This is a genomic window from Vibrio sp. ZF57, assembly GCF_001691235.1.
Lineage (GTDB): Bacteria > Pseudomonadota > Gammaproteobacteria > Enterobacterales > Vibrionaceae > Vibrio > Vibrio crassostreae_C.
The window spans coordinates 57,672-115,342 of sequence record NZ_MAKD01000091.1 but is presented as its reverse complement, the minus strand read 5'-3'; the positions used below and the strand labels follow the sequence as shown (position 1 = coordinate 115,342).

At 45.0% G+C, this 57,671-nt stretch carries 47 protein-coding genes (1 of these 47 only partly in view); 30 read left to right on the top strand and 17 right to left on the bottom strand.

From position 1 onward, the window contains the following. Positions 1 to 721 carry the 3' portion of a substrate-binding domain-containing protein gene (locus tag A6D97_RS13525; RefSeq protein WP_017064748.1) on the top strand. The gene continues 281 nt to the left of window position 1, outside the view, so the window shows 721 of its 1,002 coding nt (coding positions 282-1,002); its start codon lies off the left edge, out of view; it ends in the stop codon at positions 719 to 721. Between the two features lie 84 nt (positions 722 to 805). Here A6D97_RS13525 and A6D97_RS13520 read toward each other — a convergent pair whose 3' ends face one another. Next, positions 806 to 1,597, bottom strand: coding sequence for a carbon-nitrogen hydrolase family protein (locus A6D97_RS13520; protein ID WP_065584611.1), 792 nt, complete (start codon positions 1,595 to 1,597; stop codon positions 806 to 808). 182 nt (positions 1,598 to 1,779) lie between these two features. Beyond that, on the bottom strand, positions 1,780 to 2,190 hold the full coding sequence (locus A6D97_RS13515; protein ID WP_017067713.1) for a lysozyme inhibitor LprI family protein: 411 nt from the start codon (positions 2,188 to 2,190) through the stop codon (positions 1,780 to 1,782). A 345-nt stretch (positions 2,191 to 2,535) separates the two neighbouring features. Here A6D97_RS13515 and A6D97_RS13510 point away from each other — a divergent pair, with 345 nt between their 5' ends. The 6 genes from A6D97_RS13510 (at position 2,536) to A6D97_RS13490 (ending at position 7,179) form a co-directional block, all read left to right on the top strand. Next, positions 2,536 to 4,107 (top strand): EAL domain-containing protein, encoded by a 1,572-nt coding sequence (locus A6D97_RS13510; protein WP_065584610.1) that lies wholly within the window; start codon positions 2,536 to 2,538, stop codon positions 4,105 to 4,107. Positions 4,108 to 4,203: 96 nt separating this feature from the next. Beyond that, a complete protein-coding gene (locus A6D97_RS13505; protein ID WP_017064752.1) occupies positions 4,204 to 4,602 on the top strand; it encodes a hypothetical protein in 399 nt (132 codons plus the stop codon). Between the two features lie 788 nt (positions 4,603 to 5,390). Beyond that, positions 5,391 to 5,639 carry a type II toxin-antitoxin system Phd/YefM family antitoxin gene (locus A6D97_RS13500; protein WP_004730320.1) on the top strand — a complete coding sequence of 83 codons (249 nt, stop codon included), beginning with the start codon at positions 5,391 to 5,393 and terminating at the stop codon, positions 5,637 to 5,639. Next, entirely contained in the window at positions 5,629 to 5,919 is a 291-nt protein-coding gene (locus A6D97_RS13495) for a type II toxin-antitoxin system RelE/ParE family toxin (RefSeq protein ID WP_005377002.1), read from the top strand. The genes A6D97_RS13500 and A6D97_RS13495 overlap by 11 nt, the downstream gene beginning before the upstream one ends. 341 nt (positions 5,920 to 6,260) lie before the next feature. Next, positions 6,261 to 6,422, top strand: a complete 162-nt coding sequence (locus A6D97_RS22055; RefSeq protein ID WP_170791828.1) for a hypothetical protein — start codon at positions 6,261 to 6,263, stop codon at positions 6,420 to 6,422. After that, positions 6,412 to 7,179, top strand: a complete 768-nt coding sequence (locus A6D97_RS13490) for a reverse transcriptase domain-containing protein (RefSeq protein ID WP_065584609.1) — start codon at positions 6,412 to 6,414, stop codon at positions 7,177 to 7,179. The genes A6D97_RS22055 and A6D97_RS13490 overlap by 11 nt, the downstream gene beginning before the upstream one ends. Before the next feature lie 316 nt (positions 7,180 to 7,495). On the opposite strand, the gene A6D97_RS13485 is transcribed toward A6D97_RS13490, so the two are convergent. Then, complete coding sequence (locus A6D97_RS13485) at positions 7,496 to 10,093, bottom strand: nitrate reductase (RefSeq protein ID WP_065584608.1); 2,598 nt, start codon at positions 10,091 to 10,093, stop codon at positions 7,496 to 7,498. 472 nt (positions 10,094 to 10,565) lie between these two features. On the opposite strand from A6D97_RS13485, the gene nirB reads away from it, so the two are divergent. The 4 genes from nirB to A6D97_RS13465 all read left to right on the top strand — a co-directional run bounded on the left by nirB (position 10,566) and on the right by A6D97_RS13465 (position 17,131). Beyond that, positions 10,566 to 13,148, top strand: coding sequence for a nitrite reductase large subunit NirB (gene nirB, locus A6D97_RS13480; protein WP_065584607.1), 2,583 nt, complete (start codon positions 10,566 to 10,568; stop codon positions 13,146 to 13,148). A 67-nt stretch (positions 13,149 to 13,215) separates the two neighbouring features. Continuing rightward, the gene (gene nirD, locus A6D97_RS13475; protein ID WP_012600889.1) at positions 13,216 to 13,560 is read left to right on the top strand and encodes a nitrite reductase small subunit NirD; all 345 of its coding nucleotides are present in this window, start codon (positions 13,216 to 13,218) and stop codon (positions 13,558 to 13,560) included. A gap of 143 nt (positions 13,561 to 13,703) precedes the next feature. Further along, the gene (locus A6D97_RS13470) at positions 13,704 to 15,173 is read left to right on the top strand and encodes a NarK family nitrate/nitrite MFS transporter (protein WP_065584606.1); all 1,470 of its coding nucleotides are present in this window, start codon (positions 13,704 to 13,706) and stop codon (positions 15,171 to 15,173) included. Positions 15,174 to 15,340: 167 nt separating this feature from the next. Continuing rightward, complete coding sequence (locus A6D97_RS13465) at positions 15,341 to 17,131, top strand: bifunctional protein-serine/threonine kinase/phosphatase (protein WP_065584605.1); 1,791 nt, start codon at positions 15,341 to 15,343, stop codon at positions 17,129 to 17,131. An 83-nt stretch (positions 17,132 to 17,214) separates the two neighbouring features. On the opposite strand, the gene cra is transcribed toward A6D97_RS13465, so the two are convergent. After that, positions 17,215 to 18,219 (bottom strand): catabolite repressor/activator, encoded by a 1,005-nt coding sequence (gene cra / locus A6D97_RS13460; RefSeq protein ID WP_065584604.1) that lies wholly within the window; start codon positions 18,217 to 18,219, stop codon positions 17,215 to 17,217. Positions 18,220 to 18,582: 363 nt separating this feature from the next. Between cra and fruB the strand changes: the two genes are divergently transcribed. Genes fruB through fruA form a run of 3 tightly spaced genes read left to right on the top strand, consistent with a single transcriptional unit; the run spans position 18,583 to position 22,479 of the window. Next, positions 18,583 to 19,716, top strand: a complete 1,134-nt coding sequence (gene fruB, locus A6D97_RS13455) for a fused PTS fructose transporter subunit IIA/HPr protein (RefSeq protein WP_065584603.1) — start codon at positions 18,583 to 18,585, stop codon at positions 19,714 to 19,716. 9 nt (positions 19,717 to 19,725) lie between these two features. Next, positions 19,726 to 20,703, top strand: a complete 978-nt coding sequence (gene pfkB / locus A6D97_RS13450) for a 1-phosphofructokinase (protein ID WP_065584602.1) — start codon at positions 19,726 to 19,728, stop codon at positions 20,701 to 20,703. Positions 20,704 to 20,718: 15 nt separating this feature from the next. Further along, on the top strand, positions 20,719 to 22,479 hold the full coding sequence (gene fruA / locus A6D97_RS13445; protein ID WP_017067034.1) for a PTS fructose transporter subunit IIBC: 1,761 nt from the start codon (positions 20,719 to 20,721) through the stop codon (positions 22,477 to 22,479). A gap of 165 nt (positions 22,480 to 22,644) precedes the next feature. Here fruA and A6D97_RS13440 read toward each other — a convergent pair whose 3' ends face one another. Together A6D97_RS13440 and yghU are read right to left on the bottom strand one after the other, a co-directional pair. Next, on the bottom strand, positions 22,645 to 22,968 hold the full coding sequence (locus tag A6D97_RS13440) for a DOPA 4,5-dioxygenase family protein (RefSeq protein WP_065584601.1): 324 nt from the start codon (positions 22,966 to 22,968) through the stop codon (positions 22,645 to 22,647). A gap of 176 nt (positions 22,969 to 23,144) precedes the next feature. Continuing rightward, positions 23,145 to 24,002 (bottom strand): glutathione-dependent disulfide-bond oxidoreductase, encoded by an 858-nt coding sequence (gene yghU, locus A6D97_RS13435; protein ID WP_017067033.1) that lies wholly within the window; start codon positions 24,000 to 24,002, stop codon positions 23,145 to 23,147. Between the two features lie 284 nt (positions 24,003 to 24,286). Between yghU and A6D97_RS13430 the strand changes: the two genes are divergently transcribed. Next, positions 24,287 to 24,631, top strand: coding sequence for a YajD family HNH nuclease (locus tag A6D97_RS13430; RefSeq protein WP_017060876.1), 345 nt, complete (start codon positions 24,287 to 24,289; stop codon positions 24,629 to 24,631). Between the two features lie 180 nt (positions 24,632 to 24,811). Here the strand turns inward: A6D97_RS13430 and A6D97_RS13425 are convergent, their stop codons facing one another. Beyond that, complete coding sequence (locus tag A6D97_RS13425; protein ID WP_017064770.1) at positions 24,812 to 25,192, bottom strand: hypothetical protein; 381 nt, start codon at positions 25,190 to 25,192, stop codon at positions 24,812 to 24,814. A gap of 594 nt (positions 25,193 to 25,786) precedes the next feature. Here A6D97_RS13425 and A6D97_RS13420 point away from each other — a divergent pair. The 3 genes from A6D97_RS13420 to A6D97_RS13410 all read left to right on the top strand — a co-directional run bounded on the left by A6D97_RS13420 (position 25,787) and on the right by A6D97_RS13410 (position 31,310). Beyond that, on the top strand, positions 25,787 to 27,025 hold the full coding sequence (locus tag A6D97_RS13420; protein ID WP_017067032.1) for an OFA family MFS transporter: 1,239 nt from the start codon (positions 25,787 to 25,789) through the stop codon (positions 27,023 to 27,025). Positions 27,026 to 27,082: 57 nt separating this feature from the next. Next, a complete protein-coding gene (locus A6D97_RS13415) occupies positions 27,083 to 28,747 on the top strand; it encodes a VRR-NUC domain-containing protein (protein ID WP_065584600.1) in 1,665 nt (554 codons plus the stop codon). Positions 28,748 to 28,955: 208 nt separating this feature from the next. Beyond that, entirely contained in the window at positions 28,956 to 31,310 is a 2,355-nt protein-coding gene (locus A6D97_RS13410; protein ID WP_065584599.1) for a fatty acid cis/trans isomerase, read from the top strand. Positions 31,311 to 31,432: 122 nt separating this feature from the next. On the opposite strand, the gene A6D97_RS13405 is transcribed toward A6D97_RS13410, so the two are convergent. Next, positions 31,433 to 32,281: a LysR family transcriptional regulator gene (locus A6D97_RS13405; protein ID WP_065584598.1), complete on the bottom strand. Its 849-nt coding sequence runs from the start codon at positions 32,279 to 32,281 to the stop codon at positions 31,433 to 31,435. 93 nt (positions 32,282 to 32,374) lie between these two features. Between A6D97_RS13405 and A6D97_RS13400 the strand changes: the two genes are divergently transcribed. The 3 genes from A6D97_RS13400 to A6D97_RS13390 are packed head-to-tail and all read left to right on the top strand — an operon-like array spanning position 32,375 to position 36,415. Continuing rightward, positions 32,375 to 33,700 carry a cytosine permease gene (locus A6D97_RS13400; RefSeq protein WP_065584597.1) on the top strand — a complete coding sequence of 442 codons (1,326 nt, stop codon included), beginning with the start codon at positions 32,375 to 32,377 and terminating at the stop codon, positions 33,698 to 33,700. Between the two features lie 5 nt (positions 33,701 to 33,705). After that, positions 33,706 to 34,830, top strand: coding sequence for a DUF917 domain-containing protein (locus tag A6D97_RS13395; RefSeq protein WP_065584596.1), 1,125 nt, complete (start codon positions 33,706 to 33,708; stop codon positions 34,828 to 34,830). A gap of 4 nt (positions 34,831 to 34,834) precedes the next feature. Continuing rightward, positions 34,835 to 36,415: a hydantoinase/oxoprolinase family protein gene (locus A6D97_RS13390; protein ID WP_065584595.1), complete on the top strand. Its 1,581-nt coding sequence runs from the start codon at positions 34,835 to 34,837 to the stop codon at positions 36,413 to 36,415. Positions 36,416 to 36,550: 135 nt separating this feature from the next. On the opposite strand, the gene torS is transcribed toward A6D97_RS13390, so the two are convergent. Then, positions 36,551 to 39,556, bottom strand: coding sequence for a TMAO reductase system sensor histidine kinase/response regulator TorS (gene torS / locus A6D97_RS13385; RefSeq protein ID WP_065584594.1), 3,006 nt, complete (start codon positions 39,554 to 39,556; stop codon positions 36,551 to 36,553). Between the two features lie 92 nt (positions 39,557 to 39,648). On the opposite strand from torS, the gene torT reads away from it, so the two are divergent. Continuing rightward, complete coding sequence (torT, locus tag A6D97_RS13380) at positions 39,649 to 40,677, top strand: TMAO reductase system periplasmic protein TorT (RefSeq protein WP_065584593.1); 1,029 nt, start codon at positions 39,649 to 39,651, stop codon at positions 40,675 to 40,677. Between the two features lie 60 nt (positions 40,678 to 40,737). Further along, complete coding sequence (locus tag A6D97_RS13375; protein ID WP_017064778.1) at positions 40,738 to 41,193, top strand: methylglyoxal synthase; 456 nt, start codon at positions 40,738 to 40,740, stop codon at positions 41,191 to 41,193. A gap of 117 nt (positions 41,194 to 41,310) precedes the next feature. Here A6D97_RS13375 and A6D97_RS13370 read toward each other — a convergent pair whose 3' ends face one another. After that, complete coding sequence (locus A6D97_RS13370) at positions 41,311 to 41,661, bottom strand: VOC family protein (protein ID WP_017060889.1); 351 nt, start codon at positions 41,659 to 41,661, stop codon at positions 41,311 to 41,313. Positions 41,662 to 41,748: 87 nt separating this feature from the next. After that, complete coding sequence (helD, locus tag A6D97_RS13365; RefSeq protein WP_017064779.1) at positions 41,749 to 43,824, bottom strand: DNA helicase IV; 2,076 nt, start codon at positions 43,822 to 43,824, stop codon at positions 41,749 to 41,751. Positions 43,825 to 44,001: 177 nt separating this feature from the next. On the opposite strand from helD, the gene yccS reads away from it, so the two are divergent. The 5 genes from yccS (at position 44,002) to A6D97_RS13340 (ending at position 49,556) form a co-directional block, all read left to right on the top strand. Next, complete coding sequence (gene yccS / locus A6D97_RS13360; protein ID WP_065584592.1) at positions 44,002 to 46,185, top strand: YccS family putative transporter; 2,184 nt, start codon at positions 44,002 to 44,004, stop codon at positions 46,183 to 46,185. 332 nt (positions 46,186 to 46,517) lie between these two features. After that, complete coding sequence (locus tag A6D97_RS13355) at positions 46,518 to 46,703, top strand: hypothetical protein (RefSeq protein WP_065584591.1); 186 nt, start codon at positions 46,518 to 46,520, stop codon at positions 46,701 to 46,703. A gap of 121 nt (positions 46,704 to 46,824) precedes the next feature. Beyond that, positions 46,825 to 47,145: a hypothetical protein gene (locus tag A6D97_RS13350; protein ID WP_017060893.1), complete on the top strand. Its 321-nt coding sequence runs from the start codon at positions 46,825 to 46,827 to the stop codon at positions 47,143 to 47,145. A 161-nt stretch (positions 47,146 to 47,306) separates the two neighbouring features. Next, positions 47,307 to 48,569, top strand: a complete 1,263-nt coding sequence (locus A6D97_RS13345; RefSeq protein ID WP_029236475.1) for a hydroxymethylglutaryl-CoA reductase — start codon at positions 47,307 to 47,309, stop codon at positions 48,567 to 48,569. 75 nt (positions 48,570 to 48,644) lie between these two features. Then, positions 48,645 to 49,556, top strand: coding sequence for a LysR family transcriptional regulator (locus tag A6D97_RS13340; RefSeq protein WP_065584590.1), 912 nt, complete (start codon positions 48,645 to 48,647; stop codon positions 49,554 to 49,556). Between the two features lie 75 nt (positions 49,557 to 49,631). Here the strand turns inward: A6D97_RS13340 and A6D97_RS13335 are convergent, their stop codons facing one another. The 3 genes from A6D97_RS13335 to A6D97_RS13325 all read right to left on the bottom strand — a co-directional run bounded on the left by A6D97_RS13335 (position 49,632) and on the right by A6D97_RS13325 (position 53,093). After that, positions 49,632 to 50,546: a YjjW family glycine radical enzyme activase gene (locus tag A6D97_RS13335; protein WP_065584589.1), complete on the bottom strand. Its 915-nt coding sequence runs from the start codon at positions 50,544 to 50,546 to the stop codon at positions 49,632 to 49,634. A gap of 43 nt (positions 50,547 to 50,589) precedes the next feature. Next, on the bottom strand, positions 50,590 to 52,155 hold the full coding sequence (locus tag A6D97_RS13330) for a YjjI family glycine radical enzyme (protein ID WP_065584588.1): 1,566 nt from the start codon (positions 52,153 to 52,155) through the stop codon (positions 50,590 to 50,592). Positions 52,156 to 52,493: 338 nt separating this feature from the next. Then, the gene (locus A6D97_RS13325; RefSeq protein WP_017064785.1) at positions 52,494 to 53,093 is read right to left on the bottom strand and encodes a methyltransferase; all 600 of its coding nucleotides are present in this window, start codon (positions 53,091 to 53,093) and stop codon (positions 52,494 to 52,496) included. 161 nt (positions 53,094 to 53,254) lie between these two features. Here A6D97_RS13325 and A6D97_RS13320 point away from each other — a divergent pair, with 161 nt between their 5' ends. Beyond that, positions 53,255 to 54,133, top strand: a complete 879-nt coding sequence (locus A6D97_RS13320; RefSeq protein WP_017071134.1) for a LysR family transcriptional regulator — start codon at positions 53,255 to 53,257, stop codon at positions 54,131 to 54,133. 57 nt (positions 54,134 to 54,190) lie between these two features. On the opposite strand, the gene A6D97_RS13315 is transcribed toward A6D97_RS13320, so the two are convergent. Continuing rightward, positions 54,191 to 54,541, bottom strand: a complete 351-nt coding sequence (locus tag A6D97_RS13315) for a hypothetical protein (RefSeq protein ID WP_017060899.1) — start codon at positions 54,539 to 54,541, stop codon at positions 54,191 to 54,193. A gap of 288 nt (positions 54,542 to 54,829) precedes the next feature. Here A6D97_RS13315 and A6D97_RS13310 point away from each other — a divergent pair, with 288 nt between their 5' ends. Then, entirely contained in the window at positions 54,830 to 55,726 is an 897-nt protein-coding gene (locus tag A6D97_RS13310; RefSeq protein ID WP_065584587.1) for a cation diffusion facilitator family transporter, read from the top strand. A gap of 50 nt (positions 55,727 to 55,776) precedes the next feature. On the opposite strand, the gene yddG is transcribed toward A6D97_RS13310, so the two are convergent. Together yddG and yjjG are read right to left on the bottom strand one after the other, a co-directional pair. Then, positions 55,777 to 56,709: an aromatic amino acid DMT transporter YddG gene (gene yddG, locus A6D97_RS13305; protein WP_065584586.1), complete on the bottom strand. Its 933-nt coding sequence runs from the start codon at positions 56,707 to 56,709 to the stop codon at positions 55,777 to 55,779. 159 nt (positions 56,710 to 56,868) lie between these two features. Continuing rightward, positions 56,869 to 57,543, bottom strand: a complete 675-nt coding sequence (yjjG, locus tag A6D97_RS13300; protein WP_065584585.1) for a pyrimidine 5'-nucleotidase — start codon at positions 57,541 to 57,543, stop codon at positions 56,869 to 56,871. Positions 57,544 to 57,671: the final 128 nt, after the last annotated feature.

Here is a 57,671-nt window from a genome sequence, read left to right as displayed (position 1 = left end):
GTGTAACACCGAAGGCGATAGCGAACGCATGAAATCCTCTATCGATACCTTGCTGCAAAAGCGAGTCGATGGCCTGATGCTAATGTGTTCTACCCTTGAAGGCGAACATATCGATGTATTCGAGCGCTACCCAGAACTGCCTGTTGTAGTCATGGATTGGGGCCCTATGTTGTTTGCGAGCGATAAGATCCAAGACAACTCGCACCAAGGTGGCTACATGGCAACTAAGCACTTGATAGATAACGGTCATTCTCAAATTGGTTGTATCACTGGCCCACTGCACCGCAATCAAGCTTCGTCTCGTTATCAAGGCTTCAAGCAAGCAATGGAAGAAGCCAATTTAGAGATCAACCCTAAGTGGATTGTTGAATCCAACTTTGAATGTGACGGTGGTTTTGACTCTTATCAGACATTGAAAACTCGTGGCGAAATGCCGTCTGCCTTGTTCGTCAGTAACGATATGATGGCGATGGGCGTGATTCACGCTGCGGCGCAAGATGGCACATCGATTCCGAATGATCTGTCTATCATTGGCTACGATGACATCCACCTGTCGAAGTACATGACACCCGCGTTAAGCACTGTCCACCAGCCAAAACATCGTTTAGGTAAAGCCGCAGTGGATACGCTTTTGAGCAGATTACAAACTCCAGATGCTTATCCGCAAGTCGTTGAACTTGAACCTACTCTTGTTGAACGAAGCAGCGTAAAAGCCATTTAAAGCGCCTTCTTAGAGATCTAAACAACAAAGGGCAAGGTTAAAAAACCTTGCCCTTTTCGCTCCTAATGCACTTCACTTATCTTCTTAGCGATTCAACACAGATGCGATTTGCTGTATTTCGTCTAACACATCAACGCCATTGTATTGCGGCGCAATCGAGAGATCTTGAATACTCACAGTTTCTACAGATTGCTTGTCGTTGAGCTGAAGCATTAAGTCACCCTTTGGTGAATAGGTTCTACTGCTACCAGAATAAGTCGCGGCAAACGCATCAACCACATCCTGCCCAACGCGATTACACGTCACGACATGACACCCCTCTTCTAAAGCTCTCGCTTGAGCAATAGCAAAGCTATGATGACCACCAAAATTCGCGGGATGTAGAATAACGTCGACCGACTGATACGCCCTCATGATCTCCGAGAACCAAATATCAAAGCAAATTGCGACACCAAACTTTAAGCCCTTGTGCTCAAATGTAAGGAGCTCACACCCACGTGAAAAATACTGTTTGTCGAATTTGGTTTGACTGACTTTTCTGTATTTATGAAGTAAACCTGAACCATCAACCACCACGACGCTATTGTAATATTGGCCGCTATCTTTCTCGGCAATACCAGCAACAATCAAGGTGTGATACTTCGCTGCCATCTGAGTTAATGAATCAATAGTAGTACTGTCGTTGAAGTCTTCAGCCAGTTCATGAATTTCTTCAGCATCGTTAAAAATATACCCAGTAGTGAACAATTCAGGCAACAGAGTGATATCCCCGACTGTCGATTCCGCTTCCAAAAGATCAGAAACCGACTCAATGTTCTTTTGTTTGTTTTTGTATTCAACCTCAAGCTGAATAAGAGTGATGCTGACATTATTCAAAATCGAATCCTTGCTAGGTAATACTTCAAACTGTAACGCTTCAAGCTTTAATACTTCAAACTAGAGACTAAGAACTAAGAACGACAGAGTAAGGCAATCCCCTATCGCTTTCTTATTCGCACGCCAAAGGTTGAAGCAGGCGCACAGTCCTGTACGCATTTCAAATCTGCCTACGGCGCTAATTAAGGCTCTGGTAAAACGGGAGGCGTGCTGTCCATATAGGTTAAGAAATTCACCCACACCTCATGCGTGCGCTGCTTGGTTAACGTCATCTTGCAGGAAAGCGCCATAACCCCTCGAATAGAACCTTCACGCCATTGGGTGTACACAGAATCACAATGTGCTGTCATGTACGCCTGCCAGCTCTCCTGAGCCTTCTTAATTGACGCCACCAGCTCAGCATCATAAGCATTGTGCTCAAAGCTGGCTGCAAGGTATTTATCCAGTTCCGCTTGTGCAGATTCCAACTCAATTGCCGCACAGTGATTGATCTCGATGGTATTCATCGCATTCTCGCAATCAACAACACCTTCGTAGGCCAACGCAGAGAATGAGAAGCACACCGCTATGAGTGCCGATATCAGTTTTGTCATAATCATCCTTTATGCTGCCACCACCAAAACGAATCGTGTCGTGACTTTATTTATTTAAACGTGGCTCAATATTTAGCTCATTCAGCTCATTCAGCCAGAGCAAATAACAATAAAATTTATCAGGATATAAGCATTTGTTATCCGCATAAATCATCAAAAATGACGCCTCGCCAACTCAAATAAATGAGATAACGCTCAGATTTTGCTGGTAAAACTAGAAAACATATTATTTATATCAATAATTCGTGCCTGCACTCACACTATTAATTATTTATATTGCTACCTAAACGCTAACTTTATAAATTAAATCGAATGCTCACATAAATCGGTAACGCTTCTCCAACTATGGATATCAAGTACCAAAACATTGCCAAGACTTCATTTTACTTTGCCATCTCTTTCTTTTTTTCCATGGCAATGCTCATTCCTTTTACACCGTATCACTACCAAACATTAACCGAAGACACATCAAGGTTAGTCGAAACCAGGTTAGAAGGGATCCAATCAAGGTTCGACCGTTTTTTATCTGAAGTTAGACCTGAACAGTCATGCGACGCGATCGTTAGACAGCTTCGACAAAACGTTTTTGAAGCCGATTGGGTAAAAGAAGCAGCGGTATTCAATAAACAGAACCGATTTTACTGTTCAACCACCGATGGTGACGTTTCATTTCGCCTATACAGCACCATCAGGCAGCGACTCAATGACGACCCGAATTTAACAACCCTGTCGTATTCCAACTCGGCCATCACGCAAGTTCAGTCCATCATGCTCATTTTCTCGAACAAAGAAGATGCCGGAGTGAGCCTGATGATTCCGCCACACTTCATCTATGACCTTGTTGAAACAAACCTGAGCAGCCATGGAATACAGGCCAAAGTTGAAGTGATCAAAAGAGATATCTACCCTACCGATATTGACTCATCAATCGCCAAGGTGCGGATACAATCAAACAGCTACCCGTTGACCATCACCTCATACATTGGGTATCAGTTTTATCTTCACTTCATGTTGAGCTATTTATGGTTTGGCTTTTTGATAGCCGGAATCACCACCATAATTCTCCTTTCCATCAAACATAAGAAGCAGAGCCAACGTAGCTTAGAGTATTCGCTTTCAAGTGCGCTAAAAAACCAACACCTTCATGTTCACATGCAGCCTATCGTTAACCAAAATACCAACGAGATCGTCGGCTGTGAGTCACTATTACGATGGAACGATCCAATTGAAGGTAACGTCTCCCCGGCTATTTTCATTCCGCTTGCTGAAAGCTTAGGCTTGATTGAGGAGCTCACCTACTTCGTGCTGCGCAAAGTATTAATGACGTTGAAAAGCAATCAAGACGTGTTCGAATCAAAGTACATCAGCGTCAACATCAGCCGCAACGTTGTGTCCAACAGTAACTTCTCTAACAAGGTGATCAGCATCTTTAAAAGACACCCTGAGATCCTCAAGCAGGTGGTATTTGAAGTAACCGAAGATGGTGAATGTTCTGATGCCGATATGGTCAAAATTAGGGACAACCTAACCAAGCTTGCGAACATGGGAGTAAGAGTTGCGATTGATGATTTTGGTACAGGCTACGCAGGGTTAGATTTCGTAAGACAGTTCCCGTTCAGCATTCTCAAAATTGATCGCGTGTTCGTGAAAAACATATCCGACGAATCCAGCTTTGGTCTCCCTTTGCTAGAGTCCATGCTTCAACTATCACGCACCTTAGGGATGCAAGTGATCGTAGAAGGTGTTGAGTACGAATCCCAAGTGAAAATCTTATCTAAGCTCGGTGTCGACTATATCCAAGGCTTCTATTTTTATAAGCCGATGCCGATAAACCTGATTATCAGCTTACTCAAGCAGCAGCATTTTGAGTCCGATAACGTTGAGGAACAAACCAACCAGACATTCCTTGTTACATAAGGCACTAAAAAACAACGAAAGAAAATGCGAAGGCTATGGGTCTCCTTTAATGAACATTTAAACCATCGCATCATTGAATGCATCACAAGGGATATCATGGAAAAGACACTTCAAACCAAACTGGCGACTAGCCTACTACTGCTGAGAATCGGCATTTTTATCGTCTTCTTATTCTGGGGCTTGGATAAGATCCTTGTCCCTGAGCACGCGACAAAAGTACTGTCTGGCTTTTACGGCATCGACATCTCGAACAATGCGATGATGGCTCTGGGTGTCGCGCAGCTCGGATTTTTAGGCGCATTCGTTGTAGGCATGTGGAAAAAGTACACCTACGGAGCCATTTTAGTCCTTCATGCAGGCTCAACCTTTTCCTCTTTTGGAAAATACATGGACCCGTTCAACAACCTACTGTTCTTCGCCTCTTGGCCAATGCTCGCAGCCTGTATCGCAATCTTCTTACTTCGCAATTACGACACTTACAGCGTGTCCAACTAACACAAAGGGCGCCGTTATTGGCGCCCTGTTTGGTTGGGTTGATTCTTATCAACCTAAAATACTCTGTTAGCTGTATGACCCTATTTTACATTTCTATAAGTTACTAGAAACCCTGTCAAACCTATTGAGAGAGCAGCAATACATACTCCCCTTAGTATTGCATCATTGAGATAAGCTGAGTAGAAAAGCATTGCAATAAATGCACTACATGACACCAAAAAAGGTGCAATTGAACGATGGGTAAAACGTGAAGTATCAACCACACTATAACGATCTAGAACCAAATCCAAGAGCAAGAGCATGTGCATAACAAACAAAACATTTAGTACTGGAAGTACCCAGTAAAACCAACTATCTACAGGAAAGCTAAATAGTTGAACAAAGGTAAGGTGAGCCAATATAAAAAACAAAATACTTTTCCAACCATTCGAACTACTTTGTACTTTAATGCGGTATGTTCGTCGGGCGACAGAAGCAAGTGGCTTGACTGAAGAAACCCAAATAGCCAACCAAACTATAAGTAATACCATGGTTCAAGAGCCTCTAAATTAAGGTTTACGCAGCTATTTTGAATTAGATATCTAGAACTATTATCCCAAGATATCGACACTTTACGCCTTGCTAAGGTGTGAGCAAACCAATACCTTAGCCTCCGCATAATACCTTAAACACATAAACCAACGCATAGTAAAAATGCCACGCGTTGCGAATTATTCTTAAGCAACTTGTTATACCTCTTGGTTGAGGCTAAAATGACCAAAACAAAGACCACTTAAGAGACCTATTACATGACCACTAGAATTTTAGCCGATGTTGCTGCAAGCATTACTGAGTTGAAAGCTAACCCTATGAAAGTTGCAACTAGTGCTTACGGTGAACCTGTTGCTGTACTGAACCGAAATGAGCCAGCATTTTATTGCGTACCAGCCGAAGCGTACGAAATGATGATGGACAGACTCGAAGATCTTGAACTACTAACTATTGCGAAAGAGCGTGAATCTGAAGAGAGTATTTCGGTAAATATTGATGACCTATAAACTCGACTTTAAAAAGAGTGCACTCAAAGAGTGGAAAAAGCTTGGCTCAACGCTTCAACAACAATTTAAGAAAAAGCTAATCGAGCGTTTAGATAACCCGCATGTTCCGGCTTCAAAACTCTCTGGAGCTGACAACATGTATAAGATTAAGCTGCGCCAATCGGGCTACCGTCTCGTCTACAAAGTTGAAGACGATGTCATCATTGTAACCGTCTTAGCAGTCGGAAAACGCGAACGTAGCGATGTTTACCGTAAAGCTATGAAAAGGTTAGATGATTGATTGCGGTAGCCGCATTAAGTGGTGAGCAACGCACGACCACTGAACTTAAAGTATTGTGCCGTAGACACTTAACTTGAAGCAAACCAAAAATGCCGAGCGTTGGGAATCCCTCTTAAATGCTTTGTATGCATCTTTTTATTGATTAGAACAACAGCTTGCATATAATACAAGTCCCTGACATTAGGCGACAACGTCGTCACCCTTCATAGATGTCACAATGTGATGCTTATAGGATGCTAATGGGAATTATTGTTATCAATGTTTCTCATAGTTGTCCTAGTTAGTTAATTTAAAGTCGTGCGCTCGCGCTAGGCATGTCGGGGTGATATGGAGGGTTATGTATGGATAAACAATCTAAACATAGCCGAGTTAAAGAGCGTATCAATTTGCTAACGTCTATCATGGGCTTTGTAGTGATGCTACACAAGTTCGTGCCAGTTGCAATTGAACTCTTTAACATGGCTTTTAATTACCCAAGCACTAGAACGAAAAATGATTTATAAAGCTAGTTGGTCAAATCGATTTGAAGTAAAGCCAGACCGTTGGGTCTACAACCCTACCCCTGAAAGTAGAACGCTAGGGCAACAAATCAACAAACTACTGAATAAGTCGTGGAAGAAACCCTCATATTATTACCATTTACGTAATGGCGGTCATGTAGAAGCTTTAAACATACATTTAGAGCATCTGTATTTCGCAACTATCGATATTTCTGACTTCTTTGGAAATATCAGCCGCTCTCGCATTACAAGGTCGTTGAAGCCAATCACCGGCTATGAGAATGCTAGAAAAATAGCTAAGCTCTCTACGGTTAAAGCTAGTAAAAACTACTCTCATAGTCACCATTTACCCTATGGTTTTAACCAGTCTCCAATACTTGCATCGATTTGCTTGTTTGAGAGCACATTAGGGAAATATCTCGACAAGCTAAGTAAAAGCGAAGAAGTTCGTATTTCTGTTTACATGGACGACATCGTTATCTCAGCACAATACGATGAACTACTAAACAAAGTATTTGGTGAGGTATTAGTTGCCGCAGAAAAGTCTAAATTCGTGCTGAGCGAAGAAAAAACGAAGCCAGTCGCGATGAAAACAGAAGCTTTTAATATCGTGATAACTCATAGAAACATGAAAGTTGAATATGACCGATTCATCAAGTTTCAACATGCTTATTCTGCAAGTGATTCTGAAGCTCAAAGACATGGCATTGGCTCATATGTGGGCAGTGTAAACAAAGCACAAGCGAAATTGTTGATTTGATGCTTAACAGCTATATTAGACAGAATAATTCTATATTTTGTCCCTGAAACAATTCTGTCTAGTTTCCAAGACACACGACACTTAGTCTAATAACTCATTTAATAACATTATCTTACCTACTTATCTTCGTATCAAACATGACGAAAAGCAGAAATTTTCCATATAGTTTCTGCAAAATGCAGAAAACTCCCCAATATGTGAGTAAACCGCAGCTCGATAATGAATAGTCATATCTTTGAATATCGTGTTTTCAAACAAAAACGCCGACGTAATTGTCGGCGCTTAACTCTTGGTATTAATAGGTTAGAGGTAGTTACTACTTCGCCATAGTACTCAAAAACTCGGCTTCGAACTCTTCATCGGCTTCTCGGGTTAGGCATTCCACCAGCCAGTCGATGCTTTGGTGATCTAGCTTACTGTTGACCACAAAGGCTTGCTTTACGCCAGATTGACCCAGCTTGGCAGAGCCGTAGTTCTTGAATGATTTATTGCCGTGGTAATGGAGTGATTTAATCGCTTCTGCGTCAGGTTCTGGCAAGGCATCGAGGGTATTAGCAAGCTGAATCACCAACTCCATTGGGTTCTTAGAGGAAGATATTCGATACAGAAAACCGCCCTCCACTCTTTGGCGAACCCAGTAATCAAAGCCACTGCAGTCCATCACTTTGTCGCTGACCAGTGCGGCTTCACTACGATAACCACACGGCTCTACGACAACAGGTGTGTGTTTGAATTCTGGCTGGCCTGATGCAGCATCGGTATGAGGCAAGATCAAGTCACATGGTTTACTGTCTTTGGCGGTCGGTGCGTTCCAGTGAATCGGCATGAAGACTTGTTCACGGCGCATCTCTTTGGTCACCACTAAGCGCGCTTGGCACTCCCCTTGTGCGCTGCGCACTTTCACCACAGGGTTAATAGTCGCGTGGTTGAAAGCATCTAGCCCAAATTCATCCAAGTTCAGTTCTGAAACGGTATCTGGGTGGATGGCGACAAACGGTTCTGGGGTGTGTTCACCTAAGCCTGCCGCCAAACCTGTGCGGCTCATGGTGTGCCATTGGTCTCTGATTCGACCTGTGTTCATGATAAGCGGGAATTCAAGGCTGGTATCGGCAATCGGTTTGTCGTGCTCAACTGCAATAAACTGCGCTTTGCCAGATTCTGTAAAGAACTCACCATTGGTGAACATGCGTTGCTCAATGATCTCTGGTTGATACTCTAACACTGGCCATTGCTGTGGAGTGAGTTCGCCATAGCCTTTTTCATCCAGTTGCGTGAGTCCAATTAAGCACAAGTCTCGCGCTTTGCCCGTTTCATTGCCGAGCGCTGTCATCTCGCAATACTCTTTGAAGATCTCGCCTTCGTGGCGGTAATCAAACTGCTCTTTGAATCCCATTTTTTGCGCCACTTCTTTCAAGATCCACCAATCCGGTTTGGCTTCCCCTGGGCTTGGTAACACGCGGCGCTGGCGTGAAATTCGGCGTTCAGAGTTAGTCACGGTGCCCGACTTTTCGCTCCACCCTTGCGCGGGCAGCACTACATCAGCCAAGCGAGTGGTTTCCGTATCGGCAATGCAGTCAGATACCACCACAAATGGGCACTTCTCTAATGCGGCTTTGATTTTTTCGCTGTCAGGCAGGCTCACAACTGGGTTGGTTGCCATGATCCACACGGCTTTGATTTTGCCTTCATTCATGGCATCAAACAGGTCAATCGCTTTTAAACCCGCATGTGTGGCTAAGCTATCGGTTTGCCAGAACTCGCTGACGGTTTGGTGTGATTGCGGATCACCAAATTCAAAGTGCGCCGCTAAGGTATTGGCTAAACCGCCCACTTCTCGGCCACCCATTGCGTTCGGCTGGCCCGTTACAGAGAATGGCCCCATGCCCGGCTTGCCAATTTTCCCGGTGGCTAAATGGCAGTTAATAATGGCGTTTACCTTGTCGCACCCTTGTGTCGATTGGTTCACGCCTTGAGAGTAAATGGTCAGCACCTTCTCGTTCGATGCAAACAAGCTGTAGAACTGTTTTAGCTGCTGCTCTGTTAACCCTGTAAGCTCAGGAACACTTTTGTCGCCCCAGCCTGATTCGGTATAACCTGACTCTGTATAACGGTAGTGAGTCGCAGATCGAATCGATTCAGTAAAGCCTTGGGTGTGGTTTTCTATGTAGTCTGCATCTAGCTTGTCGTTATCATCGAGGTAACCCAATAAACCATTGAACAATGCGACGTCTGAGCCTGATTCCAATGCCAAGTGAATGTCTGCGATTTCACAAGTGTCGGTATAACGCGGGTCGATGACGATAACTTTCAATTCAGGGTTGGCTTGTTTCGCGGCTCTTAATCTTTGGAAAAGTACCGGGTGACACCATGCTAAGTTGGAACCTGTAATCACGACGAGTTCGGCTTGCTCGAGATCTTCGTAGCACACCGGTACTGTGTCTGCGCCAAATGCTCGCTTATGCCCGACCACGGTTGAAGCCATACACAACCTAGAGTTACTGTCGATGTTGCCACTACCAATGAAGCCTTTCATCAGTTTATTGGCAACATAATAGTCTTCGGTAAGCAGCTGACCAGATACATAGAACGCAACCGAATCGGCCCCATATTCTTCGATGGTTTGATTGAATTTGTCTGCGACCAACTGAGTGGCACTGTTCCAATCTAGCTCTTGTTTTTGCTCATTCTGAATATGAGCAGGCTGTGTAAGACGACCTAAAGGCGTGACGGTGTCGCCGAGCGCAATCCCTTTAGTGCATAGCTTTCCATAGTTTGATGGATGATCTTTATCACCACGCACTTCTAGTTTTCCTAACGATGTCGGTCTCGCTTCTATTCCACACCCTACACCACAATAAGCACAGGTTGATTTTATCCAGCCGCTGTTTGAATCGGTCATCCGTTTCTCGCTCAATTATCCATAATTGTAATAACTGAAACCAAGCAAATAGCACGCCACTTAACACCAGCCGACAAAAATGAAATATTTCACATTAAAAACAACAACTTAATAAAAACACAAATATCAACAACGAACCAAACAGAACTTAACCAAGATAGAAACTTAATTTTTGCACCATCTTGCAGAAAGTTGCACCACAAACGCTCATTTATATAAATATAACAAAAATTTTACATACCACTTTAGGGGTAATTACGTGCCACCTGCAATTTTTAAATCACTGAAATATATATATTAAATTTTATTTAAATGAACAAATCGCAATCTGGCACCCTCCTTGCTCCACTAGAAACCAAGACTTAGAAAAAACATTTTTGTTTTTCTTGATGATTATGAATTGAGTGGAATCTCAACCCGGTATTCATCTGCTAACGATTAGAAATTAGACGCTAGTGATGGTGACGCCGAGAATAAGGAATGGATTATGAGCAAGAAGAAAATCGTCGTTGTTGGTAACGGTATGGTTGGACACAAATTTATCGACAACATCCTGCAATCAGAGAGTGATGAGTTTGATGTGATTACTTTTAGTGAAGAGCCAAGGCTGGCCTACGACCGTGTTCAGCTAACGGCTTACTTTAATGGTAAAAGCGCTGATGACCTGTCATTGACCAGTGAAGAATATTATCAAAGCAACGGCGTGAACTACTTGTTGAATCAGAAGGTTGCCAAGCTAGACACCGCCAATCAACAAGTCATCACTGAAAGTGGTCACGTTGAAAGTTACGACAAGCTAATCTTGGCGACGGGCTCTTTCCCTTTTGTTCCCCCTATTCCCGGTAACGACCAAGAACACTGTCACGTTTATCGCACCATCGAAGACTTAGACGCCATCGAGCTTTCAAGCAAAGGCAGCAAATCTGGCGTGGTGATTGGTGGTGGTCTGCTTGGCTTAGAGGCCGCAAACGCAGTCAAAAACCTTGGCTTAGAAACCCATGTGGTTGAATTTGCTCCACGCCTGATGGCCGTTCAGTTAGATGATGGTGGCGGCGCCCTACTGCGCAGAAAGATTGAAGACCTTGGTGTGCAAGTTCATACCGAGAAAGCGACCTCTGAAATAGTCGACGGAGAAAACGCTCGCTACCGCATGAACTTCGCAGACGGCACCCACTTAGAAACCGATATGATCGTATTCTCTGCCGGTATTCGCCCTCAAGATGAGCTAGCAAGAAGCTCTGATGTCGAGATTGGCGAGCGTGGCGGTATTGTGATCAACAATCACTGTCAAACCAATATCGACAACGTTTACGCCATTGGAGAATGTGCCCTTTGGGATAACAAGATCTTCGGCTTAGTGGCTCCCGGTTATTCGATGGCAAAAGTCGCGGCTTCGCATATTGTCTCTGACGGTACTGACGACGCTGCGTTCACTGGCGCCGACATGAGCACCAAGCTCAAACTGCTTGGCGTCGATGTTGCCAGTATTGGTGAAGTGCACGGCAAGACAGAAGGTGCTCAATCGTATACCTACAACGATGAAATAGAACAAGTTTATAAGCGCCTGATCATCTCGGCTGACGGCACAAAGATTGTTGGTGCTGTGTTAGTGGGTGATGCAGAAGCCTACGGTTCGCTACTGCAAATCAAACAAAATGACATGCCTCTTCCTGAAAACCCATCAGTGCTGATTTTACCTAACGTGGCCGATGATTCTGGCTCTGCAATGGGTGTTGAAGCTCTGCCTGATAGCGCTGTGATCTGTTCATGTTTTGATGTGACCAAAGGCGATATTAAAGAGGCCGTTTCAGCTGGCTGCACCACGATGGCTGCATTGAAAGAAACCACGAATGCTTCAACAGGTTGTGGCGGTTGTTCTGCCCTTGCGAAACAGGTTCTCGATAGCGAGCTAAGTAACCTAGGTGTGGAAGTCTCTAACGATATCTGTGAGCACTTTGCTTATTCTCGCCAAGAGCTTACCGACATCATTCGCGTCAACAAAATCAAGACCTTCGACGAGCTGTTAGATTCTCACGGCAACGGATTGGGCTGTACTGTGTGTAAACCGGCTGTCGGTTCGATTCTGGCTTCCTACTGGAACGATTACATCCTTGAAGATCAACATATCGAGCTGCAAGACACCAATGACATCTACCTTGGCAACATGCAAAAAGACGGCACTTACTCGGTAGTTCCGCGTATTGCTGGCGGTGAAATCACTCCAGATAAATTGATTGTTTTAGGCGAAGTCGCTAAAGAGTTCGACCTGTACACCAAAATCACGGGCGGTCAGCGTGTCGACTTGTTTGGCGCACAGCTTAACGAACTGCCTATCATCTGGAAAAAGCTGATTGATGCAGGTTTTGAAACGGGCCACGCCTACGGTAAATCGGTTCGTACCGTGAAATCTTGTGTCGGTAGCACTTGGTGTCGATACGGTGTCGACGACAGTGTTGGCTTAGCGATTCGACTTGAGAACCGCTACAAAGGCCTGCGTTCACCACACAAGATCAAGTTTGCGGTTTCTGGCTGTACTCGTGAATGTGCAGAAGCCCAATCAAAAGATTTTGGCATTATCGCCACCGACAAAGGTTGGAACCTCTACATCTGTGGTAACGGCGGTATGCGCCCTCGCCATGGTGACCTTTTCGCTACCGACCTTGATGAAACCACACTCCTTAAATACATCGACCGCGTTTTGATGTTCTACACACGTACCGCAGACCGCTTACAGCGTACATCGGTATGGATGGAGAACCTTGAAGGCGGCATCGAATACCTCAAGCAAGTCGTGATTGAAGACAAGCTCAACGTTGCTGAAGAACTTGAGGCCGATATCGCCCTCAACATCGAAAAATACCAGTGTGAGTGGAAAACCACCATCGAAAACCCTGAAAAGATGAAACGCTTCCAGCACTACATCAACAGCGAAGAAATGGACACTAGCCTCTCTTTCATCAAAGAACGAGAGCAGCGTTTTCCTAAGCCGAGCTTGAGCTCTTCTTCCGATTCAAAACGCGATGAAAAGCTCGCTAAAGCAGACCAAATCGAAGTGACTGAGGTTTCATAAATTTCATCAGGTTCATCAGGTTCATCAATAAAAAAATAAAAACTCAATTTTAGACTAGGAGAAAGTCATGGAAAATTGGACAACCGTATGCAGCACCAGCGATCTAACCCCAAACGGGGGAATTTGCGCCAAAGTAGACGATAACCAAGTGGCTATTTTTTACTGCAAGCGCAGCGACACGCTTTATGGGCTCTCTAATTACGACCCTATCGGCAAGGCGAATGTGATGTCACGTGGTATAATTGGTTCATTAAGCGGAGAACCTTACGTGGCCTCACCCTTATACAAGCAGCATTACCACTTAGAAACTGGCGAATGTCTTGAACAGCCTGAGCTCAAGCTCGTGAAATTTGAAGTTCGCAAACAAGGAGAACAAGTTCAAGTTCTCGCACCACTTGCTATCGCCAGTTAACTAAACCGCCGACACCATCATGCAAACGCTTATTAGCGTGCGCAATTTCGGCACAGGGTTTATGCACATTAAAAGCGTTCTAAGTTCGGAAGTAACGCAGGTGCACAAACCGGGTAATTTTCCAGATTTAAAGGATTTAAACCATGGATAACACTAAATTTTCGCTGCTTTCATTTACGGGTAAGATGAAGGTCTTACACCTAAGCTGGATGGCCTTTTTCATTACCTTTGTTGTGTGGTTCAACTTTGCCCCACTACTGCAAATGGTAAAAACTACGCTTGGTCTTTCTACTGAAGAGATCAAAACCCTCCTGATCCTCAACGTTGCATTGACCATTCCGGCACGTGTCGCAATAGGCATGCTAACCGATAGATACGGCCCAAGGTTGGTTTACTCTTCGCTACTCGCGGTCTGTTCTATCCCTTGTTTCATGTTTGCTATGGCAGACTCTTTTATTCAAGCGGCGATTGCTCGTTTCCTATTAGGCTTCATCGGTGCAGGCTTCGTTGTCGGTATTCGTCTAGTGTCTGAGTGGTTCCCACACAATGAACTGGGTACGGCAGAAGGTATTTACGGCGGCTGGGGTAACTTCGGTTCAGCAGCGGCAGCATTCACGCTTCCAACTCTGGCTTTAGCGTTTGGTGGTGAAGACGGCTGGCGTTATGCGGTCGGTATTACTGGCGTAATGAGTTTAGCGTTCTCGTTTGTGTTCTACAAAAACGTAACGGATACACCAAAAGGTTCTACTTACTTCAAACCGGCTCAAGTAACGGCAATGGAAGTGACATCAAAGGGTGACTTTTTCTTCCTACTTATTATGAAGATCCCTATGTATGCCGCACTAGCGCTACTGACATGGAAGCTATCACCAAGCAACATCAACATGCTGTCTGACATGGCGGTTTACTCTGTGTATGCAGGTTTAGCAGCACTTTACGTGTACGAAGTGTCGCAAGTTTGGAAAGTAAACAAGAACGTATTTAAAGAAGAAGTGCCTGAGATTCACCAGTACAAGTTCAAGCAAGTAGCGGTACTTAACGTATTGTACTTCGCAACATTTGGTTCTGAACTGGCTGTGGTTTCTATGCTGCCACTGTTCTTCTCTGAAACCTTTGAATTAACACCGGTTCTTGCAGGTATGGTTGCATCGGCTTATGCCTTTATGAACCTAATGTCTCGCCCAGGTGGTGGTTGGATTTCAGATAAATTCGGTCGTAAACCAACACTGCTTATTCTAACGATTGGTCTTGCTGTGGGTTACTTCGCAATGGGTCAAGTCGACAGCACATGGCCTGTATGGCTAGCGGTTGTTGCGGCGATGGCGTGTTCTTTCTTCGTGCAAGCGGGTGAAGGTGCGGTATTCGCAACGGTTCCTCTAATCAAGCGTCGTATGACAGGTCAAATTGCAGGTATGACGGGCGCTTACGGTAACGTGGGTGCAGTAGTTTACCTAACTGTGTTGTCATTCGTGAGCTACCAAACCTTCTTCTTAGTGATTGCTGCAACAGCGGTACTTGGCTTTGTGACTCTACTGTTCATGGAAGAGCCTAACGGTCAAATCGCCGAAGTAAACGACGATGGCAGTGTCACGCTGATTAATGTTTCAAGCTAGGTCTGTACTATGAAGCATTGATATTATTGAATCGGGAGAAGCACCTTAGCGGATACATCAATGCTAGGTGCTTCGTTCAAAGGCTCTAAGTTCACTAGGGTTTTTGTTCTTCCTAGGATGTTCTGTCAAGGAAGCGGGAAGAAGAGCAGTTAAGAAGAAGACCAGTTATGACAATTTCATTCAGCCAAGGGCAAGTCATCACGCCAGAATCCAACAACCAGTTAACGCTTAAGTTTGGTGGTTATTCGAATCAAGGCGTACGAGATGAAAACCAAGATGCCATCATTGTAAAACACCCAAAAACTCGCGCAGAGCAAGAGTTGAAAGGCAGTGTTGCCTGCATAGCAGACGGCGCAAGTTGCAGTGAACACGGCCAGAAAGCCAGTCACACCAGCGTGATGCAGTTTATCGACGACTATTACGCAACTCCCCAAAGCTGGAGCATTCAACGTTCGGCGCAAAAGGTCTTAACGTCCCTCAATTCTTGGCTCTTCAACACGTCTGTTTCTAATATTCATCCCGCACAACAAGTGAACCACAATGCCCTCGTTTCGACGTTCAGCAGCGTGATATTAAAATCAAACACCGCACATATATTCCACGTTGGCGACAGCCGCATTTACTTACTCAGAGATGGAGAATTACGCCAACTGACCCGCGACCACACCCGTAAAAATATGGGACAGAAGCATTATCTTACACGCGCCTTAGGCATGGACAACCAACTCAACGTTGACTATCAAACCCTGCCTATCAAGAAAAACGACTGCTTTATCCTGACATCTGATGGCGTGCACGAGTTTGTATCTCCCAACACCTTCAAAGAACACATCGATAAACCCGGAGCGGATTTCGAATACGCAGCGCAAACCATCTGTAACACCGCTTTAAGCCACAATAGCTCAGACAACGTGAGCTGCTTGATTGTGCAAGTCAGCCATCTGCCTAAACCTTCGCTGATTGAATTCCATGAGAAGCTGGCTAAACGGGCAATCCCACCCGCTTTAAAGCTCGGGCAAAGTATCGACAACTTCATGGTACTTGAGGTGTTGTATGCAGGGTCAAGAAGCCATGTGTATCGTGTGATGCAGAAAGAGACACAAACCGAGTTCGTGCTGAAAGTCCCTTCCGTTCAATATCACGATAGCCCTTCGCAACTCAGAGCTTTCTTTAATGAACAATGGGCGGGGATCTTGTTAAAAAACAAGAGAGTAATGAAGGTTTACCCGACGCCAGAGAACTCGCAATTCTTATACCAAATCTGCGAATGGGTAGAAGGTATCACCCTAAGACAATGGATGTACGACAACCCAAAACCGTCACTCAATGAAGTGCGCGACATATTAGAAAAGATCACTCAAGGCATTCGAGTATTACAACGTGCAGACATGGTGCACCGAGACTTAAAGCCCGAGAACATCATGATTCAACGTGATGGTGAGGTAAAAATCATCGACCTTGGTGCGGTGTTAGTGAGAGGCCTTGAAGAGGGAGAGCTCACCGACAAAGACGACACACCATTAGGCGCGGTCAATTACATTGCACCCGAGACCATCAAGCACAACACGGCCACCACAAGCTCGGATCTGTTCTCTATCGCCGTGATCGGCTATGAGATGCTAACAGGTGGATTGCCCTACTCTGAAATGACTGCACAATCGCTTAAGCAATCTCGTCATCATCAGTGGGAATACCAACCCATCACACAGAAACGAGCGGACTTACCCAGTTGGGTAGATTTGGTGTTACAAAAAGCCTGCGCGGAATCACCAAGCGAACGTCATCAAGTGTTGGGGGATTTTGTGGCAGACCTTTACACACCAAACCAAAGCTTGGTCAAAAGCAAAGCCAAGCAACCTTTGATAAACCGAAACCCGATCCAGTTTTGGAAAGTGTTGGCTTTGTTGCTCGGCATTGTTGCGATTGTAGAGTTGGGCTTATTACTCAGTGCTAGTTAAAACCAAGTTCGAGTTAATTACAGGTTCGAGTTAATTCCAAACTCGAGCTAAACGCGAGGCTTCTAGCTAACCGTAAACTCGAGCTAGCCTCGTTTCACTAAGCTTCTTGGCACGAGTTCAATGCCAGCTTGGTAACGCTTGGCCGATGCATTTAGCGCCAAAGCAAAAGCACTATCAGCAATCACTTCAAATTGCTGTGGCAGTGAATGGACTTTAAAGGGTAAGAAGTCCAATAAACGGTTATCACCAAAGGTTGCCAGTTTTACTTGATTGATCAACTCTGGCTTTTCGACCATCACATCCAACACACCCTCTAACAAGGTGTAAGACATAGTCACAATCGCATCAGGCACCGTGCCTTTAGCTATCCAACCCTCAAAAATTTCACGCCCTGATTCTCTATCAAAGTGCTCACCATAACCCAAAACCGTCGGCTTGTTTTCGGTTAGCCCTGTTTGTTGAGTATGTGCTTTATTCGCCGCTTCAAAACCCAACTGACGTTCACGTGAAATGTTCAGATCAGGCAGTGCACCAATCAAACCAACACTATGAATGCTGTCATCAAGAATCGAGTGGGTCAGTTCAAATGCCGCTTCGAAGTCTTCACTGATCACGCAGGCAAAATGTTCATCGTCTAACGGACGGTCAATCGCGATGACTGGTGTGCCTGAGTTTTGCAGTTTCAAGTAGAACTCATTGGCGTCTGGCATAGAGCTCGCCACCAGCAAGGCATCGATACGACGGCTAACAAGCGCTTCCGCAACTTTACGTTCGGTTTCAGCGTCATCATCTGAACAGCCAATCAAAATCTGATAGCCCACTTTACGTGAGTTCTGCTCTATCAGTTTTGCTAAACGCGCATAACTGCTGTTTTCCAGATCAGGAATAATCAAACCAAATGAACGGCTATTACCAGCACGCAGCGACGAAGCAGCATGGTCTGGTCGGTAGTTATACTCTTCCACAACCGCCATGACTTTCTGCTGAGTCTTTTCACTGATTCTGTATTTCTGCGCCTTGCCGTTGATGACATAACTGGCCGTGGTTTTCGATACTCCAGCCAATTTAGCAATTTCATCAAGTGTCATATGGGTGACCTGTATTTTGTGCGTAGGATCATATAACCAATGATCTGATCCTCGGATTAGTTGAATTATATGCTGAATCGATTCAGTATAAAAGCTGAAAGGATTCAGCAAAATCTGAAAAGTGACTTCAATCATCCTTTTGAATGGATTGAGCGTCATTTGTCGTGATTCAGCTTCTTGTTGTTAACGAAACTGGAATTACGACACGCAGCAAAACTATTTTGAAAACCAAAATCGGCTTTGCTGAATTTTTTTACACTGAATGCTGAACCGATTCAGCAAGCATAAAGCAGCGGGCAAATATTGCTCTAGACTGAATCGTAGCGATACACAAATTCTCAAGCGATACGCTAAAGAGGCACCATGCTTAAATTATCAAAATCTGACATCACTCTAGGCCAAACTGCCGAAGACAAATTCAAAGCAATCCAAAACATTGCTGGCGACCTGACAGCTAAAGGTTTAGTTGACTCTGGTTACGTTGAAGGAATGCTGAACCGTGAAAACCAGAACTCTACGTTCCTAGGTAACGGCATCGCGATTCCTCACGGAACGACGGATACTCGTGGCCTAGTAAAAGAGACAGGCGTTGCGGTACACCACTTCCCTGAAGGTATTGATTGGGCAGACGGCAACCGTGTTTACGTAGCAATTGGTATTGCAGCGAAATCTGACGAGCACTTAGGCATTCTTAAGCAACTAACAAAGGTTCTAGCGGCAGACGGTGTTGAAGAGAAATTAAAGCAAGCTAAATCAGAAGACGAAATCATCGCCCTACTTAACGGCGAAGTTCAGCTAGAAGCCGACCTAGACGCTTCTTTAGTTCAGCTACTGTTCCCTGCGAGCGACATGATTCAAATGTCTGCCGTTGCGGGTGGCCTACTTAAGAACACAGGTTGCACAGACAACGCATTCGTTGCTGACCTAGTAACAAAAACACCAACTCACCTAGGCCAAGGCCTGTGGTTGTTGGGCAGCGACAAAGGCGTAACACGCACTGGCGTATCTTTCGTTTCAACAGCGAACCATTGTGAATACGAAGGCACACCAGTGAAAGCATTAGTCGCATTCGCAGCTTGTAACAGCGCGCACCAATCTATTCTGGCAAACCTAAGCAAGATGGTTTTCGAAGGTAAACAGCAACAACTGTTAACAACTGACGCAGCGCAAGTGATTGGCCTTCTGAAAGGTGAAGCGGTTTCTACAGCGTCTCAAGACGATGACAACTGCGCAGTATTCAAAATCAAAAACGCACACGGCCTGCACGCTCGTCCGGGCGCAATGCTAGTCGCTGAAGCGAAGAAGTTTGAATCAACAATCCGCGTGTCAAACCTAGATGGCGACGGAAAAGAAGTGAACGCGAAGAGCTTGATGAAAGTGATCGCTCTTGGCGTTAAACACGGCCATCAGCTTCAGTTTGTTGCTGAAGGTGAAGACGCAGCACAAGCACTTGAATCGATTGGCAAAGCTATCGCTTCAGGCCTTGGCGAAGGTTAAGGAGTCGATATGTCTGATAAACAAATCAAAGCCGTTACTGTAACGCTTAACCCTGCTCTAGACCTGACAGGTGCTATCGACGCACTTAACGTGGGTTCAGTGAGCCTAGTAAACAAAGGCTCTTTGCACGCAGCGGGCAAAGGCGTAAACGTCGCAAAAGTTCTTTCAGAGCTTGGCGCGAAAGTGACCGTAACAGGTTTCCTTGGTCGCAATAACGAAGAAGCGTTCTGCCAACTGTTTGAACAGATGGGCGCAGCTGACCGCTTCATCCGTGTTGATGGCGCAACTCGCATTAACGTGAAATTGGTAGAGAATTCAGGCCAAGTAAGCGACATCAACTTCCCAGGTGTTCCTGTTGACGCTGACGCGATTAAAGCGTTCGAAGAAACCCTATTAGAACTTGCTGAAACGCACGATTACTTCGTCATTGCTGGCAGCTTGCCACAAGGCATCTCTCCTGAGCTTTGCGCTTCTTGGGTTCAACGCTTACACGATTTAGGTAAGAAGGTTCTATTTGATAGCAGCCGTGACGCACTTAAAGCCGGTATCAATGCACAACCATGGTTAATCAAACCAAACGATGAAGAGCTGTCTCAGCTGTTCAATGCAGAGCTGACAACTCGTGACCAATGCCAACACGCGGGCCAAGCCCTAAATGAAAAAGGTATTGAGAACATCGTGGTGTCACTTGGCGCAGAAGGCGTGATGTGGCTTAACCAAGGTGAATGGTTACATGCTCAACCGCCGCGTATGCAAGTAGTGAGCACAGTAGGCGCAGGCGACACCTTAGTTGCTGGCCTATGTTGGGGTCACATGCAACAGATGCCGAAACCAGAACTTATTAAATTCGCAACCGCCCTATCTGCTCTAGCAGTTTCACAGGTAGGCGTGGGCATCACCAGCCAACAAGAGCTGGATTCAGTACTACAAAATATCCAATTACAGTCGCTTAGTGCTCCAACTAGCCAGTTAGACACAAGCAAATAGGACAAAAGGTTTATTATGAATATTACCATTATCACAGCTTGCCCTAGTGGCGTAGCAAACAGCATCATCGCAGCAGGCTTGTTAGAGCAAGCGACAAAAGCACTGGGTTGGAACGCCGCTATTGAATGTCAATCAAGCGTGCTACCTGACTCAACCGTATCGCAAGACACTATCGACAGCAGCGACGTTGTGGTTATCGCAGCCAACACCAACGTTGATAAAGCGCGCTTTGTCGGCAAGAAAGTGTACCAAGCAGCTATCTCGGAATGCACTGCGGATGCAAAAGCATTTCTAGAGAAAGCGGTAGTAGAAGCAACAGTACTAGACGCTTCTCAAGTTGAAAGCACTGTTGAAGTGACCGGTACCTCTCCAAACTCTTCTACAACAGCAAGCACAGGCAGCAAGAAGATCGTAGCGATTACGGCTTGCCCAACGGGTGTTGCACATACCTTTATGGCAGCTGAAGCGCTTGAAGCAGAAGGCAAACGCCTAGGTCACCAAATCAAAGTGGAAACTCGCGGCTCTGTAGGTGCGAAAAACCAACTGACAGACCAAGAGATCGCAGACGCTGATCTGGTTATCATCGCTGCCGACATCGACGTTCCTCTTGATCGTTTTAACGGCAAAGCGCTATACAAAACAACAACGGGTCCTGCGCTTAAGAAAACAAAGCAAGAGATGGAAAAAGCATTCGCAGAAGCTAAACCATACCAACACACAGCATCTTCTAATTCAGCACCTGCTGACGAGAAGAAAGGCGTGTACAAGCACCTAATGACAGGTGTTTCACATATGCTTCCTGTGGTGGTTGCCGGTGGTTTGATCATTGCACTCTCTTTCGTATTCGGTATCGAAGCGTTTAAAGAAGAAGGCACGTTAGCAGCAGCACTGATGACTATCGGTGGTGGTTCTGCATTCGCACTGATGATTCCTGTTCTTGCTGGTTTCATTGCATTCTCAATTGCTGACCGTCCGGGTCTGGCTCCAGGTCTAATCGGCGGTATGTTGGCTAGCTCAACGGGCGCAGGTTTCCTTGGTGGTATCGCAGCAGGTTTCATTGCCGGTTACGCAGCGAAATTCATTGCCGACAAAGTTCAACTTCCACAATCCATGGAAGCCCTCAAGCCAATTCTGATCATTCCGTTTATTGCGAGTTTGTTCACTGGTCTTGTGATGGTTTACATCGTGGGTGGCCCTGTATCTGGCGTGATGAGCGCAATGACAACTTTCCTAAACAACATGGGAACGTCTAATGCGATTCTTCTGGGTGTGATTCTAGGCGCAATGATGTGTTTCGACCTTGGTGGTCCAGTAAACAAAGCAGCTTACACATTCGGTGTTGGTCTATTGGCTTCGCAAACTTACGCACCAATGGCAGCAATCATGGCAGCAGGTATGGTTCCAGCTCTAGGTATGGGCCTTGCGACTTTCCTAGTGAAAGACAAGTTTGAAGCAGGCGAGCGTGAAGCAGGTAAAGCATCATTCGTTCTTGGCCTATGTTTCATCTCTGAAGGTGCAATCCCATTCGCAGCGAAAGACCCAATGCGTGTTATCCCAGCTTGTATGGCAGGTGGTGCACTAACTGGCGCTCTTTCAATGATGTTTGGTGCTCAGCTAATGGCTCCACACGGCGGTCTATTCGTACTACTGATTCCTGGCGCTATCTCTCCAGTACTTATGTACCTAGTAGCGATTGCAGCAGGTACGCTAGTAACAGGCTTTGGCTACGCAGCACTTAAAAAGATGAGCGGCTCTAAAGTAACGGCAGAGGCTTAATCCCCCTACTCTGGTTAACGGTTCAGCCCGATAACCAGAGGCTCTTGATAACCGGTTTCTTGGTAAAACGGCTCCTTAAAACAAAGGCTCCTCATTTGAGGAGCCTTTTTATTGTTCATGTATTTTCCGGTCGGAATGAGTTAAGTGCAATATTGGTATATTTGATTAGCTAGTAAGCGTTTCTTCAAAGACACCCAATTCACGACCAAGCCAGATCGCTCGTACTGTGTGATCCAAAGTTTCTTCACCGCCAGTTACAGGGTGAATAAGCACCGACATATCACCGCGTTCTTGCTCAAGCCATTCAACAATGCCCGACTCTTTGTTCGCAAAGTGAATCTCAAACATTGGCATCTTATGTGGACCAACCAAACGCTGTATTAATGGGAAAACCTCTAATACATCTTTACGTTTCGCTAAAATCTTCTGACGCAGTGTTTCTGCTTGCTCTGCAAATCGCAGAGGGAAATAGATATGACCGTGGTACATGGCACCATCCTTTAGAATTATGATGTCGCAAGTTTATACCTAAACCGCCTTTAATAGCCAAACCTAAATAGGTGAGCTTGCTTTCGGAAGGATCAATTTGAAATGGGAAAACTAGAGTTTGTTACTCGAACGAATCGAAAACAAACTCTAGTGATATTGACTATTTCTTTAAATCACTACGGGCGTAGTTTTAAAACACGGTCGATGTCTTCTGCGGAATGGCGCTCTGGTACTTGCTCCCACTCTTCGCCAAATGAACGATTAACCACTCGGCCGCGTTGGAAACCTTCACGCGCTTCTAGCTGCTTCGCCCAGCGCACAACGTTGGTGTAAGACTCAACTTGTAGAAATTCGGCTGCGTCGTAAATTTTGCCAAGTACTAAGTTACCGTACCAAGGCCAAATCGCGATATCTGCAATAGACAGCTCTTCACCCGCAACGAAAGTGCTGTTAGCAAGTTGCTTGTCTAACACATCTAGTTGACGCTTAGCTTCCATTGCGAAGCGGTTAATTGGGTACTCTTGCTTTTCATCCGCGTAAGCGTAGAAGTGACCAAAACCACCACCTAGGAATGGCGCAGAACCTTGTGCCCAGAACAACCAGTTAATGGTTTGTGTTCTTGCTGCCCCTTTTTTTGGTAAGAAGTGACCAAATTTTTCTGCTAGATGCATCAAGATAGATGCCGATTCGAATACATTCACGTCTTCGTCACCAGACTTGTCGACAAGTGCTGGTATTTTGGAGTTTGGATTCACGCCAACAAAGCCAGAAGAGAACTGATCAGCCTCGCCGATGTTGATCAAGTACGCATCATATTCAGCTTCTTTAACACCCGCCGCTAACAACTCTTCAAGCAAGATAGTGACTTTTTGACCGTTAGGTGTGCCAAGAGAATACAATTGAAAAGCATGGTCACCAACAGGAAGCTCTTTATCAAAGCGAGCTCCAGATTCAGGACTATTGATGTTTGCCCACTTGTTACCACCAGCAGTATCGTTAACCCAAACTTTTGGCGGAGTGTATTGTTCTGACATGATATTTCCTTATTAATATAGGGTCTCACAAACTGATATTAGGTCACATGCCTGCGGTTAAAACCCCTGAATACGATTTATTTTCAAACTGTTAAGCATGGCTTATTCCAGAAAGACATAACCCGCTTAAGCGTTAGTGTGTAGAAGGTAAGTCTGTATTCAAACTTCAATCTAATATCGATAAGTCCACTGCATCATTTAGCAATGATTTTACGAACGACATACCGACAGCTTCAAGAAAGCTGTGATAAAATCGGGGTATTACAATTGATAAGGATTTGGCAATGTCTTCTGATTTCACAGGTTCGAGTGCAGCGTATGCTCGCCAAGAGAAAGGCTACCGCGAAAAAGCACTAAAACTGTACCCTTGGGTTTGTGGTAAATGTGCGCGCGAATTTGTTTACTCAAACCTCCGAGAGCTTACCGTTCACCACGTGGATCACGACCATACAAACAACCCTGAAGATGGCAGCAACTGGGAGCTACTGTGCCTGTACTGTCACGATCATGAGCATTCAAAATACACTGACCATGAGCGTTATGGTGTGGATGCAAAAGCGAGTTTAGATGATCATCAGTCAGCGACACACAACCCGTTCGCCGATCTCGCTAAGATGATGAAGAAATAACACACCTTCAGAGTAGTCTTTGGTAGATGGTAACTGCTAGATAATAGATACATAACAAGTAACCCCAGTATGTCACCATACTGGGGTTTCTTTTATCTGCCGTCATAACCAAATAATAGAGTTCAGGTAGGCAGGATCAAAAAAGCCTTCCGAAGAAGGCTTTTTAAGAATCAAATCGAATTATGCTGCCGCTTGCTTGCGAGACTCTTCTACCTTCTTAGCGCGTTGTTTTAGCGTCAATTTATCGCGGTATGCAAACCAAACGTAAGACACAACCACTAAGAAGAACAGGTATGACAATGAGAAAATGAACGGCGATTGAATGATATCGTTCGAGATACCCCAAGAAACACCGATAACAGTCACTGCAATTTTCGCAAAAAAGCCACACATCAATAGCACTAATGCCAACTGTGGGAAACGCGTACTGCGGAATGCAAGCCAGTAGCAACTACCAACTGCTAGAGCCGCAACATAGAAGCCGAATAGGAAAGAGTGAATATGGTCAGCTGCCGCTACACCACCAGAAATTGACATCAATAAAATTAAAAACAGTTTCATAATACTCGCCTCACCATAAGTTGGAAACGCATCCTTTCAAATTTGGAATCTCAGTTTGCATACTATTTTCCCACTTTTTACGGACAACACAACCCCTCCAATCGAACAAAATGTAAGCAAAAGTACTAACAAAAATCACCCTTAACAATTGATTAACATTCTGTTTTTAATAAAACTCCGTTACTCCTTGTCTCATATGAATAAAGCGCTGTTACGATTTATTTTGTTACACAAATTTAACCTTGGAAATTAATTAAAATTATTTGTAACTCTGTGATATCCGCACGCAATACGCGTCTATTCAAAAACCATCACCTCAAAATCCCTGAAATAATAAGAAGACAGAGCGAAAAAGAACAAAATAGAGAGGTGTTAAAAACATTTCAAAAACCAATGAAAAACAACTTATTAACAAATTGAATTTAATTTACCAAAAATGGAAAAAGAGATTCCAATCACATTTTAATTGGTTATAATCCGCGCTCTTTTGCGCTATCTGTTGATAAACGCAAACTAATTTTGAAGAAACAATCACAATAACCCGTCTTTAGTTAAGTGGCTCTCCACTAACCGATGACAAAACTGAGAATAAAAATGAGCAAGATTGATAAAGCAACACGTATCCTGCTAGCAGGCTTCTGTATCAACCTTTGTCTTGGCATCCTGTATGCTTGGAGTGTATTTAACAAAGCGCTAGTAACTGAAGCTGGTTGGAGTGCTGCTGAAGCATCTTCACCTTACGCTATTGCAACTATCACATTCTCTGTTTGTCTTCTTGTTGCGGGCATCCTACAAGACCGTATGGGTCCACGTAAGATCCTTATCCTAGGTACAGCGCTTACAGGCCTAGGTATGATTGCTTCTGGTTTCGCTACAACGCCTATGATGCTGAACATCACGTTCGGTATTATAACAGGTGCAGGTATCGGCTTCGGTTACGCATGTCTGTCTCCATCAGCAATGAAGTGGTTCCACTCTTCTAAGAAAGGTATGGTTAACGGTCTTATCGCAGCAGGCTTCGGTCTTGCGGCTATTTACCTAGCACCAGTAACTTCTGCGCTAATCGACAGCATGGGTATCCAAACTAGCTTTATGATTCTTGGTGTTGGTGTACTTGCAATCGCAGTACCTCTAGCAGCAACAATCAACAACCCACCAGCGGATTACACGCCAGCTGAGCCTAAAGTAAAAGCAGGCCAAGCTCCTAAAGCGGTTAAGAAGACTGAAGACCTAACTTGGAAAGTAATGCTGAAGACTCCTCAGTTCTACTCTCTATGGATCATGTACGCATTCGCTGCATCTGTTGGTCTAATGATCATCGGTAACATCACTACAATTGCTAGCGTTCAAGCTAACCTGCCAAACGCAGTTTACCTAGCGTCTATCCTTGCAGTATTCAACTCAGGCGGCCGTGTTGCTGCGGGTATGCTTGCAGATAAAATCGGTGGCGTACGTACTCTACTTCTAGCGTTCATCCTTCAAGGCGCGAACATGGCTCTATTCGCTACGTTCAACTCTGAATTCACGCTAATCATTGGTACGGCTATCGCAGCGGTTGGTTACGGTACGCTTCTAGCAGTATTCCCAACACTAACTGCTGAGTTCTACGGCCTGAAAAACTACGGTACTAACTACGGCGTGCTTTACACGGCATGGGGTATCGGCGGCGCTATCGGTGCAGCAGTTGTTGGCTTCTCAATGTCAAACGGCGAAGGTTACGGCCTAGCTTACACAATCTCTGCAGTTATGATGGCAGTGTGTATTGTTCTAGCAATCATCACTAAACCAATCTCTGAAGCTAAAGTTGCTGAACTAAAAGCATCACAAGCTTAATCAACAGAAAAGATTGAATTTGTTACTGAAGAGCTTAACCTTAGGGTTAGGCTCTTTTTGTATCAAGCGACTTCTCCATTGACGACCGAAACCACTCTTCAGCTCTCCCCCACTTATTATCTCGACAACTTCAATCGACTGGTTGAACACGCTCAAACGCTCTACCCCGATCTTCTGAGTGATGATGAATGTCGTTGGTTGTCCGCATACAAACGTCTTTCTGTTTCAAGCCAATGCCTAATGGTTCGTTTGCTTTCTCGTAAAGGCCGTTGGTTTCGCAGCGATAAACTCAACTATGTTGAGATCCCAGATCTAAAGACCGTACTGCAAGAGCTAAACAGCTCAGGCTTCATTGGGTTGAGTCATCCCGAAGAACAGCATGACCTCGCCATTAGTGAGGTCGAGCTCGGGTTTCACTTGCTCACCAAACCAGAGCTGTTGAGTGTATTCCCCGCCCTTAAGAGCCATAGAAATGCCAAGAAAGACGAGCTGTTGTTACGGCTTGATCAGCAACCTTTTGATCAATTTCAAAACCTCTCTTTCGACTGTATTTACGTCATCGAATCTCAAGTGATTGATGTATTACTGTTGCTGTTCTTTGCCAACACCTATCAAGACTTAAGTCAGTTCGTGTTAAGCGACCTTGGGCTAAACACCTTTGAGAACTACCCATTAAGCAAGCAACACCGCTTCTTCACCTCTAGGGATCAGCTCAATCAATTAATCCAGATGCGCGATATTCAACGCTTGTATTCAGAAGGTGACCGCAAAGATGGCGAGTTTCTGGAACTGCTTTTAAATGCGATTCCTGAAGAATCAGAACACAGAAGTATTGCCAGAAAACGATCGCGTTTGATCAATGATATTGCTCGCGATCTTGAAAGGCTTAATCTAAACGACCAAGCTATCTTTTGGTTCAGACAATCTACACTTCCTCCGAGCAGAGAACGACTTGCACGCATCTATGATAAGCAAGGTACGCTAGACTTAATGTGTGACATTGTCACGCAAATGAAAGCTACTCCATCGGATGTGTCAGAGTTGGAAGTCGCTATTAAGCTTGAAGACCGGCTGCTACGGAAACAGGGGCACAAAGTTTCACGAACCATAAAGCCGAGCTGCAAAGAGTTAAAACTGGAATTAGACCTCAGCCAAACTCGAGTCGAGCTTGCGGTAAAGCAGCATTTTGAGAACCAAGGTTGGGACGTCTATTTTTCAGAAAACAGTTTTCTGTGTGGCTTGTTTGGTTTGGCTTTCTGGGATGTCATTTTCGCAGACGTTGAAGGCGCCTTTATCAATCGTTACCAACATCGACCATTGGATCTGTACCATTCAGATTTCGTAGACAAGCGAGCCGAACAGATTGAAGCCGTGTTTCAAACGATATCCAAACATGGGCTGAACCATTTTCTTGATACTTACGATGAAAAGCAAGGTATCGCGAACCCCTTTGTTCATTGGAATTATTTTCCTAAAGCACTCATCGAACACGGCATGGCTTCAATTCCAAATGCCTTGGTTGTAGACCTCTTCAAAGTGATATTGAGTGACTTAAAGCTATTTAGAACTGGGATGCCGGATTTGATTGCGTTCAAGGGCGATGAGTTTCATTGGATTGAAGTCAAAGGCCCTGGCGATAAACTGCAAGACAACCAGTGGCGCTGGATCAAAGAGTTTGAGCGATTGTCTGTCCCCTTCTCTGTTTGTTACGTAAATCAATGAGTCTTAGCTCTTAACTCTTAACTGCTAGCTTTTAGCTCTTGGGACTTAAATCTAGCTAAGTCTAAACACCAATTTCTGAGCACTAGCGAGTGACGCGCATCGACAAGTCACTCGTCCCATCAAGATCTTGTCTACAAAATTGTTAGAACATGAGCATTTTCAATCATTTTCGATATAATTATAGAAAATGCCTAATATTTAAATACGTATGAATTTGAAAAAACTCTTCATTTTAGCTTTTGTTAGCGTCTTCTCAGGTTGTGCCGTCTACGCGGGTTTAAACTTCGACGAACTGTTTGGTGAACAACAAGTACGCGATCGCCAAGCACCTATTCTTTCAGCTCAAGCGCAGCACTTCATTGACGAAGTAAAGCCCATCATTGATAACCGATGCGTGGTTTGTCACGCTTGTTATGACGCCCCTTGCCAACTCAAAATGTCTTCAGTGGAAGGTATAGACCGAGGCGCGAGCAAGGCACTCGTTTATCAAGGCACCCGCTTAACGGCATCAGCCCCTACTCGCTTGTTTGAAGATGCTTTAACCACGCAAGAGTGGCGCGATGCGGATTTTCATCCTGTCCTCAATGAGCGCATGCAAAACTCAACGGCTAACCTCGATGCTGGTCTTGTTTCTCGTATGTTGATCCAGAAAGAGAATCACCCTCTGCCCGATCAAACCCAGCTTGAAGGTTTCGACTTTTCAATCGATCGCGACCAACAGTGCCCAACCATTGAAGAATACGCTCAATACGAGAGAGATTACCCAACTTGGGGAATGCCTTATGGGATGCCAAACTTAGACAAAACCGAATACGCGACTTTAATGAGTTGGTTGGAAAATGGCGCGTTAATGAACGACCACATTCCATTGACTGATGCAGAACAAGAGCTCGTTAATGTCTACGAAAGCTTTTTAAACAAGAGTGACAATAAGAGTCAACTTTCAGCACGTTACATCTACGAGCACCTGTTTTTATCTCATGTCTATTTTTCTGATTTAGCTCAGCCAACACGCTTCTTCACTGTTGTTCGCTCTGCAACACCACCAGGTGAAGCGGTACAGCGCATCACGACTCGTCGCCCTTATGACGATCCAAAAGTAGACCGTGTTTACTACCGTCTGATTCCAGAACAAGGCACTATCGTCGACAAAACGCACATGCCTTTCGCACTTAATAAAGAGCGTCTACAAAAGTGGAATACCTGGTTTGTCGACGTAAATTACGAAGTAAAACAACTACCTAGTTACGACATCGATGTTTCAGCTAACCCAATGACTTCGTTTGAAGCACTGCCAGTAAACTCGCGCTTCAACTTCATGTTAGATAACGCGCAAAACACCATCATGGCCTATATCAAAGGACCTGTGTGTCGTGGTCAACTTGCCTTGAACGTAATTAACGACCGTTTTTGGGTTTTCTTCATCGACCCAGAGAAAGCCGATGTTCCGGAAATCAACGCCTTCTACGCAAGTCAAAAGAAAAATTTAAAGCTACCTAGCGAACTAAAAAGTAACACCGTACCTGTGACCAACTGGGTAAGATACGCAAAGCAACAAGCGCAATACCTAAACGCGAAATCAGACTTCACTAACCAATGGTTCGAGAGTGGCGTCCACCTAGACACTGGCATCATTTGGGATGGCGATGGCATCAACCCGAATGCTGCTCTCACCGTCTTTAGGCACTTCGATAGCGCCTCTGTTGTACAAGGGTTAGTTGGCACGCAACCTAAGACTGCGTGGATTCTTGATTATGCTCTTCTAGAGCGTATTCATTATCTTCTCGTTGCAGGCTTCGATGTTTACGGCAACTTTGGCCACCAGCTGATTACACGCATGTTCATGGACTTCTTGCGTCTTGAAGGTGAGAGTAACTTCTTAAGCCTTCTTCCTAAAGACGTTCGTCACATTGAACACTCTAGTTGGTACCAGAACCAAAGCGCACAACTGAGTGACTATTTGCAGCGAAACATTGCACCTTTTGATCAGCCGACCAGCGTGGTTTACAAAACGGCGGATCCGAAACACGAACTGCTTGATATGATCAAAGATAAGCTCGCACCTGTTCTCGATAATCGCTTTGAGATTGTTGAAACAGGTTTTGGTAGGAAGAATGAAGCACTGCTTAACCAAGTGAATTTGATAAAGGGCGAAGGCCTGCGTCATGTGCCTCAATTAGTGATGATCATGATTGAAGGCGAAAACGGCGAAGAGCAACTGTTCACCATGATTCACAATAACGCGCACAGCAACATTTCTAGCTTGTTTAATGAAGAAGGTAACCGTGATTACGCCAATGATGACCTTACCCTCGTACGAGGCGTTGTCGGTAGCTACCCTGCGGCTTACCTATCATTAACCGAGAGCGAGATTCCTACTCTGGTTAAAACGCTGCAAAACTTAAGCACAGAAGAAGACTACGTGGCGTTACTTGATAAGTTTGCTGTACGACGCAGCTCTCCGGAGTTTTGGCCGTTCAGTGACCGTGTCCATCGCTGGTATCAACAAGCGCAACCTATCGAGTTCGGCCTGTTGGATTACAACCGCTTTGAGAACCGCTAGTTTTCACGCATAACTTTTAAAAACAAAAATCCTCTGTCTTGGCAGAGGTTTTTTGTTTATGGGGAAAAGTATCGTAAATGCTATTGAGAAGCGAGAAGTGCTCTTAAGAAGCGAAAAGTGCTCTAGATTGAACCCGATGTTTCCGGTTGGTGTAGCTCATCAAAAAACGCACGCGCGGCGGGGGAAAGGGAATCTACAGGTTGCTTCAACACCACATAAAACTGACTCTTAAGGCTCCACTTCTCGGGCTGAAGCGGAATCAAGGCTTGGTCATAATGGCCACGGTCGATTAAATGAGACGGTAAAAAACTCAGGTGTGTGCCCGCCAAGGTTAAAATTACACCCGACTCGACATGCCAGCCATCCAATGAGAAATCCTTGTCCATGATCTTCTCAGCCAGATCCTTACGCGCATACAGATAACTGTGCTCTTCAAACAGTGGGTATTTATGTTGAAACGCTGATTTTTGATGTGACCCTAGAACCACTATCATCATATCAATCTGGTTCTTTGTTAACTTCTCATTCAACTGGGTGAAATCCCCGACATCAACACTCACCTCAACACTGTTACTGCGTTGGTAAAACGTCTCGATCGCTTTGGGAAGTGGGTTATAAGGCAAAGTGACGGTGTTATCCAAACATCCAATTCGCACATGCCCAGAGAGTTCCGTCTGTACACCTCGTAACTTATAAGCGAAGTCGGTTAAGGTCGATTTTAGTTGGTTCGCATATTTATACACTTGCTCACCTTCATGAGTCAGCTTAAAACCACGTCGACCACGTTGGCATAATGTTAATTCTAAGCTTTTTTCCAAGGCAATAAGCTGATTACTCAGCACTGGTTGACTAATCCCAGTGCTTGCGACCGCCTGATTGATGCCTCCTTGTTCAACAATTTCACAAAAAAGCTCTAATCTACGTAGGTCTCTTTTATCTAACTTATTGTTTGGATTCACTTTGCCACTCACATTTGTTTTTTGTTATGTTTACATCTGATTATATTCATTTATTAACAATAAATACATCAGTATGCTTTATTCACACTTATGGAATAACAATGCATGGATGGCACTATGGCGGCAGAAGCTTACGTGAATAAACCCGAAGCAACACACAGCCACAAAAAGATAGATGACTTCGAGTTGGAACCCGTTCCCGAGAAGGCCAAACGATCTTGGTGGGTCATCAGCCTTATTTGGTTGGCAATCGGCATCGACATTTCGGGACTGTTTCTCGGCTCGATTCTAAGCAGCGGTATTGGTTTTGAAGACGCACTGCTTGCCACGTTTATTGGTTCAGGCTTATTGGCGATCATCGCGATGCTGTGTGCCAACATTGGCTTTCAAGCTGGCGTGTCTACCCCGCTGGTGAGCAGCGCGGTATTTGGCCGTAACGGCGGTAAAATTCTTGGCTTCATCAACGGCATCTCATTAGTCGGCTGGTTCGCATTCCAGGCTGATTTCTTCGCTTTCATCATGGTCGATGCACTGGCGAAATACGACATCATAATTTCACACCTCACCGCTCTTATTGGCGGCAGTGTGTTAATGATGATGACGGCTATCTATGGCGTTCGTGCTTTAGGCAAACTCAGTACCTATTCTGTTCCATTGATGGTGACGTTGATTACCATCGGTTTGTTTATAGCTGCTGATTATCAAGGTGGCGCAGCGCCATCGATTGAAGATCCTTTGACGCTTGGCCAAGCCATCTCTTTTGTTATGTCTATCTGGATTCTAGCTGCGGTTGCTGCACCTGATATTGCTCGCTACGCCAAAACACGCCGTGATGCGATTTTAGGAGCGGGTATCGGTTTCCTCGTCGGCAACAGCGCCATCATTCTTATCGCATTGATCTTGACCAAAATGACCGGCACCGACGACCTAGTCGAAGTCTTCTTCACCCTAGGTTTAGGCATGGCGGCCATTATAGTACTGGTATTCGCACAATGGACCACCAACAGTAGCAACCTAACCTCTGGCGGCTTATGCATGTCGATGGTTCTACCTAAGATTCCGCGCCCTGTTCTGGTTGTGATCATGACCATCGTCGGCATTGGTATCGCTCAACTCGGCATGGTGAACAAGTTTACCGACTTCTTAATGCTACTCAGCGTAACCATTGCGCCTGCTGCGGGTGTCTACATCGTTCAATATTATGTTTTAGATTCGACAAAAATGAGCTTTGAGAACATCCAACAAGTTCCAGCTTGGATGTTTAAAGGCTTGGCTTCTTGGGCATTTGGTACTGCATTCAGCGCTTGTACTGCACCAGAGTTTTTCAACCTGTTTTCGTTCACCAGCATCTCGGCGTTAGACGGCATTCTTGCCGCTGGTGTGATTTACCTCGCCCTAATGAAGCTTTCTCCTTCAAGTGATAAGGAATAGTAGTTGTGATTATTACTGAACAAATGATTGATGATATCGCGCTGGGTGCGACGGTATTAGGTACTGGCGGCGGCGGTGACCCATACAGCGGTGCCTTGATGGCGAAAGTAGCCATTGCAACGGCAAAGCACCCTGTACGCATGATTCCTTTAGAAGACGTGCAAGACGATTGGATGACAGTGCCCTCTTCAATGATTGGCGCACCAACAGTCGCAGTAGAGAAACTCAATTCGAAAGATCAAATGTTGATTGCTTTCGAAGCGATGGAAAAAGCGCTCGGCACTGAAGTGGCGGCAACGTTTCCTATCGAAGTAGGCGGCTTCAATTCATTGATTCCAATTCTCGTTGCAGCACAAAAGAGCATTCCTGTGATCGATTGTGATGCGATGGGACGTGCGTTCCCAGAAGCTCAGATGGTGACCTTCTTTCTTGATGGTCTCCCTTCTGCACCAAACACATTGGCCGATGAGCGTGGCAATGTCGTCACACTTTACCCAATTGACGGTATTTGGTCTGAAAAGTTTGCGAGACCAATTACCGAACAGATGGGTGGCTCTGCAGCAATGTGCGATTACCCAATGAACGGTAAGAACCTAAAACGCAGCGCACTGCCCGCAACACTGACCCAAGCAATGAAAATTGGTGAAGCGATTAGAATGGCGAACGACAACAATCAGAGTGGCACACAGGCCGTCTTAGACATTGTCGGCGGTCATACCATCATCAGTGGCAAGATTGTAGATATTCAACGTGAAACTGATGGTGGCTTTGCAACAGGTGGTGTCGTGATTGAAAAGTTGGCTCAGTTTGAAGATACCGGCGTCGATAACGTGTTTGTGCAGTTCCAAAACGAATTGCTTCTCGCGCACAAAGGTACAAGCCGCGCAGACATGAACCAAGATAACCTGCTGGCATCAACACCGGATCTTATTTCGATCTTGGATCATGAAACCGGCAAGCCAATCACAACCGAACAACTTCGTTACGGGCAGCGCATTGACCTTATCGCCTACCCTTGCGACCCAAAATGGCGCACTGACAAAGGTATTGAAGTCGCGGGCCCGGGTTACTTTGGCTACACCGTCGAGTATCAAACCATTGAACAACTAAAGTCTACATTGAAGAGGTAGTAGCATGACAAACATTACGCTTGATTACTGCCGTTTGGGCATTGACGTAGGTGGCACCAATACCGACGGTGTGCTGCTCGACGCAGACTTGAATGTGATTGCCAAAGTAAAAACCGCAACCACACATGACATTTCAACAGGTATTGATAACGCGATTGCTGCGCTATTAAGCCAAGCAAACATTGATGGTCAGCAAGTGAAACATGCGATGCTTGGCACGACTCAATGCACCAACGCAATCGTTGAACGAAAAGGCTTAGATAGAGTCGGGATGATTCGTTTAGCGCTTCCAAGTGGTGATAGCGTCCCGCCCCTTTGTGGTTGGAGCAAAGCGTGGCAAAACTTGCTTGGTGAACACTTCTACCAAGCTCACGGCGGCTATGAATACGACGGCCAGTTGATCGCCGACATTCAAGAGTCTGAGATCCGCGAGCTTTGCCAGAAAATGAAAGGCCAAGTGGATTCCATTGCTATCTGCGGAGTGTTCTCTCCCGTCAACGGCGACCAGGAGCTTCAAGCAGCAGAATGGATTCAACAAGAACTTCCGGGCGTGAACCTATCGTTATCCCATAAAGTGGGCAGTTTAGGGCTTTTAGAGCGTGAGAACGCCACTATCCTCAATGCGGCTCTGCAAGGGACAGCAAAACGATTCGTTGACGGCTTTTGCAGTGCACTCATCAATCATGAAATCCACACCACGCCTTATTTCGGTCAGAACGACGGAACACTGATGTCACAGCAGTTCGCATTGATGTACCCGATTCTTACCGTGGCTTGTGGGCCAACAAACTCGATTCGTGGAGCGAGTCACTTAACTAAGTTAAAAGACGCGATTGTGGTCGATGTGGGCGGCACTACGTCTGATATCGGCGTACTGACTCACGGCTACCCAAGAGAATCGAGCTTAGCAGTAGAAATCGGTGAAGTGAGAACCAACTTCCGTATGCCTGATATTTTGGCGTTAGCCATTGGTGGTGGTACCAAGGTTCGCTTTGAACAGCAGCGTATAGAGCTAGGCCCAGAAAGTGTTGGCCATACCTTGACGCAAACGGCGCGTAGCTTTGGTGGTGATGAACTTACGCTCACCGATATTGCACTCAAAACAGGACAAATGCAGTGGCAGGCAGAACATCAACTGAGTGATGAGATTGGTGTTTCAGCCGAACAAGCAAGCAAGATTTATCAACAAATGGTCACGGATGTTGAAGAAGGCATCGATAAGATGAAGACCTCTGCGGCGAGTGTACCCGTAATCATGGTTGGTGGTGGTAGTGCCCTATTCCCAGATCATTTTGAAGGTGTGAGCCAAGTGGTTCGTCCTGAGCACTTTGAAGTGGCTAATGCGATTGGTGTTGCGTTGGGTGAAATATCAGGTCAATTCGATAAGATCGTACCGATTGACCCAGCATCACGTGAAGAGACCTTAAAGGGCTTGGAAGCGCAATCAAAGCAACTGGCGATTGAAGCTGGCGCATGCAGCGATAATGTCGCGATCATTGAACGCAGCGAGATTCCATTAAGCTACCTACAAGGCAATATGGTTCACGTTAAGATCAAAGCTGCTGGACATATCAAGATGGCTTAGAGCCGTTCCTTGAAAGCCTTACTTAGATTCTTATTCGACAATAAAAAAGCAGGTCACTTCTTCATATTAAAACGGAGAAATAGCCTGCTTTTTGTTTTCTGTTCTTATTTTGGGGCTTTCCGCCCAATAGCCACTCTATAGTTGCTCTCGGAGCGCTGCTAACGAGTCTTTCACCAATTCAGGTAATGAGTCTGCATTATCGCGATATTGAAGTAATGGATCCTCGCTCGCTTCAATGCTCTGGCATAAAGCAAACAGTGCAGATAATCCTAGGCTGCCGGCAGACCCTTTCAGTTTATGAGCTAAAGACTTAATTTCACGAGCGTTGTCAGCGGCACTTGCCACAATCAGTTCATCGAGAGTGACTTGGCTGCTTTGGTCAAACAACCCAACAATCTGCACTATTTTTTCTCGACCGAGAATGGCCAAGTCGTCTTTGATAATCTTAGGGTTAATCATCTGCACAATCGGTTCTCCTTGATTATGTTCCGCGTCTTGGTTTGCTCGTTGTGTCGAGCTTGCAAATGCCAATGCTGATAAGTCTAGCTCGGTTTCCTGAGGTTTAGAGTTTAGCTGACAGCAAACAGCATCTGACGGATCCGGCTGAGGCAGCAACAGCGTGTAACCGTCCAACTGCTCAACAATCAATTCCGATAATGCTTCCTTCTCTAACGGCTTAGGTAAGAATCCATCAAAGCCAGACGACAAATAGCTTTCCACTTCTTCGTTAAACACATGAGCCGATACTGCGATCATTGGGGGTACTTTTCGAATTACGTCTTCTTCACTTTTATGCTGAAGCGCATCGTCTTTGAGTTGTTGAATTAACTCGACGCCATCGCAGTCGGGTAAGTTAATGTCCACCAGCGCAATATCGAACTCTTGCTCACTGAATATGGCTCTCGCTTCTTGTCCGGTTGTCGCAATCACAACCTCGTGCCCCAAGTTATGCAAGAAGCCTTCAGCAACGATGCAGTTTACGGGGTTATCTTCAATCAGAAGTACTTTAGCTCGAATACACGCTTCAATGACCGGTACTTTCGTTTCTATCTTCTCACCGGCTTCAAGTGGCAGTGAGAACCAAAACTGGCTACCCTCGCCTTCTTCAGAATGAACGCCAATATCCCCGTTCATTGCCAACATGATGCTTTTACTGATCGCTAATCCAAGCCCTGTGCCGCCGGTTTTGTTGCGACCGCTATCGGTTTGGGTAAAGGCATCAAACAGACAAGCTTGTTCGCTAGCATCAATACCGACACCTGTATCTGACACTTCAAACATCACTCGATTTTCATCTTCGATATCTAAGCTGATAAAGATATCGACCGAGCCACTTTCCGTAAACTTAATCGCGTTACCGACCAAATTATTCAAGATTTGGCTGATTCGCGTTACGTCACCACGCCAATAGCGTTGCACATCACTTTCAATATGGAAATCAAAGTTCAGCTTCTTCTCAGCGGCACGCCCTTCCATCAATTGGTAGGTATCTTGAACCATCTGATGAAGATCAAACGAAGCAGTGCGGATTTCTAAATGCCCTGCTTCAATCTTTGAGTAATCCAACACGTCATTCAAAATCGCGAGTAGGTTCTTACCGCTGCGGTTAATGATGTCTGCATAGCCGGATTGCAGCGGGTCTAACCCGGTATCTTTGAGCAATCTTGCAGTACCTAATACACCGTTCATCGGCGTTCGTATTTCATGACTCATCGTCGCAAGGAAAGCGGATTTTGCGCGGCTTGCTTGTTCTGCGGCGTTACGAGCCTTAGCGTGGTTCCCTACCTCGATGTTCAGCTTCTCATTGGTCTTTTGCAGCTGGTAGGTTCGGTCTGTGACCAACTCTTCTAAGTGTTCTTTGTGCTCTTCAAGTTCGCGTTTCGCCTTTGCTTCACCCACCGCAACCACTTGTAGCGCCTGCGCGGTGTTTCTGGCAGTGATGATCGCCTCGCCCATATGAGCCAGCTCATCATTACCCTTTACCGAGATATCAATATTCAGGCGACCTTGTGCGATAGACATCAAGGCCGATGAGTATTCAGTAAGACGTTTAACAACCGAGATATACACCACTCGCCACACGATAAATGCAACGATAACCAAACCAATAACCGAAATCACAGACAGTGACCATTGAGCCAAATTCAACGTGCTGGTCAGCTCATCAACCGCTTTTTTGGTACTGCGGTTTGAATCATCAACCAGTTGGTTAACCGTTGTATTCAGCTGAGAGAACAGCTCCAACGTATTTTGCATCAGAAACTCTGACTTTTTGGTGTTCTCATATTGTTCTAATGAAATATCGAACACGACTTGGCGTTTTCTGAGCTCTTCTAGAAGCTGAGACATCTGCGCTGAACGAGTAGGATCTTCGACCGCTTTAACGCGGCGCGCCATGATTCTTAGGTTGGATTCAAATTCTGATTGGATTTGATGAATACGCTCTACGTTGGTAACGGTTTGCGTTTCTTCAATTTGGTTAAGCATTTTGAACGCCAGCAAATGCAATTCGTGTAGGCGCTCAGACAAATCAAGGTCAACCTCTACAAGCGCATCTAAGGCTTGGTAGGCTTTATCCGTTTCTTTGGTTTCTAGCAGGTCATAGATATGCGTGACGTTAGCAACCGCAATGGTAGCCGTGTTCAAAACTTGGGTTCGCGTCAACTGCTCTAGCTCTTCGGCCAATAGGCGCATCTCTTCGACACGAGACGACAACTCTTTGCTTAACCAAAGCTTACGCTCAACCGACACACCCAACTCAGCCAGTGTGTTAATAACGCTTTGAACATTGTTTTCGAGTTTATTGAGGAGCTGAGAATCGAAACTGTCGACACCAAGCTCTTTGATATGTTGAAGAAGCGACTCAAGTTGGTCAAACAGTACGGTGCCAGCCTCTTTTCTTTCGGCCTCGTTTCTCGCATTAGAAAGTGTTTGTACTGACGAAATAATACGGTTACTCAACTCAGAAACCTGACGAGCTTCGATCATGGCAGGAAGCGCCGAATCAACGACGTTTCTTTCCGTTTTGGCTACAAAGCTAAAACCAGAAACACCGATCAATGCAGACAATAGAACCAACAGTGCCATCACTAAGAATGAGGCCAGCAGCTTGCGTCCAATACTCGCTGAAGCTAACAACATAAACTCTAAACCTTAAAACGTTCTTCTTTACCCATGCAGAATACGCTATATTTTGCAGTGTTTCTTATCTAAAACCAACAAAACGGCAATTCATGCTATCTAGACCTTTCGCTTCAATAATTCTTCTCTCACTACTGGCCTCAGTAACTACTGTCGCAGGTGCTAGTGAGCCTTTGAGCCCAATAAAGCCCGCCAATGCCACATCACAAAAAGAGAAAATCTGTGCCATTTATCCGCACCTCAAAGACTCTTATTGGTTGTCGGTAAACTATGGAATGATCTCTGAAGCAGAAAAGCAGCAAGTTGAGCTAAGAGTATTGGAAGCTGGCGGTTACCCCAACGTGGCCAAACAAGCCTCGCAACTGGTGCTTTGCACGCAATGGGGAGCCGATGCCATTATTTTAGGTACGGTTTCACCCGATGCGTATCATGACAATCTCAGCGATTGGGTTGGCTCGACGCCTGTGTTTGCTACGGTAAATGAGTTAACCGTCAATGAAGAACAACAGAGGGTATTAAAAGGTACGGTCGGTGTCGATTGGTACCAAATGGGATACCAAGTCGGAGATTTTTTGTCGAAACGACACCCGAAAGGATCAGGCGAAACACCTATCGCCCTGTTACTTGGCCCACAAGCGAGTGGCGGCACTAAGCCTGTAGCACTGGGGTTTTATGATGCGATCAAGTCGAGTGATATCAAAATTGCGATCAGCTATTGGGCAGATAACGATAAAGAACTTCAAAGAAATCTAGTACAGCAGGTGATAGAAGAACCTGATATCCAATATATAGTCGGAAGTGCCGTCGCGATTGAAGCAGCGATCAGTGAGCTACGAGCGGCCGATAAAACCGAAGATATTGGGTTAATCTCAAGTTACCTAAGTCACGGAACCTACCGTGGTTTACTCCGTAACAAGGTACTTTTTGCGCCAACAGATAAAATGGTTGAGCAAGGTCGCTTGTCGGTAAAACAAGCCACGAGTTACTTACGCGGTCAACCTTACGAGCAACACAGCGCACCGATTATCGAAGCGCTGACACCTGCAACTCTCAAAGATCAAATTATCGCCGACTCATTGTCACCTTCTGAGTTTCGTCCGGTATTCAGTGTGAATCCATAGTGCTATATTGGCTGAAGAACTCAAAACAATAAAAACGAAACAACAATTTAGGGAACATTCATGCAAAAAACAACGCGCACTATGCCAACACACAAGCATATCGCTTTGGTCGCTCATGACCACTTCAAACCTGAGCTACTAAGATGGGTCAAAGAGAACAAAGAAAAACTACAAAAGCACTTCCTTTACGCAACGGGCACGACTGGTTCTCTACTCAGTAAAGAGACAGGCTTAGCAATCAAGAGCATGATCAGCGGCCCTATGGGCGGTGACCAACAACTTGGCGCGCTTATCTCTGAAGGCAAAATCGATATGCTGATTTTCTTCTGGGATCCGCTTAATGCTGTACCACACGACCCAGACGTAAAAGCACTGCTTCGTATCGCAAGTGTTTGGAACATTCCTGTGGCAACTAACCGCGCTACCGCTAACTTCCTGTTTAACTCTTCATTGCTTGAAGAAGAAGTAATCATCGAAATCCCAGACTACGAAGCGTATCTAGCAGAGCGCACGTAATCGCACGTTAAATGTGATCTCTACTGAACAGACTAAAAAGCCCGCATTTTATCGCAGGCTTTTTTATGTCTCGTTTCAGACATTAAACAGTTCAATCATAAACAGTGTAGTGAGTCTCTACTTATCACTCCACACTGCCATCTCGTTGCCACTTGGCTCTCTGAAATGGAAACGTCTGCCACCGGGAAAGCTAAAGATCTCACGGTTTATCTGACCACCAGCATCAATTACATCGCGCTCGGTTTGCTCAAGATCTTGGCTATAGAAAACCATCAGTGCCGCGCCATTATCCGTATTCGACGCCAGATCCGCCAAATAGAAGCCGCCCATTAAGCCTTTGCCTTCAAAAGCAGAATACTCAGGGCCATAGTCTTCAAAGCTCCAACCAAACACTTGGCTGAAAAACGCCTTAGTTGCTGAGATGTCTTTCGCAGCAAATTCAATGTAGTTAATAGAGCCGTGTTCCATAGCAAATTCCTTATGCTTTATGCGTCTGACTTGTGATATTAGGGCAGGGATTGAAGATCTAATCTTAGACAATCAAGTCAAGTAACATCACTTTTTACGAACAACTGGGTAATCAGAACCATGCAGCTCCTGCACAAAGCCAGAGCCGTCGCCACTGTGCGTGATCCATACTTTCTCTTTTGCCCGCGTCATTGCTACATAGAATAAACGACGCTCTTCAGCATAAGGGAACGCGTCTGATGATTCAGTCAATGCGCCATCAATATGCAGCTGTTTCTTCTTGGTCGGGAACTGTCCTTCGTCAACACAAAGAATAATGACAAAGTCCGCCTCTTTACCTTTACTGCCGTGGCAAGTCATGAACTTGATATCAATGGAAGTGAAGATCTTCTTCCAGTCTTCCAACAACTCTGGCTTGTGGTAATGATTACGTCCAAGTAGCAGCACCGATTTATTGGTTTTGCCTTTGGATTGACGGTTCAGTTGATCAAGAATCTTCTCAACTTCTTTACTTGGCGCACTGTACACCGCCTTCTGCTTCTGTTGCTTGAAGCTGTTCAGTTCTTTCGGAATCTGAATTGGGTTTTCTTGTACAAAGCGATTAGCCACCGCACCTAACTGATTGTTAAAGCGGTAAGTCGTATCTAGGTGATGAATGGTCGAGCTTTCAAAACGATCCTTAAAGCCCGTGGTCAAATCCACATCCGCACCTGCAAACTGGTAAATCGACTGCCAGTCATCGCCTACTGCAAAAATAGAGGCTTGATGCTCGGCTTTAGACTGATTACACAGTGCTTCAACCAAGGCAAGACGATCAGGTGAGATATCTTGGTATTCATCGATCATGATGAACTTCCAAGGTGAGATAAACTTGCCCTTCTCGACATACTGAGTCGCTCGGCTGATCATGATTGAGAAGTCGATATGATTCTGTTCTTTCAGCTCCTTTTGCCACGCGGTTACACATGGCCAACACAGTGAAAGCTCGCTGTTGAGGCGCGTATAGTCTCGGTGATCAATCAGCTGTTGCTGTACTTCTTTTTTGGTTAAACCCGACGCATTCAACTGTTCTAGCTGCTTTTCAAGCCAACCGATCAATTTGAGGTTTGAAACGTGGCTACCAAGCTCATCGTCACCGGTTAAATAAGCGATTGGCCATTTAGACAAATGCTTTTGCCAACGTTTAAAGTTGGTCGGTGTCATCCAGTGCTTCTTCAACCAATCAATGCACCATGCTTGGCGTTGGTTGTCATCGAGCGCTAAAGGAGAAATAACCACACGTTCGGGTTCAACTTGATTCAGTATCTTTAAACCCAACTGGTGGAAAGTGCTGACTTGCACCTTCTCTGCTGATAAACCAATTTTGCTGTCGAGACGTTGCTTCATCTCTTCTGCCGCTTCACGACCAAAAGCGAGCAATAGCAACTCTTCAGCTTGAGCTTGATGGCTTTGCAGTAAATACGCGACGCGAGCCGTTAGAACACTGGTTTTACCCGAGCCTGCACCCGCTAAAATAAGGTTGTGATCATCATTCATCAACACCGCATATTGCTGCGATAAGTTCAGTGGTGACGACTCACATTGCGCAAACAACACTTCCCAGTTTTTTCGCTCGGTCTCTAGCCATTGCTGGTTTCTTTCAGCTTGCTTGATTTCCGTTTCAGATAACCATGGCTGCATTCTTGCGATGCGGTTTGGCATGCGTTGTGCGGCCTCTTCTAGCGTCATTGTCATACTCTCTAAGCCTGAGTTGACCATATCAACCCAAGTGTTGACCTTAGAGTGCGGTAGAAAGGCTGGTAATTGCTCAAGACGTGTTAATTCAGCTTCCCACTGAGGCACGTGTTCAGCCAATTGTTCACATTGAGTGTCGTGCCACTTCTGATAAGCACTAACTGACGCGCGTGCAAATTGACGGCATTGATCCCAAGGTAAGCCTTGTACTAACCAACTGCGCTGTGTTCCATCTTGTTGATTAGCAAAAAATTGTAGCGATCCCCAGAACAATCCGCGCTTTATCGCGATCTTGCCACTCCAAATAGTAAATGGGATACGCTCTTCACTGCCTACTGAAGATAACAGCAAGCGTGGACCATCAAGTTCAACCTGATGATATTCATTTTGAATAAAAAACTGTGCAGTCTTGTTAGCGCTTAGCTGCATTGGAGTGTGCTCTTAATTGGGAATATTGAATTTATATCATGATGCAATGAGAATTAATAATATCTCATATCTTATCGACGCTTTCATGACCACCTACGGGCAATTATGGATAAGTATCAAATTCTTGTGCTTGATTTCTGTTAGGATTATGGTTTTTAGTGTGTCAAGTGAGCGACTGTGGACTTTTCAGCCAAATTACGCCTCTATTGGGCGAATAAAACCATAAATTACAGCGTATTAATTCTCATCACTCTGCTCGGCGTGGTGGTGCCTGCTTGGTATTATGAACAAAACACACTGATCACGCCTTTGATCTTAGGCGTTATTGCTGCGGCTCTTGCGGAAAGTGATGACAGCTTTACCGGACGCTTGAAAGCACTCACGCTGACCTTTATCTGTTTCGCCGTTGCGGCTTTCTCTATTGAACTTCTCTTCGATACGCCTTGGCTGTTCGCGATCGGGCTTTTTGTTTCAACCTTCTCTTTTATCATTCTCGGGGCAATTGGCCCTAAATACGCGAGTATCGCATTTGGCTCTCTCTTAGTTGCCATCTATACCATGCTTGGTGCACACGAGAGCACCAACCTTTGGTTTCAACCGCTTCTACTGTTAACTGGCGCCGCTTGGTACTACTTCATGTCGATGATTTGGCAGATAGTGTGGCCAATGCAACCTGTGCAGCAAAACCTAGCCACGGTATTCGATCAAATCGGTAATTACATCGATTCAAAAGCGGAACTCTTCTACCCCGTTTCAGACTTGATTCCCCAGCCACACCGAATCATTGAAGCCAAACTCAACGCGAGTACCGTTAACGCACTCAACATGTGTAAGGCGACGCTACTTAACCGCTCTAAGCGCGGACACATTGACGGCCCTAGTGACCGATTTCTTAACACCTACTTTATCGCACAAGATATTCATGAACGCGTAAGCTCAAGCCATTATCGTTATCAAGAGCTAGCAAAACACTTTGAACGCTCTGACGTGTTGTTTCGATTTAAGTATCTACTGGAAGCGCAGGCAACAGCTTGTAAAGAAGTAGCGAGCTCATTGAAAGTTGGCGCTGAATACCAGCATGGTGACAAGTCTGTATTAGCACTTGATGAGCTGATGTCTTCGCTCAATCATCTGCACCAACAGAATAATCCTAAATGGAAATCACTGCTGAACCAGTTGGATTACTTATTCAATAACCTAGCAACCGTTGAAAAACAGCTCTCGAATATCAGCAACCCAGATGCAGAGAAGATTGAAGAAGGTGTATTGGACGATACCAACCCTCATACTTTGACGGCAATGTGGCACAAGATCAAAGCTAACTTGCACACCGATTCTATGCTATTCCGCCACGCGATTCGCATGGCGATCACTTTGACGCTGGGCTACGGGATTATCCAGGGTTTTGATATCGAACGAGGTTATTGGATTCTACTGACGACACTGTTTGTGTGTCAGCCAAACTACAGTGCAACCCGTCAAAAACTGACGGCGCGTGTCATTGGCACGGTCGCAGGCTTATTGATCGGAGTACCGTTACTGACTTTCTTCCCGTCGCAAGAGAGCCAATTAGTGTTCATTGTGATCAGTGGCGTGATGTTCTTTGCGTTTCGAATCAATAACTACGGGTTTGCGACCGGCTTTATCACACTGCTTGTGCTCTTCTGCTTTAACCAATTAGGTGAAGGCTACGCGGTAGTATTGCCAAGGTTAGCGGATACCTTTATTGGTTGTGCTCTCGCCGTGCTTGCTGTCATTTATGTGTTGCCTGATTGGCAATCGAAGCGACTGCACAAAGTGATGGCGGATGCGCTCGATTCCAACAAGAACTATCTCGCTCAGATCATCGGCCAATACCGTGTCGGTAAGAAAGATAGCCTAAACTATCGTATCGCTCGTCGTAGCGCTCATAATAATGACGCAAACCTGACTGCCGCCATCAGTAGCATGTTGGTTGAACCGGGTAAGTACCGTACCTCTGAAGATGAGAGCTTCCGATTCTTAACACTCAATCATGCTCTGCTTAGCTATATCTCGGCTCTGGGTGCTCACAGAACGCGTATTGATGATGAAGCGACACACAAACTTGTGCTAGATGCGCACAGAGTAATCCACCAGCATCTCGACGCTCTAAATGATCAGCTCTATTCTCATAAAGAGCATTGTGAAGTGAAAAACGCTTATGACCCGGAGCTGGATAAACGTTTGAGTGAATGGCGAGAAGAAGATGAGAATTCTGTCAAAATGGTTCTACAACAGCTCCATTTGATCTATCGCATGCTTCCAGAACTGCATACCTTAGCGACCAAGTTTGCAGTTAAGGTTAAGATCGACAAGTCGTTTGAAACAGAAGCTTCTTGAGCAACAAACAAAATACCGTAAAAACAAAAAGATAACGCCAATTGCTTATCTTTTGATCATCACAAATATTTATACATTGCTTTACCCATACCCCTAATTGGGTAGAGAAATTACTTACCTACCCTTGTGCCACAAGGGTTGAAGGCGTTTTTACATTATAGGAATTTTCTGACTTTGATTGACCAAGCCTTAACTTTGCCTAACATTTCTCGGACAAAAAACGACCACAGGAATTTATAATTGTCTTAGTTTCAAGAAACTTCAAACATCATTTAAAATTCACTTAATCTTGTTTGATTTCCTGAATCAATAGGCTATGCTCTAAAGAGCATATGGATTTGAACAAAGGTCACACTATGAATACACAGCAATTTGAAGCATTTAAGCAGCAAATACAGCTTCTTAGCCCACAACAATTAAAAGCACTTCAGAGTGAGATCGACGGCAACCTCGAAACAGAGAAGCCTTCTTTGCTTACTGATGAAGAATTAAACGCGCTAAATGACCTGTTCAGTTAATAGACAGACATCACTATTTTAGCTTAAGTTCACATTTTCACAGTAAATTTCATCTGTTCACCATTGCGCTCAAAATATCGTCCGCCTAGACTCATTCCATACGTCAATAAAAGGTTCTGATATGTCGATATCTGGTATTCAATCTGGTTACGCCATTATTCAGCAATCCACCAACATGGCTGAAGAAGCCGCAATCGAGCTCAACCAAGCCTCCAAACACGCTCTAGAATCCGACGACACTTTCGAAGCTAGCGATCTCAGCTTTAATCAAATAGAGCCTGAACAAGCCATTTCCTTTAAAGACAAAGAACCTGAACCTGCTTCATCTTCAACCGATTCCTTGATTAAACTGACACAAAGCGCAAGTTATAACCGCGTTGGTGCAAGTGTGGTTGATCGTCAAAACGAAGCCATCGGTAGCCTTCTCGACATTCATATCTAAATTTCGCTCAAATACAGCCTATATTTCGCGAAACTTCGCTGCTTTTTGCTTCAACAACCACACAAACTGTAACTCATTATATCAGGCGCTTGTTTCTGGTTTATTACTCGGTAGAATCAGCGCAAACCAATTTGCTGCACAAACTTTACTTCATACTATTTATGCCAAAACTAAATCTGCATCGCCGTGACTATGTTTCTATTTTAGGAGGCGACATCTCCGCAGACGAATTAGAAAAAAAGCTTCAGCCTCATTTTGAAAAGCCAGTAAATAAGCTGACACCTAGCCCCTACGTGACAGAAAAGAATCTCACACGTCGCTGGACAGCGCTCGATAATGCAGATTCACAGCAAGAACTGCTCGACCCTCATACACAAAGTCAGTTCCAAGCTTATGAGAAAAACATTGAGCACTTTATTGGCACCGTTAAAGTCCCTGTGGGAATATCTGGCCCTTTAAGAGTCAATGGCCTATTTGCTACGGGCGATTACCTCGTACCACTCGCGACCACAGAAGCTGCGCTTGTCGCGTCTTATAACCGTGGTTCTAAGCTGATTACGGCTTGTGGTGGCGCAAGTGCTATGTTGCTCAATGAAGGCGTAACACGTACTCCTGGCTTTGCATTTCAAGGATTAGTTGAAGCCGGACAGTTTGTGGCTTGGGCTGTGACTCAGTATGACCAGTTCAAGATCTTGGCAGAATCAACAACATCACACGGCAAGCTGACCGACATTAATATCAACATCGAAGGTAACCATGTTTACTTGGTGTTCGAATTTCTAACCGGAGACGCTTCTGGTCAGAATATGGTGACCATCGCAACCAATGCCGTGTTTGAGTACATCATCGAAAATACGCCAGTTAAGCCTGACCACGCTTTCCTTGATGGCAACTTGTCAGGCGATAAGAAAGCCAATACCCAAACCTTGCGCAGCGTTCGTGGCAAAAAGGTAACTGCTGAGGTTAATATCCCTGCAGAGCTTGTCGCGAAGTACCTACACACGACACCAGAGAAGATGGTCCAGTTTGGCCAAATGACCACAGTCGGTGGCGCTTTGAGCGGCACTATCGGTATCAACGCCCATTATGCGAATGCACTGGCGGCACTTTACATCGCTTGTGGCCAAGACGCGGCCTGTGTCGCCGAGTCAGCGATTGGTATGACGCGTATGGAACTCAACAAAGAAGGCGGTTTATACGCTAGCGTGACACTGCCTAACCTAATGGTGGGGACTGTCGGCGGTGGTACTGGCTTGCCAAGTCAAAAAGCCTGTTTAGATTTACTTGGGCTGCATGGTAACGGTAAATCACAAGCCCTAGCTGAAGTTTGTGCTGCACTGTGTTTAGCGGGTGAACTATCGATTGTGGGCGCATTTTGCGCAGGCCACTTTTCACGAGCGCACCATAAGCTAGCTCGTAAATAACCTTTATCCAATTTGGCTTGTTCGATTTTGTCGTTCATGCAAAATCACAAGCCAATCTGAATGCGTGAGTCATAAATGGATTACTTACACTTATCTAGGGTGAGCCTTAAGCACCTCACTGCGCTTCATATTATGCTGAACACCCACAGCGTCACTCAGACCTCAGAGCAACTCTGTGTCAGCCCTTCGAGTGTAAGCAAAACCCTGTCTCAGTTGCGTGACATCCTGAATGATGAGCTTTTCTATCGAGATGGTACCAAGCTTATCCCGACTCCCTTTGCTCTGAAGATAGCGCCCACTGTTCACGCAATTCTTTCAAGCATGAATGGACTGCTTCATCAAAAGAGTTTTACCCCTCAAGAGTACCAAGGCAGTTTTTCACTTTCGATGCGTGAAAGTACTTTCGAAGTATTTGCCTCAAAGATCAGTAAAATTACCACTGAGCTCGCGCCAAGCGCGAAGCTCAACATCTATTCGAAACAACAGCTCGGCTTCGATGCTTTACTCAGTGGCAAGGTCAATTTGATCTTGTTGCCTCATGATATATCTCAGCCGCCGACCGATAACAAAGAGCTGGTTTGGGAAACAATTCTTCCAGATGAAATGGTTTGTTTGATGGGCGCACACCACCCTCTCGCTCAGCAAGAACTGACGGTAGAAGGCTACTTAGATTACAAGCACATTGGGATTTTAGATAACGAACTGTCTCAGCCTTACTTTGAACAAAACTTGGTTCAATGCCACCAACCAAGAGAGATGGCAATATCGGTCGCGGACTTCGGCGCTGCGGCTGTGTTGTGTCACCACACACCTTTCCTGTTCACTTGCTCTAAACAGTGGGCTGAGCATGCTAAACAAGCTCAGGGCTTAGTGAGCAAGCCCTTGCCTTTTGATTACGGTAAGGTGGCTTACAGCTTGGTGTGGAATAAACCCAACATGAATGATCAAGCGATCAAATGGTTGTGTGACCTGTTTTTAGAAGCTTAATATTTTTAGAGACTTAATATCTTTAGAAAGTTAACGTTCTTAGAAGCCTGATTGACCGCCTAAGAAATCTAAAGACTAGGTATAAACCTCAGGAGTTTGCATCGGTCTTTGAACTATGGTGTAGAGCTTATCGTGAAAGCTCTGCATCTGTTTTTCGGTGCATTTCGGCCAATCTAACGCGTCGCCAATGACACCATGATGCTGAAACGCATTGAGTCGAATTCGAACATCACTTGGTAGAGTCTTCAAGTAACGCCCCACTTGTTCAATTTCGTCCTCAAGATCGCTTTTATTTGGGATATGTAGCAACCTAACTTCGTGCAGTTTTCCTTTATCTGCTAAGTAGTTAATGGTTTCAAACACCCTATGATTACCTCTACCCACTAACCATTGATGTGTTTCCGATTGCCATGATTTTAGGTCAATCATCGCGCCATCAAGATAAGGCAACACCTTGTCCCACCCTTGAAGTGACAGCGAACCATTACTATCAATAAAACACGTGAGATGCGCTAACTGTGAATCACGTTTAATCGCTTGAAACAGCTCTATGATAAACGGCAACTGCATGGTCGCTTCACCGCCAGAAACGGTAATGCCACTCAAGAAAAACTGATTATGCCTGACAAGCTCCAGAACCTCTGAGACCGTCATTGTGGTAATTTTCGGGCTCGACTTATGATCGCAGACATCAATGCACTGATCGCAATTCGTACAGGCTGCTGGGTCCCACTTCACTTTGCCATCAATAAGACTCAGAGCACTGCTCGGACAGCCGCTAATGCAGTCACCACAATGGTTACAGTGATTAATTGTGTGTGGGTTGTGGCAAGTAATACAGTCAAAGTTGCAGCCCTGAAGAAACAGCACCAAGCGGTTTCCCGGGCCGTCAACACAAGAAAAGGTCAGCACACGGCTGACCTTCGCTTGTTTTTCTGTCTTATTATTTTTAACCCTAGCCATTTGAGTTGTTAGATCAGAAATTTTCATAATTCACATTGTTCGTATTCGAAACGCATAACACACGTTAAAGCTATTCGTATGTCGGCGACATCTCTAAACTCGCCACGCGTGGTTTACGCTCTAATATGCCCGTGTTCTTCGCAGCTTCGGCACCTAAAAAGGTGGTATTGGTGCGTGAGCCTTGCTCGTCATATTTGGCAATGTCAGATAGCTTAATCATGTAACCCGTGACACGAACCAAATCATTTGATGCAACGTTAGCCGTGAACTCTCGGTAACCCGCTTGAATCGCGCCTTTACACAGGTTAAACATCGCTTCAGGGTTAGATTTCACTGTTTCGTCGATGGTCAGAATGTCACTGATGCCCGAGGTGTAGAACTTATGGTGACCCGCGGTTGCACGAACGTAAGAGACAGGATCCGGTTCGGTACCATAAGGAATACGGACACCCGGCGTCACATCTTCATCTAAGCTAATACCGCCTTGAGCATGCAGCAGAGCTTTACCTTCTAATCCATATTTCACTTCAGAGCGTTCAACGATCTCAGCCAGCTTTTCAGAGATACGATGACCAAGCTGATTCGCCAGTTCATCGTGACCATAACGCCCTGCTTGACCTTCTTTCTCCAACAAGATGTTGACTGCTTCCGCCATGCCGTAAATACCAAACATTGGCGCAAAGCGATCCTCTTCGATCAAACCTTCTTTGGTTAAGAAGCCTTCGAAGAAGTTAGACTCTTCATGCAAGAAGCGGCTTCGAACGTTCATCAACTCAACCATGATGCCACTGTAGTTCGGCAATACTTGTTGTAAGAAATCAGCACTGTCCTCAGACTTCAACGCCACTTGCTTAAGGTTCATACGCACCAAGGTGTTTGAACCACCCGCTAACGGCAGAGAGTTGTAGCAGCTCACAATACCAAAACGCTTATCGCCGTAAGCCTCGGCATGCGCTTGATAGTTTGCAATATGTGGTTTACTGCATTCACAGATGTTGCTCGCCGCATGACGAAGTAGATCATCAGGTGTCACGGCTGGGTCGTACATAAAGGTTAAGTTTGGCGCGATCTGCTTCAATTCAGCGTCTACACGTAAAATCGTACGGCAGATAATGTTGTCTGTCGGGCCGATATTCACATGCATAAAGGCGTCTGGCAGTGTGCGATCCAACATGATCCAGAACAGCTTAATCTTTTGGTATACCTGCTCTTCTGTTAAGTCGCCCACGAAAGGCATCAACACATCATCCAACTGACCTAGGTAAACCGGAATTGAAGTGACAGACGGAACATGGTGGTAAAGGATGGTAAGCATGTTCAATGCTTCATCGAAGTTGGTTGCCGCGCTAAGCTCTAAATACTCTGAGCCTTGATGTAAGTATTTAGAATAATCTGGAAGTACATAGCGCGGCTTAAATGGGGCGTGCCCTTCAAACATGTCACACAGCACACCTTGTTGTAAGGCTTGCTCTACTTCTTTGCTTACCGGCATATACGGTAAGCTGGCTTCAGCTTCTAAGGCAAGATAGCTCGACTTCTGTTTTGGTGACAGGTTGGCATCTGAAATGATATTGCTAAAGCGTTGTTGTTGCTCTGAAAGTGGTGAAGAAGTAGATGACGCAGATTGGTGGCTCATGATTAAACCCTTAGTGTTGTTATGGGCTTATTTTATATCTCACCGTTATATTTCCACTAATGAAATGTATGCAAGACTACATTTCCAAAATGGAAATAAATAATTTGTAAATTAGCGGTGTTGAGTTTTCTATGAGCGAGATGAGAAACAGAGAAATAGAGAAATAGAGAAATAGAGAAACCAGAGTTAGTAGTGAAGAAATGAGAAAGCGCTAATTCGTTCTGTTTAAAACGATAGCGCCAAAAAGAGAAAACCCACATAACTGACGTTAGAGTCGTTAATGTGGGTTTAGTAGTTTAAATGAGCATTCTGAATGCTAGCTCAAGGCATACACACGATTACAGATCTGGAAGCGCTTGTTTACGTCCAACACCCATTAATACCTTTAACTCTCCTTGTGGAGTGTCAATCGAGAACGGTGTAGAGACTTCAACTACTGCAAAGCCCGCTGCACTCAATACATTTTCTGAGCGCTGTTGGCTTACACCGTAGTCTTCACTGTCGCTTTCCAAGTACCAATCCCAGTGTACAAACGTACCGTCGTTTTCAAGCAGCGTGTAAATCAGACTGACTGTGTCTTGTAGGTTCGGGATAAAACCACACACCGAAGAGGCTACCACTAGGTCAAACTGGTTTCTGAATGCTGGATGCTGCGCTGCAAGTCCGCGCGATAAAATATCAACTACCGGTTCAACGTTAGGTAACTCTTTCTTATCTAACTCTTCAATCATCCCTTCAGAGATATCAAGTGCGATGATCTCTTTTGCTAAAGGAGATATTTTCTGGCTGAGTAGTCCTGTACCACAACCAAAATCAAGGACACGGGTTCCGTTTAAATCAACGAGCTGTGTTAACTGGTCAAATACGGATTGTGCGAATACTGCAGTTGCGGGATCTTTATCCCAATCAACGGCGTATTCGTCCCATTGTTTCGCCATCATGGCCTCCATCTTTACTTCTTGTAGGTTCGGAACTTCCCCAGAGTAAACCAAATTAGTCAATTCGTCATAGAGTTATCATGCAAAGATGGACTATTTCTAAGATAGTCAGCACAATATTCAGATAATATGCACCAACCCCCGCTCAATATGGAAATGAAATGAACCTTTCTCAAGTCCAAGCCTTTTGTTCCGTTGCTGATTTAGGATCAGTTTCTGAAGCTGCACGCCAGTTAGAATGCAACCGAACCAAACTCAGCATGTCGATTAAAGCCTTGGAAAAAGAGTTAGATGTCGAGCTGTTCGTCCGCAGCGGAAACCACGTTGAGCTTTCAGAAGCGGGTAAAGCGATTTACAAAGATTGCGAAGGCATGTTGGTGACAGCCGCGCGTATTAAACAAACCTGCTTGCATGTTTCGGGCGAATTCAACGCAGAAATTTGGATAGCACGAGATGACTCCCTACCCGATGAAATGTGGCAGGACTTATCTCACGCCTTAAATAACAAGTACCCTTCTACCTCATTCAACTTCGTTCTCGCATCGAGCGGTGACTTAGCTAACCTAGTTGAAACTCAGCAAGTCGACTTCGCATTTGGTGTCGATTACGAACGCGTCGATGACCCAAGAATTATCTACAACCCGCTTGGTAAGATTCGAATGATGTCTGTATGTAAGAAAGGACATGATTTGAGTGCGATGCGACGAGTGTCTGATGAAGTACTGAGAAATTCGATGCAAGCAACCATGGTTTATCTTAATGAAAAGGATAATCCTGAGCTTGAGCCCTTCTCGCGTCGTTACATTGGCTTCTCTAGCTTCGACTTTATGTTGGATACGATTCTACGTGAAGAAGCATGGGGCGTAATGCCTGAGCCATTGATTCGCCATTTACTGCGTAAACAAGAGCTTGCCGTGATCAAACACACCTACGGTTTAACACAAGAAGACTACTGTATGTTTACCGCGGCTGGCATGGCAGAGCACCCAGGAATGAATTGGTTGGCCGACCAGCTTAGTGATTATTTGTTTGATTTCTAGCTCGCGCTTATTGCTTATCGTCGATAACAAAGGGAAAAACCACAAACAGCACTACTCCTAAAAGACCATCACGTGATCCACTAAATAGCGTCCGTCTTCTTCAACCAATACCATTTCAGCGACAAACTCACCTTTGGCGATGGTGTAAGCTTGTTTCCACACAAAGGCGATGGAGTCTGAACGTCTAAATAAAGCAACTTGCTCACGCTCAGCAAAAAAGCCATTACTGTGCTGATAATGGTGACACACCTTTTCTAAATATTCTGGCGTAACAATGTCTTTCATCCTTTGAGTAAAATCTCGACAGTGCTGTTCATGATCAACCTTAGTTGAACCATCCATCAGATTATCCATGATCGGGTTAGCAATCGCCCACAACTCATTATCACTGATATCGTCAAACTTCATATTGATTCACTCCTTGTCCATCGCAGTCGCAGTCAAATCTAGAAGACCAATAAGACCTTAGCGACTAATGTGTTTTATTAATCATAAACGATCCTATTTCAGTTGCACACCATCACCAAAAAACACTCAACGTCAACTTTATTGACACCACACCATGATCTTAAGTCACTGAATTTTATTGATTTATATGTTCGAATTAAATAAGACATATAAACATCATCAGATAAAGTTTGTAAAGTTAGCTCATTATTAGAACAATGAAGTTATCAAAAACATCTGGAAAATATTATGTGTGACAGGAAAAGCCAAAACGAAAATCGAGTACTATTGTTCTCAGCCCTTTTAGCATCAGGCTTCGCAATTGGCGGATTGGTGTTGGGTCTTCTCGTTGGCTCTCTGGTCATAGTGTTTGACGGTGTCTATTCTCTTATCAGCTTACTGTTAACTTTATTGTCACTAGCTGCTTCAAAATACATTAACCGCCCTTCAGATAGAGAGTTCCCGTTCGGTCGAGCTATCATCGAGCCGATTGTGATTGCGATTAAAGCCGTTGTGATTCTTCTTGTGGTTGGTTATTCACTTTACTCTGCGATTGGTGCCCTAATGACGGGTGGCCGTGAAGTTGATGCTTCTATCGCAACTCTGTTTGGTATTTTCAACGTACTGGGTTGTGGTTACGCTTGGTGGTACATCGCGAATAAGAGTAAACGTATTTCTTCAGGTCTGATTCAGGCTGAGTCTAAACAGTGGCAAATGGATACGCTACTGAGTGTAGCGGTAACCGCGGGTTTCGTAGCGGCTTGGTTAATTACTTTTTCTCCGCTTGCAGAATACGCAGTGTATGCCGACCCAATGATGATGTTGCTAATGTCTTTCTACTTCATCAAAGTGCCTTTCGACATGTTACGTGAGGCGATGCGCGAACTGCTTATGATGTCGGCAAACAAAGATATTTGTGATGCGGTAGATAAGAACGTTGTCGCGGTAGACAAAGAAGCGGATCAAGATTTAGAGCTAATGGGCGTGACTAAGGTTGGTCCTGAGCTAAGAATCAACGTTGATATTCATACCAATGACCAAGATGCAATTGCGGTTGATGATATTGAACGTACGCGCCGCCAACTTAAGCGACGCTTATCGAAGATGCCTTATGAGCTCCAATTGAATCTCAATATCGCGAGTTAAGAATCGAGAGTTAAAAAAAAACAAGAATTAACCCATCAACCTCTGGTTAACTAAGACTCTGATTGAACCTTTTTAGAAGCCGACGCCGTAACCGTCGGCTTTTTGTCTCTTGTTACCCACCAGCAAGCCAGTGAACCAACGGTTACCATACATACGCCCTGCCAAAACGTCATGGTCAATGACAAGCCCAAAATCACCGAGGAAAGTAGTGTCGCGAAGATTGGCGTAAAGTACGACATGGTTGCCAAAAACACCATGTTGCCACCAAGAATCGCCGTGTTCCAAAGTGCGTAGCCTGCCCCCATGCAAGCGCCAGCTAGCGCTAAATCAATCGCAGCACTGGTTGTCATCACCATGCCGGTTTCGTTACTCAATGCGTATTTGATCCACAAGGTGATTGTCGTTGCGATAAAGAAAAGTACAATCGCATTCTGCCCTTTCGCGACACGCTGGGTGTAGTTACAGTAAACAGCCCAAATAATCGCACCGAAAAACGCCATAGAATAGGTTTTAGGGTTGGTCGCAATGTTGGCAGCGATTTGTTCAACAGAAAGCCCCTGATCGCCGCTGATGCTCCAAGCGACGCCAAAGAAGGCCAAGAAGATACTTGGGTAAACCAACCAGTTAATTTTCTTGTCGCTCAGCAGCACCGCAAATAACACCGTCAGTGCTGGCCATAAGTAGTTGATGACAGCCATTTCCAAGGCTTGATGTCTATTGTTTGCCATTCCTAAAGCCAGAGCCAAGAAGATCTCATAACAAACGAACAAGGTGCCGCCAATCAGCAAATAAGACTTAGAAAAGCGTGACAGCTTTGGTAGACCCATAACACAGATCAACAACAGCGCACTCACCGTGTAAAGGCTGGCCGCACCACCGATTGGGCCCAGTTGTTCAGATACGCTTCGAGACAGCGCGATTAAGCAGCTCCAAAGTAGAATGGCAGCAATGCCGTAGCAGCTATGGCGATGAGATTTAAACACACCTCTTCCTTTTCTTTATTGTCATTGGGTAATCAAAGCGAGCTTAAAGCAAAGATAGACTTAAGCACCACTATCGATAACTTACAGTAGGTAAAAATAAGTAGCCGAGCACATAACTGCACTCGGCTATCAATCATTCACTCAAAAATCTAAAAGCAATTATGCCAATAACAGAGCTTGCAGGTCAGCTAAAGACTTAACTTGATAATGAGGGTTAATACCTGCTGGTGCTGCTTTCTCTTGGCTGTTCAACCAACACGTCTCAATACCAAAATCCAAGCCGCCTAAAATATCTGAATGCGGGTTATCTCCGACCATCAATACGCGTTGTTTTGCTGGTAAGCCAACAAGCTTGTGTGCATGTTCAAAGATTTCAGCGTCTGGTTTCGCGACACCGACTTCTTCAGAGATGATCACATGGTCAAAGTAATCTGTCATGCCTGTGCGTTCTAAACGTATAGATTGCAGCTCGGTAAACCCATTCGTGATGATACCCATGTTCACTTTGCCTTTTAAAGACTCCATCAACTCTTTTGCACCTGGGAGCAGAGAACAGATATCCGCCATTGCGGTCAAAAATGCACTGTTTAGTTCTGCTGTTGTTGTCTCTAACTTTGTTGCCCAGCTTTCAAAACGCGCGTGCTTCAGTTGAGCTGCCGTAATGCGGCCATCTTGATAATCTACCCAAAGTGGTAAATTAACCTCTTGGTAAACCGAATAATCCTGTTCACTAAAGTCCACACCAAAACGGGAGAACATCAGCTTCATTCCTTGAAAAGCATCAAAGTGGAACAAGGTTTCATCCGCATCAAAGAATATCCAATCGTACTTCATTTTCTGTCCTGTTATTCGCGTTGTTGAGCAGTGCTGTGTTTGTTTTTATCGTAGTTTTGCTTAATTTTTCTCTTCGCCTTGTAGGCTGGCAATCACTTTACTCGTAAATCTGTGAGCCTGTATATAAA

Coding starts and splice junctions, on each gene's coding strand:
- A6D97_RS13495 (WP_005377002.1), top strand. CDS start 5,629: ATGACCTATAAACTCGACTTTAAAAAGAGTGCACTCAAAGAGTGGAAA.
- A6D97_RS13400 (WP_065584597.1), top strand. CDS start 32,375: ATGGATGGCACTATGGCGGCAGAAGCTTACGTGAATAAACCCGAAGCA.
- fruA (WP_017067034.1), top strand. CDS start 20,719: ATGAATATTACCATTATCACAGCTTGCCCTAGTGGCGTAGCAAACAGC.
- A6D97_RS13465 (WP_065584605.1), top strand. CDS start 15,341: ATGACAATTTCATTCAGCCAAGGGCAAGTCATCACGCCAGAATCCAAC.
- A6D97_RS13420 (WP_017067032.1), top strand. CDS start 25,787: ATGAGCAAGATTGATAAAGCAACACGTATCCTGCTAGCAGGCTTCTGT.
- A6D97_RS13500 (WP_004730320.1), top strand. CDS start 5,391: ATGACCACTAGAATTTTAGCCGATGTTGCTGCAAGCATTACTGAGTTG.
- A6D97_RS13470 (WP_065584606.1), top strand. CDS start 13,704: ATGGATAACACTAAATTTTCGCTGCTTTCATTTACGGGTAAGATGAAG.
- A6D97_RS13370 (WP_017060889.1), bottom strand. CDS start 41,661: ATGGAACACGGCTCTATTAACTACATTGAATTTGCTGCGAAAGACATC.
- A6D97_RS13440 (WP_065584601.1), bottom strand. CDS start 22,968: ATGTACCACGGTCATATCTATTTCCCTCTGCGATTTGCAGAGCAAGCA.
- A6D97_RS13315 (WP_017060899.1), bottom strand. CDS start 54,541: ATGAAGTTTGACGATATCAGTGATAATGAGTTGTGGGCGATTGCTAAC.
- A6D97_RS13510 (WP_065584610.1), top strand. CDS start 2,536: ATGGATATCAAGTACCAAAACATTGCCAAGACTTCATTTTACTTTGCC.
- A6D97_RS13490 (WP_065584609.1), top strand. CDS start 6,412: ATGATTTATAAAGCTAGTTGGTCAAATCGATTTGAAGTAAAGCCAGAC.
- A6D97_RS13340 (WP_065584590.1), top strand. CDS start 48,645: ATGGATTACTTACACTTATCTAGGGTGAGCCTTAAGCACCTCACTGCG.
- A6D97_RS13335 (WP_065584589.1), bottom strand. CDS start 50,546: ATGAAAATTTCTGATCTAACAACTCAAATGGCTAGGGTTAAAAATAAT.
- torT (WP_065584593.1), top strand. CDS start 39,649: ATGCTATCTAGACCTTTCGCTTCAATAATTCTTCTCTCACTACTGGCC.
- A6D97_RS13390 (WP_065584595.1), top strand. CDS start 34,835: ATGACAAACATTACGCTTGATTACTGCCGTTTGGGCATTGACGTAGGT.
- A6D97_RS13355 (WP_065584591.1), top strand. CDS start 46,518: ATGGATTTGAACAAAGGTCACACTATGAATACACAGCAATTTGAAGCA.
- nirD (WP_012600889.1), top strand. CDS start 13,216: ATGGAAAATTGGACAACCGTATGCAGCACCAGCGATCTAACCCCAAAC.
- A6D97_RS13505 (WP_017064752.1), top strand. CDS start 4,204: ATGGAAAAGACACTTCAAACCAAACTGGCGACTAGCCTACTACTGCTG.
- A6D97_RS13330 (WP_065584588.1), bottom strand. CDS start 52,155: ATGAGCCACCAATCTGCGTCATCTACTTCTTCACCACTTTCAGAGCAA.
- yghU (WP_017067033.1), bottom strand. CDS start 24,002: ATGTCAGAACAATACACTCCGCCAAAAGTTTGGGTTAACGATACTGCT.
- nirB (WP_065584607.1), top strand. CDS start 10,566: ATGAGCAAGAAGAAAATCGTCGTTGTTGGTAACGGTATGGTTGGACAC.
- torS (WP_065584594.1), bottom strand. CDS start 39,556: ATGTTGTTAGCTTCAGCGAGTATTGGACGCAAGCTGCTGGCCTCATTC.
- A6D97_RS22055 (WP_170791828.1), top strand. CDS start 6,261: ATGGATAAACAATCTAAACATAGCCGAGTTAAAGAGCGTATCAATTTG.
- pfkB (WP_065584602.1), top strand. CDS start 19,726: ATGTCTGATAAACAAATCAAAGCCGTTACTGTAACGCTTAACCCTGCT.
- A6D97_RS13425 (WP_017064770.1), bottom strand. CDS start 25,192: ATGAAACTGTTTTTAATTTTATTGATGTCAATTTCTGGTGGTGTAGCG.
- A6D97_RS13375 (WP_017064778.1), top strand. CDS start 40,738: ATGCAAAAAACAACGCGCACTATGCCAACACACAAGCATATCGCTTTG.
- helD (WP_017064779.1), bottom strand. CDS start 43,824: ATGCAGCTAAGCGCTAACAAGACTGCACAGTTTTTTATTCAAAATGAA.
- A6D97_RS13430 (WP_017060876.1), top strand. CDS start 24,287: ATGTCTTCTGATTTCACAGGTTCGAGTGCAGCGTATGCTCGCCAAGAG.
- A6D97_RS13515 (WP_017067713.1), bottom strand. CDS start 2,190: ATGACAAAACTGATATCGGCACTCATAGCGGTGTGCTTCTCATTCTCT.
- A6D97_RS13410 (WP_065584599.1), top strand. CDS start 28,956: ATGAATTTGAAAAAACTCTTCATTTTAGCTTTTGTTAGCGTCTTCTCA.
- A6D97_RS13350 (WP_017060893.1), top strand. CDS start 46,825: ATGTCGATATCTGGTATTCAATCTGGTTACGCCATTATTCAGCAATCC.
- A6D97_RS13345 (WP_029236475.1), top strand. CDS start 47,307: ATGCCAAAACTAAATCTGCATCGCCGTGACTATGTTTCTATTTTAGGA.
- yjjG (WP_065584585.1), bottom strand. CDS start 57,543: ATGAAGTACGATTGGATATTCTTTGATGCGGATGAAACCTTGTTCCAC.
- A6D97_RS13325 (WP_017064785.1), bottom strand. CDS start 53,093: ATGGCGAAACAATGGGACGAATACGCCGTTGATTGGGATAAAGATCCC.
- cra (WP_065584604.1), bottom strand. CDS start 18,219: ATGACACTTGATGAAATTGCTAAATTGGCTGGAGTATCGAAAACCACG.
- A6D97_RS13310 (WP_065584587.1), top strand. CDS start 54,830: ATGTGTGACAGGAAAAGCCAAAACGAAAATCGAGTACTATTGTTCTCA.
- A6D97_RS13320 (WP_017071134.1), top strand. CDS start 53,255: ATGAACCTTTCTCAAGTCCAAGCCTTTTGTTCCGTTGCTGATTTAGGA.
- fruB (WP_065584603.1), top strand. CDS start 18,583: ATGCTTAAATTATCAAAATCTGACATCACTCTAGGCCAAACTGCCGAA.